This is a genomic window from Clostridioides sp. ZZV14-6009 (genome assembly GCF_020658095.1).
Taxonomy (GTDB): domain Bacteria; phylum Bacillota; class Clostridia; order Peptostreptococcales; family Peptostreptococcaceae; genus Clostridioides.
This window is the reverse complement of the sequence record NZ_JAGWDG010000022.1, coordinates 1-43,870: the sequence shown is the minus strand read 5'-3', so window position 1 is coordinate 43,870 and position 43,870 is coordinate 1. Positions and strand designations below refer to the sequence as shown.

General features: G+C 29.8%; 30 protein-coding genes, 10 tRNA genes and 1 other annotated feature. Of the genes, 39 read left to right on the top strand and 1 reads right to left on the bottom strand.

Translation table 11 applies throughout. The features are described 5' to 3' along the window. The 23 genes from KGF36_RS18185 to KGF36_RS18075 all read left to right on the top strand — a co-directional run bounded on the left by KGF36_RS18185 (position 1) and on the right by KGF36_RS18075 (position 23,182). A tRNA-Lys gene (locus KGF36_RS18185) sits at positions 1-76 on the top strand. A 2-nt stretch (positions 77-78) separates the two neighbouring features. Next, a tRNA-Ser gene (locus KGF36_RS18180) sits at positions 79-167 on the top strand. Between the two features lie 3 nt (positions 168-170). After that, positions 171-246 (top strand) — tRNA-Phe (locus tag KGF36_RS18175). Positions 247-252: 6 nt separating this feature from the next. Beyond that, positions 253-326, top strand: a tRNA-Met gene (locus KGF36_RS18170). 14 nt (positions 327-340) lie between these two features. After that, positions 341-417: transfer RNA gene (locus KGF36_RS18165), tRNA-Ile, on the top strand. A gap of 20 nt (positions 418-437) precedes the next feature. Next, positions 438-514 (top strand) — tRNA-His (locus KGF36_RS18160). Positions 515-522: 8 nt separating this feature from the next. Continuing rightward, positions 523-598: transfer RNA gene (locus KGF36_RS18155), tRNA-Lys, on the top strand. 7 nt (positions 599-605) lie between these two features. Beyond that, positions 606-679, top strand: a tRNA-Cys gene (locus KGF36_RS18150). A 7-nt stretch (positions 680-686) separates the two neighbouring features. Beyond that, a tRNA-Arg gene (locus tag KGF36_RS18145) sits at positions 687-763 on the top strand. 12 nt (positions 764-775) lie between these two features. After that, positions 776-851, top strand: a tRNA-Val gene (locus tag KGF36_RS18140). 74 nt (positions 852-925) lie between these two features. Then, a complete protein-coding gene (locus KGF36_RS18135) occupies positions 926-1,339 on the top strand; it encodes a hypothetical protein (RefSeq protein WP_227830198.1) in 414 nt (137 codons plus the stop codon). 303 nt (positions 1,340-1,642) lie between these two features. Continuing rightward, positions 1,643-5,074 carry a pyruvate carboxylase gene (locus KGF36_RS18130; protein WP_227854921.1) on the top strand — a complete coding sequence of 1,144 codons (3,432 nt, stop codon included), beginning with the start codon at positions 1,643-1,645 and terminating at the stop codon, positions 5,072-5,074. Positions 5,075-5,313: 239 nt separating this feature from the next. Further along, positions 5,314-7,242: an elongation factor G gene (locus KGF36_RS18125; protein WP_227830196.1), complete on the top strand. Its 1,929-nt coding sequence runs from the start codon at positions 5,314-5,316 to the stop codon at positions 7,240-7,242. A 504-nt stretch (positions 7,243-7,746) separates the two neighbouring features. Beyond that, positions 7,747-8,211: a CtsR family transcriptional regulator gene (locus KGF36_RS18120; protein ID WP_227830195.1), complete on the top strand. Its 465-nt coding sequence runs from the start codon at positions 7,747-7,749 to the stop codon at positions 8,209-8,211. A gap of 6 nt (positions 8,212-8,217) precedes the next feature. Further along, complete coding sequence (locus KGF36_RS18115) at positions 8,218-8,712, top strand: UvrB/UvrC motif-containing protein (protein WP_227437113.1); 495 nt, start codon at positions 8,218-8,220, stop codon at positions 8,710-8,712. Positions 8,713-8,727: 15 nt separating this feature from the next. Then, on the top strand, positions 8,728-9,753 hold the full coding sequence (locus KGF36_RS18110; protein WP_227830193.1) for a protein arginine kinase: 1,026 nt from the start codon (positions 8,728-8,730) through the stop codon (positions 9,751-9,753). Beyond that, entirely contained in the window at positions 9,740-12,187 is a 2,448-nt protein-coding gene (locus tag KGF36_RS18105) for an ATP-dependent Clp protease ATP-binding subunit (RefSeq protein ID WP_227842881.1), read from the top strand. The genes KGF36_RS18110 and KGF36_RS18105 overlap by 14 nt, the downstream gene beginning before the upstream one ends. A gap of 179 nt (positions 12,188-12,366) precedes the next feature. Beyond that, complete coding sequence (radA, locus tag KGF36_RS18100) at positions 12,367-13,740, top strand: DNA repair protein RadA (RefSeq protein ID WP_227830191.1); 1,374 nt, start codon at positions 12,367-12,369, stop codon at positions 13,738-13,740. 2 nt (positions 13,741-13,742) lie between these two features. Continuing rightward, positions 13,743-14,813 carry a DNA integrity scanning diadenylate cyclase DisA gene (disA, locus tag KGF36_RS18095; protein WP_227437106.1) on the top strand — a complete coding sequence of 357 codons (1,071 nt, stop codon included), beginning with the start codon at positions 13,743-13,745 and terminating at the stop codon, positions 14,811-14,813. An 88-nt stretch (positions 14,814-14,901) separates the two neighbouring features. Beyond that, positions 14,902-15,996 carry a PIN/TRAM domain-containing protein gene (locus KGF36_RS18090; RefSeq protein ID WP_227830190.1) on the top strand — a complete coding sequence of 365 codons (1,095 nt, stop codon included), beginning with the start codon at positions 14,902-14,904 and terminating at the stop codon, positions 15,994-15,996. Between the two features lie 128 nt (positions 15,997-16,124). Continuing rightward, positions 16,125-18,302 carry a hypothetical protein gene (locus tag KGF36_RS18085; protein WP_227830189.1) on the top strand — a complete coding sequence of 726 codons (2,178 nt, stop codon included), beginning with the start codon at positions 16,125-16,127 and terminating at the stop codon, positions 18,300-18,302. Positions 18,303-18,529: 227 nt separating this feature from the next. Continuing rightward, positions 18,530-21,958, top strand: a complete 3,429-nt coding sequence (gene uvrA / locus KGF36_RS18080) for an excinuclease ABC subunit UvrA (RefSeq protein ID WP_227854920.1) — start codon at positions 18,530-18,532, stop codon at positions 21,956-21,958. 12 nt (positions 21,959-21,970) lie between these two features. Next, positions 21,971-23,182 carry an MFS transporter gene (locus KGF36_RS18075; protein WP_227830187.1) on the top strand — a complete coding sequence of 404 codons (1,212 nt, stop codon included), beginning with the start codon at positions 21,971-21,973 and terminating at the stop codon, positions 23,180-23,182. On the opposite strand, the gene KGF36_RS18070 is transcribed toward KGF36_RS18075, so the two are convergent. Continuing rightward, positions 23,165-23,995, bottom strand: coding sequence for a MerR family transcriptional regulator (locus KGF36_RS18070; RefSeq protein ID WP_227854919.1), 831 nt, complete (start codon positions 23,993-23,995; stop codon positions 23,165-23,167). The genes KGF36_RS18075 and KGF36_RS18070 overlap by 18 nt on opposite strands. A 414-nt stretch (positions 23,996-24,409) precedes the next feature. On the opposite strand from KGF36_RS18070, the gene KGF36_RS18065 reads away from it, so the two are divergent. The 16 genes from KGF36_RS18065 (at position 24,410) to proS (ending at position 43,495) form a co-directional block, all read left to right on the top strand. Further along, a complete protein-coding gene (locus KGF36_RS18065; protein WP_227830185.1) occupies positions 24,410-25,363 on the top strand; it encodes a sugar-binding transcriptional regulator in 954 nt (317 codons plus the stop codon). Positions 25,364-25,400: 37 nt separating this feature from the next. Then, on the top strand, positions 25,401-26,363 hold the full coding sequence (locus tag KGF36_RS18060) for a thiamine pyrophosphate-dependent dehydrogenase E1 component subunit alpha (protein WP_227830184.1): 963 nt from the start codon (positions 25,401-25,403) through the stop codon (positions 26,361-26,363). A gap of 24 nt (positions 26,364-26,387) precedes the next feature. Continuing rightward, the gene (locus KGF36_RS18055; RefSeq protein ID WP_227830183.1) at positions 26,388-27,374 is read left to right on the top strand and encodes an alpha-ketoacid dehydrogenase subunit beta; all 987 of its coding nucleotides are present in this window, start codon (positions 26,388-26,390) and stop codon (positions 27,372-27,374) included. A gap of 12 nt (positions 27,375-27,386) precedes the next feature. Beyond that, a complete protein-coding gene (locus KGF36_RS18050) occupies positions 27,387-28,433 on the top strand; it encodes a 2-oxo acid dehydrogenase subunit E2 (protein WP_227830182.1) in 1,047 nt (348 codons plus the stop codon). A 169-nt stretch (positions 28,434-28,602) separates the two neighbouring features. Further along, a complete protein-coding gene (gene lpdA / locus KGF36_RS18045) occupies positions 28,603-30,333 on the top strand; it encodes a dihydrolipoyl dehydrogenase (RefSeq protein ID WP_227830181.1) in 1,731 nt (576 codons plus the stop codon). A 390-nt stretch (positions 30,334-30,723) separates the two neighbouring features. Further along, positions 30,724-33,672 carry a sigma 54-interacting transcriptional regulator gene (locus KGF36_RS18040; protein ID WP_227830180.1) on the top strand — a complete coding sequence of 983 codons (2,949 nt, stop codon included), beginning with the start codon at positions 30,724-30,726 and terminating at the stop codon, positions 33,670-33,672. Beyond that, entirely contained in the window at positions 33,650-34,114 is a 465-nt protein-coding gene (locus KGF36_RS18035) for a PTS sugar transporter subunit IIA (protein ID WP_227830179.1), read from the top strand. The genes KGF36_RS18040 and KGF36_RS18035 overlap by 23 nt, the downstream gene beginning before the upstream one ends. Positions 34,115-34,195: 81 nt before the next feature. Next, on the top strand, positions 34,196-34,498 hold the full coding sequence (locus tag KGF36_RS18030; RefSeq protein ID WP_227437087.1) for a PTS sugar transporter subunit IIB: 303 nt from the start codon (positions 34,196-34,198) through the stop codon (positions 34,496-34,498). A 77-nt stretch (positions 34,499-34,575) separates the two neighbouring features. After that, the gene (locus KGF36_RS18025) at positions 34,576-35,931 is read left to right on the top strand and encodes a PTS transporter subunit IIC (RefSeq protein ID WP_227830178.1); all 1,356 of its coding nucleotides are present in this window, start codon (positions 34,576-34,578) and stop codon (positions 35,929-35,931) included. 29 nt (positions 35,932-35,960) lie between these two features. Next, positions 35,961-36,434, top strand: coding sequence for a hypothetical protein (locus KGF36_RS18020; RefSeq protein WP_227830177.1), 474 nt, complete (start codon positions 35,961-35,963; stop codon positions 36,432-36,434). A gap of 175 nt (positions 36,435-36,609) precedes the next feature. Further along, the gene (locus KGF36_RS18015) at positions 36,610-37,260 is read left to right on the top strand and encodes a class II aldolase/adducin family protein (protein WP_227830176.1); all 651 of its coding nucleotides are present in this window, start codon (positions 36,610-36,612) and stop codon (positions 37,258-37,260) included. A 178-nt stretch (positions 37,261-37,438) separates the two neighbouring features. Continuing rightward, positions 37,439-38,371 (top strand): biotin/lipoate A/B protein ligase family protein, encoded by a 933-nt coding sequence (locus KGF36_RS18010; protein ID WP_227830175.1) that lies wholly within the window; start codon positions 37,439-37,441, stop codon positions 38,369-38,371. Between the two features lie 277 nt (positions 38,372-38,648). After that, the gene (gene ispD, locus KGF36_RS18005) at positions 38,649-39,362 is read left to right on the top strand and encodes a 2-C-methyl-D-erythritol 4-phosphate cytidylyltransferase (RefSeq protein WP_227830174.1); all 714 of its coding nucleotides are present in this window, start codon (positions 38,649-38,651) and stop codon (positions 39,360-39,362) included. Next, positions 39,359-39,844: a 2-C-methyl-D-erythritol 2,4-cyclodiphosphate synthase gene (ispF, locus tag KGF36_RS18000; RefSeq protein WP_227830173.1), complete on the top strand. Its 486-nt coding sequence runs from the start codon at positions 39,359-39,361 to the stop codon at positions 39,842-39,844. The genes ispD and ispF overlap by 4 nt, the downstream gene beginning before the upstream one ends. Before the next feature lie 94 nt (positions 39,845-39,938). Then, positions 39,939-40,147 (top strand) — a binding site (T-box leader). Positions 40,148-40,210: 63 nt separating this feature from the next. After that, entirely contained in the window at positions 40,211-41,926 is a 1,716-nt protein-coding gene (locus KGF36_RS17995) for a proline--tRNA ligase (protein WP_227830172.1), read from the top strand. A 123-nt stretch (positions 41,927-42,049) separates the two neighbouring features. Then, positions 42,050-43,495 carry a proline--tRNA ligase gene (proS, locus tag KGF36_RS17990; RefSeq protein WP_227830171.1) on the top strand — a complete coding sequence of 482 codons (1,446 nt, stop codon included), beginning with the start codon at positions 42,050-42,052 and terminating at the stop codon, positions 43,493-43,495. Positions 43,496-43,870: the final 375 nt, after the last annotated feature.

The following is a 43,870-nucleotide window of genomic DNA, read 5'->3' as shown; positions in this document are numbered from 1 at the left end:
GGTCTATTAGCTCAGTCGGTAGAGCACCTGACTTTTAATCAGGGTGTCCCGCGTTCGAGTCGCGGATAGATCACCAATGGAGAGGTGTCCGAGTGGTTTAAGGAGCTGGTCTTGAAAACCAGTGACTTCGAAAGGGGCCGTGGGTTCGAATCCCACCCTCTCCGCCAAATGCCCAGATAGCTCAGTCGGTAGAGCAGGGGACTGAAAATCCCCGTGTCGGTGGTTCGATTCCGCCTCTGGGCACCAGAATATGGCGGTATAGCTTAGTTGGCTAGAGCGTTCGGTTCATACCCGAAAGGTCATAGGTTCGACTCCTATTACCGCTACTAAAATTTAATGTGGGCCATTAGCTCAGTTGGTTAGAGCGCCCGGCTCATAACCGGTAGGTCTGGGGTTCGAGTCCCTGATGGCCCACCACATTAAATTAAAGATCTATGGTGGGTATAGCTCAGTTGGTTAGAGCGCCAGATTGTGGCTCTGGAGGTCGTGAGTTCGACTCTCATTATCCACCCCAACTAATATGGTCTATTAGCTCAGTCGGTAGAGCACCTGACTTTTAATCAGGGTGTCCCGCGTTCGAGTCGCGGATAGATCACCAAAAAGGTGGCGACATAGCCAAGTGGTAAGGCAGTGGACTGCAACTCCTTGATCCCCAGTTCGAATCTGGGTGTCGCCTCCAATAAAATGCGCTCATAGCTCAACTGGATAGAGTGTCTGACTACGAATCAGAAGGTTAGGGGTTCGAGTCCCTTTGGGCGCACCATATAAACATCGAGGGATTATAGCTCAGCTGGGAGAGCACCTGCCTTACAAGCAGGGGGTCACAGGTTCGAGCCCTGTTAATCCCACCAGTGTAAACCTCTAGTAATTTTACTAGAGGTTTTATTTTTGATTAAAAAAGATTTATATTTAGGAGGTAAAAAATTTGTATATAATTATAGGAAATGAAATAGTTGATAGTGAAGAACTTAAAATAATCATAGATAAAAATAGTAAATTCAAAGTTGAGAAGGATTTAAGTAAAAGTACAAAAAGAGAGGATGTAATAGCTTATCAATTAAGTATAAATTTGGATTACTTAGATACTATTATAAGTGAACAAGATGAGTATATGACTTTATCTGATGAGGAAAAGTTTGATGAGTATATGACTTTATCTGATGAACTTGCACTAGATTTAGAAGAACTTATGCCAAAGTACACAATAATAAATGCTAGAGCATATAAATTAGATGAGGTAGAAGGAGTAGTAAAAATAATACTAGTTATAGCATATGCAGATTTAGGTCATCTAAAACTTTCTGATGTAATAAAACGTTTGTTAAGACAGATAGATTAAGATATGAACTATATTGAGAAAAGTATGTGAAATATTACGTAAAGATGAAAATAATTATGTAAACAGAGAAAAAAATAGTATAAAATAAAATCAATTGTAGAAATTTTCACACAAGTTTGTCTGAAATTCCATAAAAAATCCCTTAATTTTAGTGAGGTAAATTGAGTTTAGACAGTCTAAAAGTTATATATATTTATAAATTTATCTTATTAATTAAGGAACTTGCTTAAACATCTTCAAAAATAAAGTATTTTAGTCTATAATCTTTAATATTACACAAACAATAAAGGAGAAGAATAGAGTATGCTTAAAAAGTTTAATAAAATACTAGTAGCTAATAGAGGCGAAATAGCTATAAGAATATTTAGAGCCTGTTCAGAATTGGGGATAAAAAGTGTTGGTATATATAGTAAAGAAGATAAATATGGATTATTTAGAACAAAAGCAGATGAATCGTATTTAATAGGGGAAGGCAAAGGTCCAATAGATGCATACCTAGATATGGATGGAATAATAGACTTAGCAAAGAGAAAAAAAGTTGACGCTATACATCCAGGATATGGTTTTCTAGCAGAAAATGCAGAATTTGCTCGTAAATGTGAAGAAAATGGAATTACTTTTATAGGCCCATCATCTAAAGTAATGAATATGATGGGGGATAAGATAAACTCTAAAAAAATTGCAAAAGAAGTTAATGTTCAAACTATACCAGGAGTGGAAAAAGCAATAAGAAGTACTGAAGAAGCAAAAGAAGTTGCAAATAAAATAGGTTATCCTGTTATGATAAAAGCATCTAATGGTGGTGGCGGTAGAGGTATGAGAATCGTACATCATGAAAAAGATTTAGAACTTGAATATGAAACTGCTTGTAGTGAATCAAGAAAAGCTTTTGGTGAAGATATTATATTCATAGAAAAATATATAGCTGATCCAAAGCATATAGAAGTTCAAATATTAGGGGATAACTATGGAAATATAGTTCATTTATACGAAAGAGATTGTTCTGTTCAAAGAAGACATCAAAAGATAATAGAATATGCACCAGCATTTTCATTAGATGAAAAAGTAAGAAAAGAAATATGTGATGATGCAGTCAAGTTATCAAGATATGTAGGATATTCTAATGCAGGGACACTAGAATTCTTAGTAGATGCAAATGGTGGTCATTATTTTATAGAAATGAATACAAGAGTACAAGTTGAGCATACTGTAACAGAAATGGTTACAGGAATAGATATAGTTCAAAGTCAAATATTAATAGCTCAAGGATACAGTTTAGATAGTGAAGAAATAAATATAAAATCACAAGATGATGTTGAAATAAGAGGATATTCTATCCAATGTAGAATAACTACAGAAGACCCTAAAAATAGATTTATGCCAGACACAGGTAAAATTCAAGTTTATAGAACTGGTTCAGGATTTGGTATAAGACTAGATGGTGGAAATGGATTTACAGGAGCAAACATAAGTCCTCACTATGATAGTTTATTGGTTAAGACAATATCTTGGGATAGAACATTCCAAGGAGCAATAAATAAAACTATAAGATCTATAAAAGAACTTAGAGTTAGAGGTGTTAAGACTAACGTAGGATTTTTAGTTAATGTCTTAAATAATCCTATATTCTCAAATGGTAAATGTAATACTAAATTTATAGATGAAAATCCAGATTTATTTGAAATAACAGAAAGTAAAGATAGAGGAACAAAATTACTTCAATTTATAGGTGATGTAATTGTAAATGATAACGCTTGTCAAGAAAAACCATTATTTGATGCGTTACATGAACCAAGAATGAATAAAGATGGTTCAAAGGCAGAAGGAAGTAAGATACTTTTTGATAAGTTAGGTAAATCTGCATATATAGAAAAAATAAAAAATGATAAAAAACTATTATTAACAGATACAACAATGAGAGATGCACATCAATCATTATTGGCAACAAGATTAAGAACATATGACTTACTAAAAGCTGCTAAACCAACAGAAAAATATCAAAAAGATTTATTCTCACTTGAAATGTGGGGTGGAGCTACTTATGATGTTGCATATAGATTCTTAAAAGAGTCACCTTGGCGTAGATTACAAAAACTAAGAGAAGAAATACCAAGTATAATGTTCCAAATGTTGCTTAGAGCATCAAATGGAGTTGGATATAAAAACTATCCAGATAATGTAATAGAAGAATTCACAAAAGAGTCTGCTAAACAAGGAATAGATGTATTTAGAATATTCGACTCATTAAACTGGGTTGAAAATATGAAACCATCTATTAATACAGCTCTAGAAACTGGAAAAATAGTTGAAGCAACTATGTGTTATACAGGTGATATATTAGATAAGACTAAAACTAAATATGACTTAGAATATTATATTAAGATGGCAAAAGAGTTAGAAAGTTTAGGAGCAGATATAATAGCAATAAAAGATATGTCAGGACTTCTTAAACCATACTCTGCTTATACATTAGTCAAAGAACTAAAGAAAAATGTAAAAGCACCAATACATTTACACACTCATGATACAAGTGGAAATGGTGTGGCAACTTGTTTGATGGCATCAGAAGCTGGTGTAGATATAATTGATGCTGCATTAGAATCTATGGCAGGGCTTACAAGTCAACCATCGCTTAATGCAATAGTAGAAGCTCTTAAAAATACAGAAAGAGATACAGGTATAGATTTATTTGGATATGATGAGTTAGGAAAATACTATAAGGATTTAAGAAAAGTTTATAACAAATTTGAAAGTGACTTAACTAACTCTTGTGCAGAAATATATAATTTTGAAATACCAGGAGGTCAATATACAAACTTAAAACCTCAAGCTGATAGTTTAGGATTAGTTAATAGATTTGATGAAGTTAAAGAAAAATATAAAGAAGCTAATGAAGTTGTAGGAGATATAATAAAAGTAACACCATCTTCAAAAGTTGTAGGAGATTTAGCTATCTTTATGACTAAAAATAAATTAGATAAAGATAATATAATAGAAGAAGGTAAGAACTTATCATTCCCAGATTCTGTTGTAGACTACTGTAAAGGTATGATTGGTCAACCAGAAGGTGGAGTACCAAAAGATTTACAAGAAGTAGTTTTAAAAGGTGAAGAAGCTATTACAGTAAGACCAGGTTCACTATTACCAGCAGAAGATTTTGATGAGATAGCAAAATATCTAAATGAAAAATATGATATAAATGCAAATATAAGAAATGTTATAAGTTATGCTTTATATCCAAAAGTTTATGAAGACTATATTAAACATTTACAACATTATAATGATATATCTAAACTTGAAAGTGATGTATTCTTCTATGGATTAAATAAAAATGAAGAATGTGAAGTAGAAATAGAAGAAGGTAAAGTATTAACAATAAGATTAGTTGAAGTTGGCGAAGTTAAAGAAGATGGATTTAGAACTATAGGTTTTGAATTAAATGGAATGGTTAGAGAAGTGGAAATAAAAGATAGAAACTTCTCTGGAAAAGTTACTAATGTTGAGAAAGCTGATATGAATGATCCACTTCAAATCGGAGCAAGTATACCAGGAAAAGTTATAAAGATAATGGTTAAAGAAGAAGATGAAGTAAAAGCAAATCAACCATTAATAGTTATAGAAGCAATGAAAATGGAAACTATAATAGTTGCTAAGACTGATGGAGTAATTAAATCAATTAAAGTAAAAGAAGATGATATGGTTGAAGATAAACAATTATTAATGATAATGAAATAATTGAATTAAAACAACTTATAAAACACTCTAAAATATTTTTATTAAATATTTAGAGTGTTTTTATTTATTTAAATTAAATATTTGTTAAAAAAAAGAGGAAAATTATATCCCTATGTAGAAATAAAGCTAGTAAGGAAAATGTTATCTAAAAATTCTAAAAATAATAAACATTTTCTAGACTATTTCTTAGGAAATAACAGCTAAGAGAAAATACATAAATTTAAAAGGTGGGTGCTTATATGAAAGTTTATGATAGTAATATGTTGAGAAATGTAGCGGTATTAGGACATAGCGGATGTGGTAAAACAAATCTAATCGAAACTATAGCTTACACAGCAAACACTAATAAGATACCTAAATTAACTGACAAGGTAAATATGACTTATAGTATGGGATTAATACCTATAGAATATAATGACTATAAGTTTAACTTATTGGATACACCAGGATATTTTGACTTTAGCGGAGACGTTGTATCATCTCTTAGAGCAAGTGATGCAGCAATAATAGTAATAGATGCAACAGCACCTATTCAAGTTGGTACAGAGAAATCATTAGAACTAACTGAGAGTATTCCTAAGATAATGTTTATAAATAAAATAGATAATGAAAAAGCAAGATATAAAGATGCAATAGCAATGTTAAGAGAAAAATACAATAATAAGATAGTTCCAATGATAAGTCCTATATACAAAGATAAAAACTTTGTCAAGTTACATAATGTATTTGAAAATATAGATGATTTAGAAGGTGAATTTAAAGAACAAGCTATGAGTGTAAAAGAAGCTTTAATGGAACTTATAGCAGAAACAGATGACCAAATATTAGATAAGTATTTTAATGGAGAAGAGTTAACTACAGAAGAAATCCAAAAAGGTATTGTTATAGGTATACAAAGAGGAGATATTATACCTGTAATATGTGGTTCAACTATAAATAACATAGGGACAAAAGAAATATTAGATACAATATCAAATTATATAGAACCTATATTTACAGAAGAGAGTAAGCCATTTAAAGGATTAGTATTTAAAACTATGGTCGACCCATTTGTAGGAAAAATGTCATATATAAAAATTACTCAAGGTACAATTTCTAAAGATAAAGAAATTTTTAATATAAACAAAAACATAAAAGAAAAAATAGCTAACATATATACATTGAGAAATAGTGAGTTAGTTGAAATAGAAAAAGCTAAGGCTGGTGATGTGGTAGTTGTAACTAAAGTTAATTCTCTAAAAACAGGAGATACTATATCTGTAGATAAAGATGCAGAAGCTTTAGATAAGATAGATTTCCCAAAACCACAAATATATTATGCTGTCAATCCTAAAAATAAGGGTGATGAAGAAAAGGTAGCTGCTGTATTAAACAAACTTGTAGAGGAAGACCCTACATTACATTGGTATAGAAATACAGAGACAAAGCAAGCTCTTTTAGGAGGACAAGGGGAACTTCACATAAAAACAATTAAAAATAAAATGAAAGATAAGTTTGGGGTAGATGTTGAATTAAATGACCTTAAAGTTCCTTATAGAGAAACTATAAAGGAAACAGCTGATGTACAAGGGAAACATAAGAAACAATCAGGTGGCCATGGTCAATATGGAGATGTAAAGATAAGATTTGAAAGATGTGAATCTGATTTTGAATTTGCAGAAGAAATATTTGGTGGTTCTGTACCAAAACAATATATACCAGCAGTAGAAAAAGGTTTAAAAGATTCTATGCAAAAAGGGGTATTGGCTGGTTTCCCTGTTACAAATATAAAGGCTACACTTTATGATGGTTCATATCATGATGTAGATTCTTCTGAAATGGCTTTTAAGATGGCAGCAAGTGCAGCCTTTAAAAAAGGTATGGAGGAAGCTCATCCAATATTATTAGAGCCTATTATGAAACTTAAGATAACTGTTCCAGAAGAATATATGGGAGATGTTATGGGAGATATAAACAAGAGAAGAGGTAAAATATTTGGTATGGAGCCAGATAATAAAGGAAAACAAATAATATTTGCAGAGGCTCCACAAGCAGAGACATTTAAATATGCAATAGATTTAAGAGCAATGACACAAGGTAGAGGATACTTTGAAATGGAATTAGAAAGATATGGAGAAGTTCCATCACAATTTGCAGAAAAAATAATTGGATTAGTTACTGCAAAGTAATAAAGAAGATATAATATTATATAATTAATATCCATCTATTATATAATATTATATAAAAATAATTTTGTAATTAAAGCTAGGTATATGCTTATTTTAAATAAGTATATATCTAGTTTTTATGTGTTTTTATAAAAAACAAGAAAAAATCAAATTAAAGTAATAAAAAATGTGAAGAATAAAAGATACTTTCTTAAACTGTTTTAATAAAAGAAAGTATCTTTTTATATTATTATTTTTAGAAATGTTTAATAATAATGATATGAAGGTATATTTACAAATACAAGGTATAGATACATTAAAAATAAATTAATAACCAAGAATTTTAAAACTTAATTATTGTAAATGTAAGAAGTAGAAGCTTATATTTAAAAAAAGATGGACACTTACATTTAAATTATTATGAAAAAAATAAATTTACACAATTTAGGGCTTTAAAAATTTAAATAATAGGTGTAAAATAGTAGTCAAAGAAAGTCAAAAATAAAAAGGTGTGTGGTGATATAAATGGCAACTATGACAGATATAATTGAAAAATTTATTAAAGATTTGATGGAAGAAGATAGTAGTATACAAATTCAAAGAAATGAACTAGCAAACTTGTTTAGTTGTGCACCATCACAAATAAATTATGTTTTAACGACAAGGTTTACCATAGATAAAGGTTATTATATAGAAAGCAAAAAAGGTGGCGGAGGATATGTTCAGATAGAAAAAATACGAAGAAGTAAAGATGGACATATTAGAGAAATATTGAATGAAAGAATAGGAAGCCAAATATCCTATAAGAAGGCAAAAGAGTTGGTAGAAAGTTTGAGAGAATCAGACTTGATTAGCGAAAGAGAATTAAAACTAATATTATATGCAATAGATGATAAGTCATTATGTATGCCAGTATATGAATTAAAAGAGAAGGTAAGGTCTAATGTTTTAAAGAATATAATAATAGGAGTATTTAGTATAGAGGAGTGATAATTTATGCTATGTCAAAAATGTAATAAGAATAAAGCATCTGTATATTACAATAAAATAGTCAATGGAGAAAAGACTGAAATGTATCTGTGTAGTGAATGTGCTAAAGAGAATACAGAGATGAATTTTAATTTAGATATGCCTTTTTCAATGATGGATATATTTTCTAACTTAGGATTTCAACCTAAAAAAGAGCTTGAAGAAAAGTTAGTTTGCCAAAAATGTAATATGACATATAGTGAATTTAAGAATAATGGAAGATTTGGATGCAGTGAATGTTACAATGCATTTAGCAGTCAAGTAAATCCAATGCTTCAAAATATACATGGCCATATAGAACATATAGGTAAGGCTCCTAAAAAATCATTTTATAAAATAAGTGTAGAAAATGAGATTAGAGAATTAAAAGAAGATTTAGATAGAGCTATAAAAAATGAAGAGTATGAATTAGCTGCTCAATTTAGAGATAAGATTAAGTATTTAAAAGGCTCTATTGACTAAGATTGGAGTGATATTATGAAAGAGAATATAGTCATGAAATCAAGAGTTAGGCTAGCTAGGAACTTGAACAATTATCCTTTTCCAAATAGATTAGATAAAGAGTGTGCTATGGAAATAATAGAAAAGGTAAAAAATGCATTTATGAATTCTAGTTTAGAACATAAAGAAGAGTTTGATTTCTATAAGATTGAAGATTTAGACCAATCTAAAAAGATGCTTATGGTTGAAGAGCATATGATAAGTCCAGACTTAGCAGAAAATGATAAAAGCGCTGTTATAGTAAAAAAAGATAAAACTGTAAGTATAATGATAAATGAAGAAGACCATATAAGAATACAAACTATATGTGATGATTTAAATTTAGAAAATGCTTATAACATAGCAAATGAGATAGATGATTTATTAGAATCAAATTTAGAATATGCATTTAGTACAAAGTTGGGTTATCTAACATCTTGCCCAACTAACACAGGAACTGGAATGAGAGCTTCTGTGATGATGCACTTGCCTGCATTAAGTCAATTAGGTTATATGGATGAACTTTATAAGATTTCATCACAAATAGGTATAGCAATAAGAGGTATATATGGAGAGCGAACAGAAGCATTGGGAAATATATACCAAATATCTAATCAGCTTACACTTGGAAGAACAGAGTCTAATATTATAGAGAATGTAAGTGGCCTTACAAAGGATGCAATTTCAAAAGAAGTGAAAGCCAGAGAAATATTACAAAAAAAATTGGGTATAAAATTAGAAGATAAAATATTTAGGTCAATAGGAACACTTGAAAATTCAAGGGTAATGAGTAGTTCAGAGGCAATGAGCCATCTATCAAATATAAAAATGGGAATAGAAATGAACTATATAAAAAAATTAGATTTAAAAGCTATAGAACAACTTATGATAGGTATACAACCAGCACATCAGTCAATAATGTATAAGAGTGATGATGTTGAGAATAGAGATATAAATAGAGCAACATACATTAGAGAAACTTTGGAAAAATTAAGAGGAGGGATAAATTATGAACTTCAATAGATTTACACAAAGAGCTAAAAAAGCAATTGATTTAGCGTTTGAGTCTGCTAAAAACTTAGGACATAATATTGTTGGAAGCGAGCATATACTTTTAGGTCTTTTAAAAGAAGAAGAAGGAATAGCTGCCAAAGTTCTAAGTAAGGTTGGATTTACAGAGGCTTATTTAGAAGGCAAAATAATTGATATGGAAGGTAAGGGTGAAGGAATCCCAGAGGATATAGTATTAAGCCCAAGAAGTAAACAAATATTGGAACTATCAGGAATGTTTGCAAATAAATTAAAAACAAATTATATAGGAACTGAGCATATATTATTAGCTATTATTCAAGAAGGTGAAGGAATAGCCAATAAAGTTTTGAACTATGCAGGTGTAAATGACAGAACTCTAGCCCAATTAACAATTGATATGATGGGTATAAGTGATAATAATCAATATAAATCAGAAAATAGTTACACGGGCAACCAAAATCAAACAGAGTCTAAGATTCTCGATAAATATGGAAGAAATCTTACACTATATGCAAAACAAAATAAAATAGACCCTGTTATAGGAAGAGAAAAAGAAATACAAAGAGTTATACAAATATTAAGTAGAAGAACTAAAAACAATCCTGTGCTAATAGGAGACCCAGGAGTAGGTAAAACAGCTATAGCTGAAGGTCTAGCAACAAACATAGCATTAGGTAATGTTCCAGAAACACTAAAAAGTAAAACGCTGTATTCTTTAGAGATGGGTTCTTTATTAGCTGGTGCTAAGTACAGAGGAGAATTTGAAGAAAGAATTAAAGAAGTTGTAGATGAAGTTGTTAAAAACGGAAATATAATTTTATTTATAGACGAGATGCATACCATAATAGGAGCTGGGTCTACAGGAGAAGGCTCTATAGATGCGTCAAATATATTAAAACCTGCGTTAGCTAGAGGCGAAATACAAGTTATAGGTGCAACAACAATAGATGAGTATAGAAAGCATGTTGAAAAAGACTCTGCACTAGAAAGAAGATTCCAACCAGTTATGGTGGATGAACCAAGTAAAGAAGATTCAATAAAAATATTAGAAGGATTGAGAGATAAATATGAAGCTCATCACAAAGTCAAAATAACTGATGATGCTATAAAAACAGCTGTAGAATTATCAACTAGATATATATCAGATAGATATCTACCAGATAAAGCGATAGATTTGATTGATGAAGCAGCATCAAAAGTTAGGCTAAAGGAAAATACTCCTCCAGCCGAAATAAAAAAATTAGAATTAGAAATAGAAAATATAGATAAAGAAAAAGAAGAGGCAGTAAGATGCCAAGATTTCGAGAAAGCAGCAAAAATAAGAGATGAGCAAGGTATACTTAAAAAACAATTAGAAGATGTTAGAGAAAGATGGAATAAATCATCTAAACATTCTGATTTAGTTGATGGAGAAGTCATTGCTGAAGTAGTAGGTTTATGGACAGGAATACCTGTTAATAAAATTCTTGAGGAAGAAGCTGATAGACTTTTAAAACTTGAAGAAATCTTACACAATAGAGTTATAGGTCAAGAACAAGCAGTAAAATCTATTTCCAAGGCAATAAGAAGGTCAAGAGCGGGTCTTAAGGATCCTAATAGACCAATTGGTTCATTTTTATTTTTAGGGCCTACAGGAGTAGGAAAAACAGAATTATCTAAGGCATTAGCAGAAGTGCAATTTGGAGATGAAAATCAAATAATAAGAATTGATATGTCTGAATATATGGAAAAACATGCTGTATCAAGAATGATAGGTTCACCTCCTGGTTATATAGGTCATGATGAAGGAGGTCAATTAACTGAAAAAGTAAGAAGAAACCCATATTCAGTTATTTTATTTGATGAGATAGAAAAAGCTCATCCAGATGTGTTTAATATTCTATTACAAATTCTAGATGATGGTAGATTAACAGATTCAAAAGGAAGAACTGTTGACTTTAAGAATACTATTGTTATAATGACATCAAATGTTGGTGCATCTACAATTGGTAGACAAAAAACTTTAGGGTTTAGTATAGCTAAAGGAGACGAAGAAGAAAAGTCTCAATATGAAAAAATGAAAGAAAACATAATGGGTGAATTAAAGCAAAGATTTAGACCAGAGTTTTTAAATAGAATAGATGATATAATAGTTTTCCATTCATTAAATGCAGAACACATATCTAAAATAGTAATTTTAATGGTAGACAAATTACAAGAAAGACTAAAAGATATGGATATAAAACTAGAAATGAGTGATGAAGCTATAAATTTAATTTCTAAATCTGGGTTTGATTTGGAATATGGAGCAAGACCTCTTAAAAGAGCCTTACAAAAAGAACTAGAAGATGAGTTATCTGAAGCGATTTTAAAAGGTGATGTAAAAAAAGGAAGTAATATAATAGCAAAAGTTAAAGATGAAAAAATAGTTTTTGAAACTAAATAATTCAATAGAGTTGCATTTTAAAATCTTATAGATATAAGTTTTATAGTTTAAAGAAAATTTTAAGGGCAATGAATCTATAATAATTCATTGTCCTTAATTATTTTATTTAATCTTTACCTATTCTCTTTCACATATGCTAAAATTATAGTATAGAATAATAAATTAAGGATGATTAAAATATGGCAAAAATAAAAACTAAATATGTATGTCAATCCTGTGGATATGAAACAGCTAAGTGGCTTGGAAAATGTCCAGAGTGTACAAAATGGAATACATTTGTAGAAGAAGTAGATCAAAAAAGCACAAAAAAAGAGGTCTTTATAATAGATAAATCTTCATCTAAACCAGTTAGTATAACTTCAATAGAGAGCAAAGAAGAAGAAAGGTTTACAACAGATATAAAAGAATTAGATAGAGTACTTGGGGGAGGTATAGTTAAAGGTTCTCTAGTACTTGTTGGTGGAGACCCTGGTATAGGTAAATCCACACTTTTAATTCAAGTTTCTAGTAATGTAGCTAAGTTAGGAAAGACTGTTTTATATATAACTGGAGAAGAATCAGAATCACAGATAAAAATGAGAGCAAAAAGATTAGGTATTAATTCAGAAAATTTATATATATTTGCCGAAAATAATTTAAGTATAATTGAATCTTATTTAGAAAGTGTAAATCCAGAATTAATAATTCTAGACTCAATTCAAACTGTCTTTAGTCCAGAAATATCTTCAGCACCAGGAACTGTCAGTCAAATTAAAGAAGGTACTTCAAAATTCATGAAGATTTCTAAAAAAATGGGAATTTCAACATTCATAGTTGGTCATGTAACCAAAGAAGGTTCACTAGCAGGGCCAAAATTATTAGAGCATATGGTTGATACTGTTTTATATTTTGAAGGTGAAAGATATAATACATATAGATTAGTAAGGGCTGTTAAAAATAGATTTGGTTCAACAAATGAACTTGGGGTATTTGAAATGAGGGACTTGGGATTAGTAGAGCTTGATAACCCGTCTAAGATTTTGATATCTGAAAAACCAAAAGATGTAGCAGGCTCAGTTATAATATCTACTGTAGAAGGTACAAGACCAATGTTACTTGAATTACAAGCATTAGTTTCGCCGACAAGTTTTGGTATAGCAAGAAGAACATCTACAGGAGTAGATTATAATAGAGTTGGTATGTTATTAGCAGTCTTAGAAAAACGTGTTGGTCTGCAAATACAAAATCAAGATGTATATATAAATATAGTTGGAGGTATAAAGATAAATGAACCTTCGATTGACTTAGGAATAGCTATTTCTGTAGCATCTAGTTTTAGAAATATACCTATAGATGAAGATATAGCTGTTACAGGAGAGGTAGGGCTTACAGGAGAAGTTAGATCAGTAAGTTTTATAGAAAAAAGAATTGCTGAGTGCAAAAAACTTGGATTTAAAAAGATAGTAGTTCCTAGAAGTAATTATGAGGTTGTAAAAGATACTAAGGGTATAGAAATATGGCCAGTAGATAACTTAAGACAAGCTATAAATATAGTACTTGGGAGGAATCAATAAATATGGAGAATTTTTTGGATAATAAAAATATGCTGTATGCATTAAAAATGATATCTCCTGGAACCCCTCTTAGATTAGGTCTAAACAATGTACTAAGAGCTAAGACTGGTGGTTTAATTGTAATTGCGACAAATGAAGATGTAATGAAAATAGTAGATGGAGGATTTGCTATAAATGCAGAGTATTCACCATCATATCTATATGAATTAGCAAAAATGGATGGAGCGATAGTTTTAAGTGGTGATGTAAAGAAAATATTATTTGCTAATGCACAACTTATACCAGATTACTTTATAGAAACGTCAGAGACTGGAACTAGACATAGGACGGCAGAAAGAGTAGCAAAACAAACTGGTGCTATAGTCATAGGAATTTCACAAAGAAGAAATGTTATAACAGTTTATAGAGGAAATGAGAAGTATGTGGTCGAAGATATATCTAAGATATTTACTAAGGCAAATCAAGCAATACAAACTTTAGAAAAATATAAAACAGTATTAGACCAAGCTATAACTAATTTAAATGCTCTAGAGTTTAATGATTTGGTAACTATTTATGATGTAGCGCTAGTCATGCAGAAAATGGAAATGGTAATGAGAGTTACAAGTATAATTGAAAAATATGTGATAGAATTGGGGGATGAAGGAACTTTAGTAAGCATGCAATTAGAGGAATTAATGGGTACAACTAGAATAGATCAGAAATTAATATTCAAAGATTATAACAAAGAAAATACTGAAATAAAAGAACTTATGAAAAAAGTTAAAAATTTAAATTCAGAAGAACTAATAGAATTATTTAATATGGCAAAACTATTAGGGTATAGTGGATTTTCAGAAAGTATGGATATGCCTATAAAAACAAGAGGATATAGAATTCTTAGCAAAATACATAGACTACCAACAGCAATAATAGAAAACTTAGTAAATTATTTTGAAAACTTCCAAGAAATATTAGATGCATCTATTGAAGAGTTAGATGAAGTTGAAGGAATAGGCGAAATAAGAGCAACATATATAAAAAATGGACTTATAAAAATGAAACAATTAGTATTATTAGATAGACACATATAATGAATTTTAAGTGAATTTTACTACTTTTTTCTTGAATATAATATACACTTTGGTCTATAATAGATAAGTATAACTAGGGGGTGAAGCATTGATAAGGAAAGTAACAAGGATATTGTTTATTTTACTTGGATTTACGATAGGTATAACGACCTATTTAACATTGATGAGAGATTTTGAAATATTAACATTTGGAAAAGAAACGTATGGTTATATAGCAGCTGTAGTAGCAGGTATAGTAATAGCTATTTTAGGATATCTTATAGAGCCGTGGGTTGTAAATAGAACAAAAGAAATTGCTAAAGTTGTGGATAAAGAGTTATCAAAATATCCTCAAACGGATATATTATTAGGGTCTATGGGTCTTATAGTAGGATTCGTAATTGCATATTTATTGAGTGGATTAGTAAACAGAATACCAATAGTAGGTGGAATACTATCTTTACTATTATATTTATTCCTAGGATATCTTGGAATGAAAGTTGCGCTTAAAAGTAAAAATGATTTATTTAATATTGGAAAATTAGGAAGATTAGCAAATCCTATTAAAGATAAGGATAAAGACAAAGATAATAAAAAAGAAGTAAAGGCGATACCTCCAAAAGTATTAGATACAAGTGTAATAATTGATGGAAGGATAGCTGATATTTGCAAAACAGGATTTGTAGAAGGAAAACTTATTATCCCTGCTTTTGTTTTGGAAGAACTAAGACATATTGCAGATTCTTCAGATGATTTAAAAAGAGTAAGAGGTAGAAGAGGTCTGGATATATTAAATATAATTCAGAAAGAATTAAATATAGAGGTTGAAATAAGTGAAAGGGACTTTGATGATATAGCAGAAGTTGATAGTAAATTATTAAAGCTTGCCCAAGTATTAAATGGAAAAGTTGTTACTAATGATTATAACTTAAATAAAGTTGCTCAATTTCAAGGTGTTGAAGTATTAAATATAAATGAGTTGGCTAATGCTATAAAACCAGTTGCAATACCAGGTGAAGATATGGTTGTTCAAGTGGTTAAAGAAGGAAAAGAAGCTCAACAGGGTGTTGCATATCTAGATGATGGAACTATGATAGTTGTTGATGGAGGAAGAAAACATATGAATGAGACTATAAAAGTTTTAGTAACTTCTGTTCTTCAAACTCCTGCTGGTAGAATGATATTTGCAAAACCTAAAAATTGATATATTCAAATAAACCTAAAATTTGGGCTGTTTATTGTAAATAGATGGTCCAAATTTATTTATTTATAACGATAATGTTTAATGTATTCTTAAGTGTGAGGATTTAAATCAGAAAGCAGGGAGAATTTATGAGAAAAAAGATTATATCTTTCTTAGCAACATTTATCATAATATTAATATCGATGAGTCAGTATAGCTTTGCAGATGATATACCAACGCATGGAAAAGTAATATTTATAGATATGAATAGAACTAGTATGAACAATATGTTAAGAATAAAATCATTGAGAGAAGAGCTAGAAAATAGAGGGTATATTGGCTTGATGAACATAAGAGGCGATAAAGGTAGTGATGATAGAAGGTCATATGCCAGTATGGGTGCTGGTGGAAGAGCCAATGTAGCTAATGAAGAAGATATTAATTTTGAAAGCTCAAGCAAAGATAGAAATATAGTTTTTGAATCAGTTACAGGTAAGAAAGCAAAAGGTATAAATGATTTGACTATAAATATGTCAATAAATGAGAATCTAAACTTTGGAGAATATGGCTCTACATTGGGTTCATTAGGTCAAAGTTTATCTGAAAATGAACTGAAAACGTCCATATTAGGAAATGCAGATATAGTTGAAGGTGGTCAACTTGTAAAAAATAGAAATTTATGCCTAACAGCTATGGATGAGTATGGTAGAATTCCTTATGGAAATGTAGATAATATCAATAAAAAAGATTTATCTATGCCTTATGGAATATCAACTGATTATACTAAGCTTGTTGCTGAAACTAAAGAAGCTTATAAAAACAGTGATGTAGTTTTTGTAGAACTTGGAGATACATATAGATTAGATTTATATAAACCAAACTTGAATGAAAATACATATAAAAACATGAAAGACAAGATAGAAAAAAATATAGATGAATATTTAAAAAATATATTTTCTATGGTTGGAGAAAATGATACTGTTTACATAGCCAGTGCATTTCCAAGTGATTTAGATTATAAAAATAAAAGAAGACTTTCTCCAATAATAAAGTTAAGTGGGAATGGAAAAGGATTGTTGTCATCTTCAACTACTAGAAGAGAAGGTATTGTAACTAATTTAGATGTAGGAGTAGACATACTAGATAGTTTTGATTTAAAAAATCCAAATATGGTTGGAAGAAAGTATGAACTTATCAATAGAGATGATAATAAAGAATATTTAATGGATGAATATCAAAAGATAGTATCTATTTCAAGTATAAGGTCTGTGATATTAAATGGTTTTGTAAATGTAGTTTTTTTGTCGTGGATAGTTGCGATGATTGCAATTTTATTTAGAAAACATATATCAAAAAAACACAAAGAAACAACATACTTTATACTAAAAGAACTTTTAAAAATAGGAATAGTAATGCCTCTGTCATTTATGATAACCCCAATAATGAACTTTAAAACACCAGTAGCAATTTCCTTAGGCATAATTATAATAACACTTACTATATATTTAATAAGTAAAGTTTTAATAAAAAATGACCTAAAAAATATTCTATTCTTTACAGGATTAACTATATTGATTATGGTTATAGATTCTGCACTTGGTGCATATCTAATGAAAAGTAATGTAATGAGCTATGATTGTATAATTGGAGCTAGATATTATGGTGTAGGAAATGAATATCAAGGTGTGGCAATAGGGAGTGCAATTTTTACATTTGCAATTTTATTGACATATAAAAAGATACCAAAATGGTCTGTAATAGTCTTTTCTTTAGCCATTTTAATTACTAGTGCATCTCCAATTATGGGAGCAAATGTAGGAAGTGCTATTTCTGAATGTGTAGCATTTTTACTATTTATATTATTGATATATGATGTAAAGATAGATTTTAAAAAAGTTATATTGTTAGGCATAGCAGTACTACTTGTTTTAGGAGTTTTTGTAACAATAGATATAGTTTCAGGAAGCAACTCACATTTAGGTATGTTTGTAAAAGACATTTACTTTAATGGTCCAGGAGAAATAATACAAACATTTAGTAGAAAGATAGAAATGAATTTAAAATTAGCTCAAACCAGTGCATGGGTAAATATATTATTAGCTGGAATAGGAGTAATTTTAGTACTTATGCTTACTCAAATTAGATATTTCAAACAATTAATTAATGAATATCCAATTGTATTTAAAGGGTTTATAGCATCCGTAGTAGGATGTTTTGTCACTCTTTTAGTAAATGATTCTGGTATAGTTTCATCAGCTACAGCTTTTATATATGTAATTGTACCTATGATTATATTAAGTATAAATATGACAGCATTAAAAGAATAAATTATAGATATCGCTATATAAAGGTTAAAATATTAATTTAAATTGATTTTTATATAATACAATTAAAGAGAGTGTCTCAAAATAATTTTTTAAGATTATAGATGAGACACTCTTTTTTATGTAAATACAATATATTATATATTTGTTAATAAAAAATAAAGAAAAAAATACCCCTTGCTATTGACACAGTGTCATGTTGTAACCTCTATTTAGAGAGGTGAATGATGATGAAAATATTAAACTATACAAATCAAAGTATAATTACTAATCCTACAAAATTTGAAAAAGAGTATAAGAACCTTCCTACTACTCCTACTGAACTATTAGAGATTGTTCAGAATTTAATTATTCATGGAGAACATGGAAATCTATATGGTGTATCGTTTAGTAAGCAACAATCAGAAGAAGAATTACTACGTACAGTTTCACAAATGCTAGGGAAGATTATGAAGATAAATTCTCAATCGATAACTATACCTAGAGAACCAAAGCAACGATTAGTAGGTATGTGTAGAGATTATTCTTTACTCTTTGTTTCTTTTCTTAGGTATCAGGGTTACGAAGCCAGAATGAGAGCTGGGTTTGCCAGCTACTTTCAAAGTGAGATTCCTTACGAGGATCATTGGGTTGTTGAATATTATAATAAAATCCAAAACAGATGGATAAAAATTGATGCTCAGATTGATGAGATTCAAAAGAAACATTTTCAACTTGATTTTGATACTCATGATATTGGTAAAGAAAATGGATTTTTAACAGGAGCAGAAGCTTGGATAAATTGCCGACAAGGTACTGCTCATCAGTATGATTTTGGATACAACAAAAACTGGAAAGGATGGCACTCAGTAAAAGGAAATCTTTTACATGATTTTAATAATCTCATTGGATTAGAGTTACTTCCTTGGGATTTATGGACAGAATTGAGTACAAAAAAATATAGTCAACTAACTATAGAAGAAAAAAATTTATTAGATGAAATCGCCGAAATAATATCTGATAAAGATATGAAGATAAATAACATAAATAAGCTGATTTCTAAATTACCAGAAGAATACATTACATCTATTTTTTCTCAACTTAAACTATTAGGTATTTTAGAATCAAAACAATTTAGCAATCCTAAAGAATTGGAGAAAAAATTTGAACTTATTAAGACTTCGAAAATACCTAGTAAATACATACCTTCTTCTAACAAAGATACAATTTATTTAAAAGGAGGGAGACAAAATAATTTAAAGGATATAGAAGTGAGTATTCCCAAAAATAAGTTTACAGTAATTACGGGAGTAAGTGGCAGTGGAAAATCATCCTTAGCTTTTGATACAATTTATGAAGAAGGAAAAAGACGTTATTTTGAGAATCTAAGCAATGCTGCAAAGTTACAAGAACAAATTCAAAAGCCTGAGTTTGATTTGCTTCAAGGGTTAACACCTACAATTTCTATTGAACAGAAAAAAGGAAGTAAAAATCCACGTTCTACAGTAGGAACTCTTACTGGTATTTGGGATTATTTACGAATGCTATTTGTTTCAATTGGGAGAAGCTATTGCCCATACTGTAAAGTACCCTTAAAGAAAAAGAATAAAACAAAAAATTATTGTCCACATTGTGAAACTCTTTTTTCGAAAATAAATACTTCAACATTCAATGCTAATTCCCATACAGGAGCATGCCATACGTGTAACGGTTTAGGTATTATTTATGAAGTTAACCCTCAATTAATCGTAAAAAATCCTAATATTTCCATATTAGATGGAGCTACTTATTATTGGGGAAAATTAAGAGGTAAAAAGCTAACAGGAAACTGGATGGTAGGCGAATTATTTGCAATTGCAGAACATCAAAATATTGACTTATCTACACCTTGGAACTTACTTCCTAAGGAATTTATTGATGCTATTTTATATGGTACTGGAAATAAAATATATGAATTTAGCTATGAATCAAAAGGTAGATTAGCAAAAATCAAAAGACCTGCTTCTGGAGCAATTAATCATATTCAGCGACTTTTTAGAGAATCTAGTGCAAATAATAATGCTTCACAACAATACATGGAGGAAGTACCATGTCATACGTGTAATGGTGAACTACTTAGCACAGAAGCAAGGTTTACTACCATTCAAGGTTATAGGTTTCCTGAATTAACTAAACTGACAATAGAACAATTATGGGATTGGTTATCTGAATTACCAAACTACCTTCAACAAAATGAAATAAAGGTTGTACAAGATATACTAATGGAACTAGAAATTCGAGTTAATTATTTACTAAAAGTTGGGCTACACTATTTGACTACTGACAGAACGGCACCAACATTATCAGGCGGAGAATTACAACGTGTCCGTTTATCTAGCCAATTAGGTAGTGAATTAATTGGATTAACTTATATTTTAGATGAACCTTCTATTGGATTACATCCTAGAGATCACCATTTAATGATTAAGATGATGAAAGAACTCAGAGATAAGGGTAACACTGTTATTGTCGTAGAACATGACAAGGATACCATGCTACAGGCAGATTATATTATTGATGTAGGGCCTGGTGCAGGTATAAATGGGGGAAAAATAATTGCGAAAGGAACCGTTCAACAAATTATAGAAAATCCAAACTCTATTACTGGGAAGTATCTTCAAATAACAGAGAAAAAAGGAACACTAACTAAACAAGTACCTAAAAAATGGTTAAGCTTAAAAGGATGTAATGCCCATAATTTAAAAAATATTGATGTAGAAATTCCATTGAACTGTATGTGTTGTATTACAGGTGTGAGTGGTTCTGGAAAAAGCTCGCTTATTTTTCATAGCTTAATACCAGCTTTAGAAGAACAAATAAATCAGAAAATTAATCGTAACAAAAAATATGATGAACTAACTGGAACAGAGCATATTGATGGTTTCATAACGATGGACCAAACACCTATAGGAAAATCAAATCGATCTACTCCAGCTACTTATATCAATATTTTTGATGATATTCGCTATATATTTGCTCAAACACCAGAGGCCAAGATGAGATTATTTGATGATAGTTGTTTTAGCTTTAATAGCAAAAACGGTCAATGTCCTAATTGTCAAGGATTAGGAAAAACAAAAATTACTCTACAATATATGGCTGATAGTTGGGCAACTTGTTCTGAATGTGGCGGGAAACGATATAAAAAGGAAATTTTATCAATTTTATACAAAGAAAAATCTATTGTAGATATTCTTTCCATGGAAGTACGAGAAGCAAAAGAGTTTTTTAATGACAATTCTGAATTATTTAGAAAATTATCTATATTAGAAGAGGTTGGGCTAGGTTATTTAAAACTAGGACAAAGTACTTTAGGTTTGAGTGGTGGAGAATCTCAAAGAATGAAGTTAGCGAAAGAATTGGGAGCAAAAACGAAAAAGCGAATGCTATATATCCTAGATGAACCTACTATAGGTCTTCATTTTCAAGATATTGAAAATTTACTAATTACATTTAAAAAATTAGTAGAAGAACAACACTCTTTGTTAGTTATTGAACATAATACTGAAATTATGAATGCATCTGATTGGATAATTGATGTAGGTCCTAATAGTGGTGCTCAAGGGGGAGAAATCATTGCTTTTGGAACACCTAATGATATAAAAAATAACCATGATAGCATAACTGGAAGATTCTTATAGGAGGAGAAATACATGAGAAAAGAAAAAAGTTGGCAAATGAAATTGACTGCTTACATGCTTAGTCAAACAATCTCAATGTTAGGCTCGTCTATTGTATCTTTAGCAATGATATGGCATGTCACTCTTCAAACAAACTCAGGAATTAGTATTGCAGGAATTACAATAACTACATTTCTCCCACAAGCACTCATTATGTTAGCGGGAGGAGTAATTGCAGACCGCTTTTCCATGAAAAAGATTATCATTTTGTCTGATATTTTTATTGCAGGAGCTACACTCTGCTTAGCAATTTTATACTTTTTAGGTTATCAGTCTATTTTATGGATTTACATTTTTAATACTTTCAGATCTTTGGGGACTGGAATTCAATTACCTGCCTCAAAAAGTATCCTTCCTCTATTTATTCCAGAAGATGAATTATTGCGAGCAAATAGCTATTCAACAACTATTTGGAGTGTAATACAACTTATCTCCCCTGGTTTAGGAGGATTGGCACTAACCATGTTGCCATTGGGAGAAGTTTTTCTTATTGATGTTGTGACTGCACTTATTGGTGTTAGCTTATTGTCAACCATTTCAATACAGGAAACAGAGCAAAAGGTAGCAGAAAATAGTATCAGAGAAATGAAAAAAGGATTTCAATATCTGTCTCGCTCAAAAACATTGAAAAGTATATTAATACTATACACAGTTTTTCAATTTCTAGTAGTTCCTGCTTCTCAACTAACTCCTCTTCTAGCTTCAAATAATTTGGGAGAAAAAGTGTGGATATTAAGTGTAATCGAAATTGCTTTTTCAGTAGGGGCACTGGTATCAAGTCTAGTAATGGGTTATAAAAAGATTAAAATTTCCCATTTTAAGCTAATTGGTTGTTCTGCCTTTCTATTTGGCTTGATGATGATTTTAGTAGTAATTAGTAAACAAGTGCACCTATTTCTGGTGAGTATGTTTGTTATGGGTATAGGAAGCCCTCTCTATTATACGCCACTCATTACAATTATCCAGAAAGAAACACAATTAGAATATATGGGACGTGTTTTCTCCTATGTAGACTTATTGGGAACTTTGGCTACACCATGTGGGATGTTTATATTTGGACCATTAAGTTCTATAAATTTGAGCAGTGCCTTTATCATACCTGGATTATTTCTGGCATTTTTAGGTGGAAGCATACTAATAAAAAAGGAAACAATTCTATCCAACAAATCAGATAGAATCGATTAAAACTAGAGGAATTTGAATTTCGGTTAAGTATTCTTGTGGATTATCTGTATGTCTATAATCAACAATGGTAATTTGGCGTGAGTAATCACCGATTGAATATTCATTATGTTCAATTAACCATTGCACAAATGATGAATAAGCAACCTCAAGATTAGAATAAGGTCCATAAACCATCATTGAAGCCATAACGTCAACAGATTCCAACATTCTAAAACAAATACTACCAGAAGAAGTTCCAAGTTTCTTTACAATGAAAGCAACTTCAATGTCAACTCTATCATCTGCGTGTTCAATATCATGATAAATAGCTATATTGTTGTATCTAGTTTGGTCAATAGTAATATTATTCTGTATGACAAATTCAGTTAGCTCTTTCCAAAGGAGTTCTTCTTCGAAAGGGCTGTTCATCTTTCTTCTTAATGAAATGATAGGAATTGCTTCTACTCTTTTTAAAGATATATTGTAATGTTTTTCAATTTCATTTTTTTGAATATGCTCAATTGCTTCTTTTAGTTTGTTGGCACGAAGTTTTTCTTCTTCTATGTATTCATAGGTTGCATTTAATTTCTTTGACATTTTATCTAAAAGATACTGCTGATTCCAATGGTCAACTATATCTTTTATTTCTACGATACTAAAATTTAAGTCTCTTAACATTATAATTTTTTGAAGCAAAGGGACTTGATTAGTTGAATATAATCGGTGACCTGTAGAGGAGTCAATGTATTCGGGTTTTAAAATTCCTTTCTTATCATAATACCTCAACATTCGTACTGAAACTTTTGTTAATTTTGAAAAATCACCTATTTTCATTTGTTTCACCTCCATAAATTTAGTATATAAGATTAATTTTGATACTTCAAGATTTAATATAAACAAGAAATAAAAAATAATTTTATTAATGTTTATAAAAAATGAGTTATGATATAGATTTATATTAAAAACTAATTCTTCAAATAAAGTCACTATAACTTACAAAATAGGACATATCCATGTACATTCTTACTACTAATAAAATATTCTTACACAAAGGTGAATCTTGTATATCAGGATTTACCTTTTTATATAGGAGAATCTCTATTTTATTTTAAAACAGTATATTTTTTGTTATACAAAAAAAACAGTTGACTTTTTATATATACCACTTTTATAATGTTATTGAAATTAAGTAAAATCATTGAACAAATGTAAAAATAATTAAAAAATCTTGATTTTGGAGGAAGGGAAATGAAAAAAATTGGAGATTTAAGATTAATGATGAAATGTTGTTCACTTTATTATGAAGATAATTTGAATCAACAAGAAATAGCAAATCAATTGGGAATATCAAGACCAACAATATCAAGAATACTAAAAGAAGCTTTTGAGCAAGGAATAGTAAAAATACAAATAGTTGATGTTTTAAAAAATGACTATCAAAAAATAGAGAGAAGTTTAGAAAGAAAATATAAATTGAAAGAAGTAATAGTAGTAGATGATAAACAAGATTCATTAACACAAAAACAAGAACTGGCAAGAGCTGTGTCTGAATATCTTACTAGAGTAGTAAAAGAAAATGATATAATTGGGGTTTCCATAGGAACAACTCTAAAAGAAATTCCTAGATATGTAGAAAAAAATAACTGCAAAAATGTTACATTTATACCTTTACTAGGTGGAATCGGAGATAATGAAATAGACATACATGCAAATCAAATAGCTGTAAGCTTAGCAAGAGCTTTTGGAGGAGATTTTAAGTTATTACATGCTCCTGCTGTGATGTCTGATTTATCTACAAAAGAAAAACTTTGTAAAGATGAAAAAATTAAAGAGGTACTAGATTTAATAGATAAAACAACTATTGCAATTGTAGGTATAGGAAATCCTATGAGTTTAAACTCAACGATAATGGCTTCAGGATATATGCATGAAGAAGATATAGACGATTTAAAAAAGTATAACTCAATAGGTGCAATTTGTTTGCAAGCTTTTGATAAGGAAGGAAAAACTTCAATACTTGAATTTAATCAAAGAGTATTAGGAGTAAAACTAAATGATTTGAAAAAGATAAAAAGAACAATAGGTGTTGCTTCAGGAGATGAAAAAATAGAAGCAATAAAAGCATCATTAAAAGCCAAATTTATAAATAGCTTAGCAATTAATCACAGTTTAGCACTTGAATTATTAGAAGATTGTGACTAATAAAAAGATAGATAAAAATTAATAGGAGGGAATTTATATGACAGTATCAAAAGAAACATTGCTTGAAATGTATAAGAGAATGAATCAAGCTAGAAAGTTTGAAGAGAAAGTTAGTTGGTTTTTTGCAAGAGGTATGGTACATGGAACAACTCATTTATCAGTAGGTCAAGAAGCTTCAAGTGTAGCCGCAGTAATGGCATTAGAAAAAGGAGATTTGGTTTCATTAACTCATAGAGGTCATAGCCAATTTATAGGAATGGGAATAGATTTAAATAAAATGATGGCTGAACTTATGGGGAAAGAGACTGGGTTTTGTAAAGGAAAAGGAGGCTCAATGCACATAGCAGATATTGAGTCAGGCAACTTAGGAGCAAATGGAGTCGTAGGTGGAGGTCTTACTATAGCTCCTGGAGCTGCACTTACACAACAATATAAAAAGACAGGAAAAATAGTTTTATGTAGTTTTGGTGATGGTGCATCAAATGAAGGTACATTTCATGAAGGAATAAACTTGTCATCAATATGGAAATTACCAATAATATTTTATTGTGAAAACAACCTATATGGTATGTCAACAAGTATAAAACGTCATATGAATATAGATAGTGTTGCTACAAGAGCAGCATCTTATGGTATAGAAGGTATATCTATAGATGGATATAATCCAATAGAAGTATATGAAACAGTACAAAAAGCTGCTGAAAAATGTAGAAGAGGAGAAGGGCCTGTACTAATTGAAAGTAGAACTTATAGATGGTTAGGTCATTCGAAATCAGATGCAAATGTATATAGAACAAAAGAAGAGATAGAATCATGGAAGTCAAAAGACCCTATAAAATTTTTAAGAAATTATCTTATAGAAAATAATATGGCAAATGAAAATGAATTAGATACAATTGAAGATTTTGCAAAACAATCAATAGAAGATGCAGTAGAATTTGCTCAAAATAGCCCAAATCCAAAAATAGAATCTTTATTAGAGGATGTATATGCAGACTAAAAATAGTAAAGGAGGAAAATAAAAATGAGTACAAGAGAATTAACATATGCACAAGCAATAAAAGAAGCAATGTCAGAAGAAATGAGAAGAGATGAAAATGTAGTATTTATGGGAGAAGATATAGGAATATACGGAGGAGCATTTGGCGTATCAGTGGGAATGATAGATGAATTTGGTCCAGAAAGAGTAAGAGATACACCTATATCAGAGGCAGCTATAGCAGGTGCAGCAGCAGGTGCAGCGGCAACTGGGTTAAGACCTATTATGGAAGTAATGTTTATGGATTTTGTTACAATATCTATGGATGCGATTGTAAATCAAGCAGCAAAAATGAGATATATGTTTGGTGGGAAAGCCCAAGTTCCAATGGTTGTTAGATGTCCTGGAGGTTCTGGAACTGGTTCAGCAGAACAACATTCACAAAGTTTGGAAGCATGGTTTTGTCATGTACCAGGAGTAAAAGTGGTTGCACCTTCAACACCAGCAGATGCTAAGGGATTATTAAAAGCAGCTATAAGAGACAATAATCCAGTAATATTTGTTGAAAACAAATTGTTATATAGAAAAAAAGGAATTGTCCCAGAGGGAGATTATGTAATTGATATTGGAAAGGCAGATGTTAAAAAAGAAGGTTCTGATGTTACAGTAATCACTTACGGAAGGATGTTGCAAAGTGTTGAAGAAGCTGCAGAAACTCTATCAAAAGAAAATATAGATGTAGAAATTATAGATTTAAGAACTTTATATCCACTAGATAAAGAGACAATCGTAAAAAGTGTATGCAAAACTGGTAGAGTTTTAATTTGTCATGAAGCAGCTAAGACTGGTGGTCTAGGTGGAGAAATATCAGCATTAATAACAGAAAGTGAATCATTTGATTATTTAGATGCACCAGTAAAAAGAATATGTGGAAAAGATGTGCCAATACCATATAATCCAGAACTAGAAAAAGCAGTAGTCCCAAGAATTGATGAAATAGAAGATGCAATAAGATCTTTAATTGTTAGATAAGGGGGGATAGAAATGGTGGCAAATAAAGTAAAAGCCACACCAGCAGCCAGAAATCAAGCAAGAAAAGACAACATAGAGTTAGATAGGCTGATTGGAAGTGGAGAAAATGGAAGAATACATCTAGTAGATGTGTTAAATTATATAGAAAATAATAAAGTAAAAGCAACTCCTTTAGCAAAAAGAATAGCGGAGGATTTAAATATAGATTTAGAAAATGTTGTAGGTACTGGATACAATAGAAAAATAAAAAAGTCAGATATAGAAAAGATACATACAAAAGAGACTCTCGTATCAACTGATGTATCTAAATCTAATGATACAAAAAAAACAAAATCAAAGCATGAAAATTTAAGTACATTTAATACTGTAGAAGGAGAGTTTGAAAAGCCAAATCCAATGAGAGCAACTGTAGCAAAACGAATGTCAGAAAGCTACTTCAGTGCTCCTGTATTTACATTCAATATAGAGGTAGATGCTACAGAACTTAAAGCACTTAGAGCAAAATTAATAGATACAGTAAAAGAGTCTACTGGAGTAAAATTAACAATGACAGATTTAATAGTAATGGCTGTATCTAGAGTACTTCCAAAGCATCAAGCATTAAATTCAGCATGGACGGATAATGGAATATTTAGATATAAAGATATAAATATAGCTATTGCTGTTGGGCTGGATGAAGGTTTATATGTCCCAGTAGTAAAAAATGTAAATGAAAAATCGTTAAAAGAAATAACCAAAGAAAGCAAAGAACTTGCTGAAAAAGTAAAAACAGGAAAGCTTTTACCAGCAGACCAAGAAGGTAACACATTTACTATAAGCAATGTTGGAATGTATGGCATAACGACATTTACCCCTATAATAAATATGCCTTCAAGTGCGATACTTGGTGTGGGAGCAACTCAAGATAAGTTTGTTCCAGTAAATGGGGAGGCTAAAATAAAACCTATAATGAATTTATCATTAACATCAGACCACAGAATAATAGATGGTACAGTAGCAGCTAAATTCTTAAAGGATTTAAAAGAATTATTAGAAAATCCATTATCAATGCTTGTATAGGTTTTGATATCTTACTCTTTATGTAAATAAATTGAATAAAATACATAAAAGGATGTGTGTAATTTTAATAGATTTAAAATTATTATGTGCAATATTATTTGTAAAAAATATCTGTATGAATATAAGAGGATTAACTAAAATATATAAAAAATAAATAGGAGGATAGCCTATGTCAGTAGAAGTCATAATGCCAAAAGCTGGAGTAGCTATGGAAGAAGGTACTATAGTATCTTGGCTAAAACAAGAAGGCGAAGAAGTAAAAATTGGAGAACCTATACTAGAGATAACAACAGATAAAGTCAACATGGAAATAGAATCAGAAGGAGAAGGTATACTTGCTGCAATTATACACAAAGAAGAAGGAGAAGTATTACCAGTATTTACAGTAATAGGTATAATAGCAGAAAAGGGAGAAAAGCAAGAAGAAATAAAGGCTAAATATTTATCTGGAAATATATCAAAAGAGGATTTAATTGTTGAAACAGAAAAAATAGAAATAGAAGAAGAAAAGACAATCAAAAAAGAGGGTAATCATGATTATGATGTGGTAGTAGTAGGTGGAGGTCCTGGAGGGTATTTATCAGCACTAAAAGCAGCTATATTAGGAGGAAAAGTTGCATTAGTAGAAGAGGACACATTAGGAGGAACTTGCCTAAATAGAGGTTGTATTCCTACAAAAACTTATGTAAAAACAGTAGAAATATTAGAAGAAATTGAACAATTATCAAAGAGAGGTGTGAAAGTATCTGTTGATAAGGAACAAGATATAAAAAAGGCTATAAAATATAAAAATAGAGTGGTTAAAAAGCTTACAGCTGGTGTTGGTGGATTGTTAAAAAGCAGAGGAGTAGATGTTTTTAATCTTAAAGCTACTGTCAAAGAAGCACATAAAGTAATATTATCAGATGGAAAAGTTTTAGATACAGAAAATACAATAATTGCCACTGGTTCTAAGGTGAGAATCTTACCAATAAAAGGGATAGAATCAAAATTAATAATAACTAGTACGGAAGCTTTAGATTTAGACATAGTACCAGAAGAGTTAGTAATAATTGGTGGTGGAGTAATAGGTTGTGAATTTGCAGAGATATTCAACTCAAGAGGCTCTAAAGTAACTATAATAGAAATGGAAGACAGAATAATTCCAAGAATGGACAAAGAATTGAGTCAGTCTTTAAGAGATTCACTTAAGAAAAAGGGAATAACTATATTAACTGAAAAGAAAGTTTCTGAATTTAAGGAAGAAGGAAATAAAATAGTAGTATGTATTGAAGGAGAAGAACCAATAAAGGCAGATTTAGGTCTATATGCTATAGGAAGACAAGCTAATCTATCTGGTATAGAAGACTTAGATGTTAAAATAGATAGAGGTTCAATAGCTGTAAATAGCAAAATGGAAACAAGTATACCAAGTATATATGCAGTAGGTGATGTTACTGGAGGTATAATGCTAGCTCATGCAGCTTTTAAAATGGGAGAGGTAGCAGCTTCAAATGCTTTAGGTATGGATGAAGAAGTAGATTTAAGTGCATTACCTAGTTGTGTTTATACAGTTCCAGAGGTTGCATCAGTTGGACTTACAGAAGAAGATGCTAAACAAAAATATAATATAAAAATCGGTAAATTTAACTTTGCTGGAAATGGAAGAGCTTTAGCTTCTGGGCAAGAGCAAGGATATGTAAAAGTAATATCAGATGCTAAATATGGAGAAATTTTAGGTGTGCATATGTTTGGATGTGGTGTAGCAGAACTTATAAATCATGCAGCATCATTTAAGGCATTAGAAATACCTGCCGATGAAGCTAGTGATTTGATTTTTGGTCATCCATGCACTTCAGAAGCTCTAATGGAAGCTTTAGCAGATGTAAATGGTGAGTGTTTACATTTACCAAAAAAATAAGCTATTAACCTAAGTTTATATAATATATAAAATCTTGAAACACTCAATTAGCCATACCCTTTTTGTATAAATGTATGTATTTATACAAAAAGGGGTATTTTTTTGGAAAAATATAACATAGAGTTATTTGTAGTTTTTGTTGTACAAAAAAGATAGTAATATAGAATAATAGTGTCATTTTATATTTATTACAGAAAGATTTAGGAGAAAAGACTTTTTTGTTTTTTAAGATAGTATTATTTGTAAAAAATAAAAAAAATTTTCTTAATATTTAAATAAAAGAATAGCTTGATTTAAACGTTATAAGTTTATGAAGTAAAAAATGGCACAAAAAAAACACTATGTGGCATGTAAGTTGCTTATATAAATAGTAAGGAGGGACAATTACAAATGAGGCAAAGAATAAAAAACTTAATTGAAAATGAAGATAAAAAAAATCCTTTAACAGATGAAGCAATTTCAAGTATGTTAAATATTCGAAGAGAAGATGTTACCTTTTTAAGAAATGAATTAAAAATAGAAGATTCTAGACAAAGAAGAAAAGTTGTTTTGATTAAAGCTATAAAAGATATTGTAAAAGAAGAAAAAAATATAAATAAAAATGATATAACAAGAAGATTAAATAGTATTGGATTTACTGTATCGAGATTTACAGTTATACAGTATTTAAAAGAAATCCAAGATTCTGGTGATTTAAAACATGATAAAGAGCATGATGATAAAAAAGAGGAACTAAATGATAAAGAAGAAAAAATAGATGTAGCCTTTGATAAATTAATAGGAAGTAGTGGAAGTTTAAGTACAATCATCAAATTAGCTAAGGCAGCTATACTTTATCCACCTCATGGATTGCATACTATTATTATGGGTCCAACTGGTGTTGGAAAAAGTGAGTTAGCAGAGTGCATGTATAACTTTGCAGTAGAATCATCTAGATTTCCTAAAAATGCACCATTTATAGTCTTTAATGCAGCTGACTACTCAGAAAATCCACAACTTTTGTTATCTCAATTATTTGGTCATGTTAAGGGTGCTTTTACAGGAGCTGATGAAACTAAAGAAGGTCTGGTAACAAAAGCAGATGGGGGAATCTTGTTTATAGATGAAATACATAGATTGCCCTATGAGGGTCAAGAAATACTCTTTCAATTGATTGATAAGGGAATGGTTAGAAAATTAGGAGAAACAAAGCTTACAAATAAAATAAATGTAATGATTATTTCTGCAACTTCTGAACCAATAGATTCTCATTTACTTAATACCTTTAAAAGACGTATACCTGTGACAATTGAAATACCAGAATTAGTTGCAAGACCATTAAACGAAAGATTTGACATTATAAACAATTTTTTCTTGATAGAAGCCCAAAGAATGGGAGCAAACATACACATAAAATCAGATGTCTTAAAAGCCCTTATGCTTTATGATTGTATAGGAAATGTAGGTCAGCTTAGAAGTGATATTCAAGTAGCTTGTGCTAGAGGACTATTAAATCAACTTACAAATAAACAAAAAGAAGTAACTATAAATATATCAGATGTACCTGGGTATGTGAAACAAGGTCTTATAAGGATAAGAAATTGTAGAGGAAAGATAGAAAATTATGTAGATGGAGATTTAATTATAGATTCAGACTTTCAAATTGAGATAGAAAAGAAAAATGAAGATATATATACTTTCCCAGATGAAATCTACAAACTTACTGAAAGAAGACACATTGATTTATTAGAACAAGGTTTAGATTTTGATGTTATCAATAGGATTGTCGGAGGAGAATTAGAAAGCTGTATTCAGAAGTACATAAAACAAGTTAAAAAAGTTTCTATCACTGAGAATTTACCTGATATAAGTCCAATTGTTGGAAAATACATTGTAGAGTTAACTTATGAAGTAATCAAAATAGCATCACAGTATCTTAATTCATTAGAACCAAATCTACATTTATGTTTAGCTGTTCATTTAAAAGCAGCTTTTGAAAGATTAAAAGAAGGAAAGGTAATATCAAATGCGCATTTGAAAGAGATAATAGGAAATTATCCATTAGAGTATTCTGTAGCAGAAAAGGTAGCACAACATTTAAAGGAAAGATACAATATAAATTTGCCAAAAGAAGAAATAGGTATAATAGCAATATATTTTAAAATGAGTAGTAGAGGAGAAATTTCTGAACAAAAAAAGATAGGTGTACTTCTCATGGCTCATGGAAGAGTTGCATCATCTGTGTGTGAGGTTACCAATAAGTTATTAGGTATTAATCACGCAAGGTATTTGGATATGCCATTTGAGAAAAAGCCGGAAGAAATGATTGAAGAAGCTACTACTGTAATAAAAGATATTGATGAAGGAAGAGGAGTAATTATATTAGTTGATATGGGTTCACTTTCATACTTTGGAGATATTATCTCTGGAAAAACAGGGATTGATATAAGAACAATATCTAGATTTGATACATTACTCTGTATAGAAGTCATACGAAGAGCAGTTCTACCAGATTTAACAATAGATGAGATAGTTGATGAAGTTAAAAATATAGAGCCATTAGTAAAAGATAAAGTTAGTAAAGAGAACAATTCAAAAGTAGACAATAGAAAGCCTATAATTGTAACATTATGTATTACTGGATTGGGAGGAGCTTGTAAGATAAAGCAAAGTTTAGAGGAAAGTATTAAAGGGATAAATGAAAAGGTTGATATAGAGACTATTGGTATGATTGAATATCCAAGTCTTGATTTAGAGATAAAACAAATAAGTAATGAGAAAAATGTAATCGCAATAGTTGGAACAATTGACCCTCAGATACCAAACATCCCATTTTTTAGCCTAGTAGACATTAATGATAAAACAAAATTAAATCAAATAAATAACTTAATTGATACAAATCAAATTGCCAAAATAAATAAAAAATATGAATTATCTGATTTAATTCAAGAAGAAGATATATTTGTAGATTTAGAAATAAAATCAAAAGAAGAAGTTCTCAAATATATGAGCAAAAAACTTAGAGAAAAAGGCTATGTAACAAAAAATTTCTATAAAAAAGTAGTGGAAAGAGATAACTTATTTCCAACTGAGTTGTCAGATGGAATAGCAATACCTCATACAGATGGAATTGATGTAATCAGACCAGCAATAAGCATAGCAATCTTAAAAAATCCTATTGTATGGAGTAAAAACAAAGTAAAAATAATACTTCTACTAGCTGTAGACCAGAAATGTTTTAATCCATTGAATACTCTACTTACATTTATAGAAACAGATGAATTTAAAAAAATAAAAAACATTAAAGATAGAGATTTTATTAGGGAGATGATATTAGATGGAGTCAATGCAAATAATTAGTAGCAATTTAATTTTTAAAGATATTGAAGTATCAAGTAATGAAGATGCTTTGAAGTTTTTGGGACAACGTTTATTTGAGGAACAATATGTAAAAAAAAGTTATATAGAAGCAGTCATAGCAAGAGAGAAAAAATATGCAACAGGACTGCCAACAGGAATTTATGGAGTAGCAATACCACATACAGATATAGTCCATGTAAATGAACCAGGGATAGCTATTGGTATATTAAATGAACCTGTAAAATTCATAATGATGGGTACAGATGATACTGAAATTGATGTAAAGGTTATATTTATGTTGGCAGTTAAAGAGCCACAAGAGCAATTACAACTATTAGAAAGACTTATGACAATATTTCAAGATGAAAATATTTTAAATAATATTATTGATTTAAGTGAAGAAAGTGTAAGTGATTTATTAAATTCTAAACTGAATAATTAAACATACACAAATAGTATTAAAAATATAAAAAGTTATCAAAGATTTCTAATTACAGATATCTTTAAAAATAAAATAATTTTAATGGGGGTGAATAATGTGGCTAAAAAAATATTAGTTGCATGTGGAACAGGAGTATGTACTTCAACAATTGCTATAAACAAATTAAAGAAGGCATTAGAAGAAGCTGGTAAATTAGATAGGGTTAGTATTACGCAATGTAAAGTAGTAGAAGTGGCTTCAAAAGCACCAGATTATGATTTAATAATCTGTACTACACAAATATCTAGTAGTATAAAAACACCTGTAATAAATGGGCTACCTTTTTTAACTGGAGTAGGAATGGATAAATTAATCAAAGAAGTGCTTGAAAAATTAGAGTTATAATTTGAATTTTTAAATGAAATAGTCTCTAAAATTTTTCGGTTTTAGAGACTGAAAATTAAATAGAGGAGGAAGTTTAGATGGCGATATTAAATTTCATTGTTGGTTTGGGTGCACAAGTAATGATGCCAATAATAATATGTATTTTTGGCTTGATATTAGGTACAAAGCTTGGGAAATCTTTAAGAGCTGGTTTAACAGTAGGGGTTGGATTTATAGGTCTTAATACTATTATAGCTTTGTTAACAGATAACTTAGGTCCAGCTACACAACAAATGGTCAAAAATTTAGGGCTAAGCTTATCAATAATAGATGTTGGATGGCCAGCAGCATCAGCTATAGCTTTTGCATCAACAGTGGGTGCTTTAATTATTCCAATAGGTCTTGTAGTAAATATAGTTATGTTAATTACTAATACAACTCAAACTGTTGATGTAGATATATGGGATTACTGGCATTTTGCATTTACAGGAGCTTTGGTGGCAGGGGCTACACAAAGTGTTATGTGGGGTGTATTTGCAGCAGTAGCCAATATGGTAATTGTTTTAGTAATGGCAGATTTAACAGCTCCAGGTATAGAAGAATACTTAGGAATGCCAGGTATATCTCTTCCTCATGGATTTACACAAGCATTTGTTCCAATTGCTATAGTTGTAAATAAAGTACTAGATTTGATTCCAGGGATAAATAAAATTGAAATAAATGCTGACACATTACAGAAAAAATTTGGTCTATTTGGAGAACCTTTAATAATGGGGTCTTTAATAGGGATAATAATTGGTATTGCAGCGAAGTATGGCATAAAAGGTATATTGCAGTTAGGAATAACTATGGGAGCTGTTTTAATACTAATTCCAAAGATGGCAGCTTTGTTAATGGAAGGTTTGTTGCCAGTTTCAGAGGCAGCACAAGAATTTATTGAAAAGAGATTTAAAAATAGAGGTAAAATATACATCGGTTTAGATTCAGCAGTAGGAATAGGACATCCTGTTACATTATCAGTTGCATTAGTACTAGTACCTCTAACTATAGTTATAGCAGCTATCTTACCAGGTAATAAAGTTTTACCTTTTGCAGATTTAGCTGTAATACCATTTGCACTTGTTTTAATCGTCCCAATTACAAAAGGGAATGTATTTAGAACTCTAATAATAGGAATAGTTATTATTACTTCTGGACTACTAATTGCAACTAATTTAGCACCTCTATTTACCCAAATGGCTTTAAATGCAAGCTTTAAAATGCCTGAAGGAGCAACTATGATTTCAAGTATTTGTGATGGTGCAAATCCATTAAGCTGGGTATTTGTAAAAATTATGAATTACAAAGTAATTGGAGGAATAATTTTGGCTGTTATAGCTTTAGGGATGGCTATCTATAATAGAAGTAGAATAATAAAGGAAAATAAAGCATTATCTACACAAGATGAAGCTTAAATGTAATTTTATTAAGGAGTGTGTAAATTATGAAAAAATATATATATGATTCTAAAAGATATACAGTTAGTGTAACAATACCAGGAATTTTTATGATTTTAATATTGATTTATGCACTATTTAATAATTATATAAATCCTAGTATTAATATATATAGCCTGATGATAGTTATTTGTACTTATGGAGTATTTAATACGTTTGTATCTTCAAGTAATCCTAAAATGATTACTATGGACAATAAATACATATGTTTTAGTTCATTTAATATTACACATAAGTATGAAATTAAAGATATAAAAAAAATAAGAATAAGAGAATTTCATGGCAAAAAAATGTATCTAAAAATTAATGATGGTAGTTTTCTTAAGGGGAGATATTGGATAAAAACAAACATGTTTAATGGCAATATAGAATTATATAATTATTTTATTGAATTAGAAGAATGTTTGCACCCAGAATCATTAAAATTTAGAAATAAAAGCTTAAAGAGTAATGAACTATAAAAAATGAAAATTTCAAATTAAAATCGACTTGTGTTTAGTATAAGTATATAAGTTTAAATTTTATAAAGAGTTTTTAGAATTTTCAATTAAAATGTCAAGCGTAATATCTTATTGTGTAAGATATATAACAGGAACATATAAAACTATGTTTCTAATAAATGGGAGGATTTAGCTAATGTTATTAGAAAATTTGAGAAAAGAGGTATTACAAGCGTCTTTAGACCTTCTAAACTATAATTTAGTTACATTGACAGGAGGAAATGTCAGTGGAAGAGATGAAGAAACTGGATATATAGCAATCACACCAAGTGGAATGGATTATAGAAATCTTACACCAAGTGATATTGTTGTAATAGATATAGATGGAAATACTGTAGATGGTAAATGGAAAGCATCAGTGGATTCACCAGACCACTTATATATATATAAACATAGAAATGATATAAATAGTATAATACATACACACTCTACATATTCAAGTTGCTTTGCAATTTTAAATGAGTCTATAGAGTGTGCAAGTACAACTCTTGCAAATGAAGTAGGAGGTTCAGTTCCAGTTGCAAAATTTTCACCACCAACATCTAATCAGATGGGAAAATGTGTTATTGATGCAATAGGTGATAAGAGAGCTTGTCTTTTAGCAAATCATGGAGTAATTGCAGTTGGACCATCTGTAAACCATGCATTTACAGCAGCAGTAATGTTAGAAGACGCAGCAAAAGTATATTATTTGGCAAAGTCAATTGGTACACCAGTATTATTGCCAGATGAAGAAATTCAAAGAGCTAGAAATGTATTTCTTAATGTGTATGGTCAGGACAAGTAAACCTAATAAAACTCTCAGAGTAATATAAAAACACAGATGTTCAGTAATAGTAAGGTGTTGTATTATGTTATAATAAGTTTAATGATTTAGAAAGAATAATTTAAAGTTAAATACTATGTAAACTTATTTAAATTTAAAATAAATAGGAAGATAAAATATAAAAGGAGTCTATATTTTTATGTATTACTTATTAAACAAAAACACCAATCCTTACTTTAATTTAGCTCTAGAAGAGTATCTATTTTTAAATGAGAAATATAATGATGATATCATAATCATATGGAGAAATGAAGAATCTATTTTTATAGGAAAAAATCAAAATCCATATCAGGAGATACATCATGATGTTATTGAAAATGGCGAAATTCCCATTTTAAGAAGAATATCTGGTGGAGGTACTGTGTATCATGACTTAGGAAACATCAATATATCATTTATACAAAAAAATAGGAATCTTCATGAAATAGATTTTTTAGAACATACTAAATTTATGCAAAGTATGCTTTTATCATTTGGATTAGATGTATCTATAACAGAAAGAAAAGATTTATTCTTGAATGGTAAAAAAATTTCTGGTTCTGCACAATCTATAAAAAGGCAAAATTCTCTTTATCATGGAACTCTTCTTTATGATTCAGATTTAAATAAATTAACTAAGTATTTAAATTCAGATAAATCAACAGAATCAAAGGCAACTAAGTCTGTTTCAAGCAAAGTTACAAATATTAATTTTCTACTTAAAAAAGATATAAATTATTTTTTAGATTATTGTGTTAATTATATGAAAAATAATATAAAAAATATAAAAGAAATTGAATTAGACGATGATGATATCAAAAGTGTATACAATCTGGTAGAAGATAAATATAAAAAAACAGAATGGATATATAATAAAACGCCTAAGTTTCAAATAGTTTTACCAATTGATAATAAAAGGAAAATCAATGTACATGTTAATAAATGGAAAATATCAAAATGTTTTATTTCTTGTAAAGATGGTATAGTCAATATGGATAAATTGATAGAAGTAGGTTTTAACAAACAAGAAATAAAAAACAATATTTTAGAAAATTATCCAGATTACATGGATTTAATTGATTTAATATTTTAATACAAAACCTCTAGATTGATAAACTTGTTTTATATCAATCTAGAGGTTTAAATATTTTTTATAGATATACAAACTGTTACAAAGTTGTAAAATAAAAAGATGAAGCTATTGAAAAATCAATATAATTTGCAACAGACACACATATTTTAGGCTAGAAAATGGATATTACCTATTTATACAACTGAAAATTTAATATATAATTAATCAGATGGTTAAAATATAAAAACATTAAAAGTTTTAATAAATGATAGGTAAAAATAAAATACGAGGTGATACCATGTATAGTGTTATAATTGTTGCGGCAGGAAGCGGAAGGAGAATGAACTTAGACGTAAATAAGCAGTTCATAAAATTAAGAGAAAAAGAAATCATAGCGCATACAATTCAAGTTTTTTACGAAAATATAAATATAGATGAAATTGTGGTATGTATAAAAAAAGAAGAGGAAGATTTTTTTAAGGAAAATATAATAAATAAATATAACTTTAAAAATATAAAAATAGCATATGGTGGAAAAGAAAGACAAGACTCAATATATAATGGATTAAAAAAATTAGATAAAAATTGTGATATAGTACTTATTCATGATGGAGCGAGACCTTTTGTAGACCATAGAATAATAAATGAATCTATAAAAATGGCTAAAGAAAAAAAGGCCGTGGTTGTAGGTGTACCAGTAAGTGATACTATAAAAATAGTATCTGATGGTACAGTACAAGAAACTCCAGAAAGAAGTCTATTGTGGGCAGCACAGACCCCTCAAACTTTTGAATATAATCTTATAATAAATGCTTATGAACAAGCGTATAAAACTAACTATTATGGAACAGATGACTCAATGTTAGTAGAAAATATAGGGCAAAGTGTTACGATGGTAATGGGTTCTTATGAAAATATAAAAATAACTAGTCCAGAAGATTTAAATATAGCAGAACAAATATTAAATATGGAAAAAAGAGATGAAGTGAATAGTAGAAGGAGAATTGTATGAGAATAGGATTGGGATATGATGTACACAAATTGACAGAAGAAAGAAAACTTATAATTGGTGGAGTAGAGATACCACATGATAAAGGTTTACTAGGTCATTCTGATGCTGATGTATTGATACATGCAATAATGGATTCTATTTTAGGGGCATTAGCTTTAGGCGATATAGGGAAGCATTTCCCAGATACAGATGAAAAATATAAGGGAATAGATAGTATGAAATTATTAGAACATGTATATAATCTAATAACAAGTAAAGGATATAAAATTGGTAATATAGATAGTACTATAATTGCTCAAAGTCCTAAAATGGCTCCTCACATTGAGAGTATGAGAAAAAACATAGCAAAAGCTTTAAGTACAGATATTGAAAACATAAATATAAAAGCAACTACAGAAGAAGGTCTTGGTTTTACAGGAGCAAAACAAGGAATAGCTTCACAAAGTATTTGTTTATTATTATTGACAAGTCAGAATAATTAATATATTATTAGTAATAAGTTTAATGGATATCAAATAATAGGCCTATATAGAATATCTATAATATGTGAATTTAAGTAAAATTAATATAAATATAAAATTAGCTATGATAAAGAAATAGTAAAATGATGAAATCTTCACAGAGAGAAAACAGAGGTGAGAGTTTTCAAGAGGAAGTCTTTGAACCTGTCTTTTAGCTTAAAGGTATAAAAATCTTTACGGTAGGAACCGTTACATTCCCTAAAGAGAGCTATTTATATAGCTAACTAGAGTGGTACCGCGGAAATCAAACCTTTCGTCTCTATACTTGTATAGAGACGAGGGGTTTTTTATATTTTCAGGAAAACAATATTCAGGAGGAATTTATTAATGAAAATGTCTAAAATGTTTATGCCAACATTGAAGGAGATTCCAGCAGATGCTGAAATCACAAGCCATCAATTAATGGTGAGGTCAGGAATGATAAAAAAAATGACTTCAGGAGTTTATAATCAATTGCCAATGGGGTTAAGGGTATTCAAAAAAATTGAGCAAATAATTAGAGAAGAATTAAATAAAAAAGATTGTCAAGAAATATTATGTGCGGCTTTACTTCCATCAGAATTGTGGAAAGAATCTGGAAGATGGACTGCTATGGGTGCAGAAATGTTTAGGTTAAAAGATAGAACAGAAAGAGAGTACTGCCTTGGGCCAACGCATGAAGAAGCTTTTACTGACATAATAAGACAGGAGATTACTTCATATAAACAATTACCACTGAACTTGTATCAAATACAAGTAAAGTATAGAGATGAGAGAAGACCAAGATTTGGTGTTATGAGAACTAAGACTTTTACAATGAAGGATGCATACAGTTTTGATGTAGATGAAGCAGGGTTAGATAAATCATATCAAGATATGTTTGATGCATATGTAAGTATATTTGATAGATGTGGATTAGACAATAGCCCAGTACAGGCAGACTCAGGAGCTATAGGAGGTTCTACATCAGCTGAGTTTATGGTTAAATCAGAAGTTGGAGAAGATGAAGTTGTATTCTGTAGTGGATGTGACTATGCAGCCAATGTAGAAAGAGCAGAGTCTTGTAATGCAGTATCAGAAAAAGAAGAAATGAAGGAATTAGAAGAAGTTCATACACCAGGAGCATCTACAATAAAAGAATTAGAAGAGTTTTTAAATGCTTCTCCAGATAAATTTGCTAAGACTTTAGTATATGAAGCAGATGGGAAAACAGTTGTAGTTGTTGTAAGAGGAGATAGAGAAGTTAATGAAGTCAAAGTATCTAATGCAATAGGTTCTGTTATAGAATTTGCACTTGCTACAGACGATGTTGTAAGAAAAGTAACTAATGCAGAGGTTGGATTTGCTGGACCAATAGGAGTAAATGCTGATTATGTCTTTATAGATAAAGAAATTGTTGAGCAAAGAAATATAGTTGTTGGAGCTAATAAAACTGAGTATCACATAAGAAATGCTAACTATGGAAGAGATTTTAAAGGTATAGTTGGAGACTTTAGAAATGTTCAAGAAGGTGACAAGTGTATAGTATGTGGCAAACCTCTTGAAATAGCTAGAGGTGTTGAAGTAGGACACATATTTAAGTTAGGAACTAAATACTCAGAATCTATGAATGCAAACTTTATTGATAGAGATGGTAAATCAAAACCTATAATAATGGGATGCTATGGTATAGGTGTAGAAAGAACAGCAGCAGCTATAATTGAGCAACATAATGATGAAAAAGGTATAATTTGGCCTTTATCAGTAGCTCCATATCATGTTGTGATAGTTCCAGCAAATATGAAAAATGAGGAACAAATGTCATTAGCTGAAAAGATATATAATGATTTACAAGATATGGGTGTTGAAGTCTTATTAGACGATAGAGATGAAAGAATTGGTGTTAAATTCAACGATTCAGAATTAATAGGAATACCTATGAGAATTACAGTAGGTAAAAATATTGATGAAGGTAAAGTAGAATTTAAACTTAGATACGAAGAAGATAAAGAGTTAATTAAAATAGAAGAAATAAGTGAAAAAGTAAAAGCAGAATTTATCAAAAACAATGTTAAGTTAGGATAATAATTTAAAGAAAGCTACTGTATAGATAATCAGAGTTGTACTTTATAAATGCCCTTTTATCTATATAAAAAAGATAAAAGGGTGTTTTTGTATAAAAACATAATAAATGAGGAGGTAATTAAGATGGCAAAAAATGAAAAACAATTTGTTGAAGAAATAACAAAGATGGAAGATGATTTTCCACAGTGGTATACAGATGTTATAACTAAGACTGATTTAGTTGATTATGCACCAGTAAAAGGATTTATGGTCATAAAACCATACGGATATGCTTTATGGGAAAAAATGCAAGAATTTATGGATAAAAAATTCAAAGAAACTGGACATAAAAACTGTTATTTTCCATTATTGATACCAGAAAGTTTATTAAACAAAGAAGCAGAGCATGTTGAGGGGTTTGCTCCAGAAGTTGCATGGGTAACACATGGAGGAAATAAAAAACTAGAAGAAAGATTATGTGTAAGACCTACTTCAGAAACTATAATATGTACAATGTATGCTAAATGGCTAAAATCATATAGAGAGTTACCATATCTTTATAATCAATGGTGTTCAGTTGTTAGATGGGAAAAATCAACTAGACCTTTCTTAAGAACATCTGAATTCTTATGGCAAGAAGGTCATACATTACATGAAACAGCAGAAGAAGCACAACAAGAAACAATACAACAATTAGAAATATATAAAGCTTTATGTGAAGAATTGCTTGCAATGCCAGTTGTATCTGGTCAAAAAAGTGAAAGTGAAAAATTTGCAGGTGGTGAAAGAACATATACTATAGAAGCTATGATGCATGATGGGAAAGCATTACAATCAGGTACAAGTCACTTCTTAGGACAACACTTTACAAAAGCGTTTGATATTACTTTTGCAGATAGAGAAGGTAACTTAGCTAATCCATATCATACATCTTGGGGAGCATCTACAAGACTTATAGGTGGGCTTATAATGACTCATAGTGATAATAGAGGTTTAGTATTACCACCAAGAGTAGCCCCAATACAAGTTGTTATAGTTCCTATAGCTGCTAAAAAAGGCAATGTAATGGAAACTGTTGATAAAATATATGCAGATTTAAAAGCTAAAGGAGTAACTGTAGAAGTTGATGATAGAGATAACTATACAACTGGATGGAAATTTAATGAGTGGGAAATGAAAGGTGTACCAGTAAGAATTGAAATTGGACCAAAAGATATAGAAAATAATCAAGCTATGATATTTAGAAGAGATACTCTAGAAAAGAGTTCTATGCCTCTAGAAGGATTAGCTGATGCTGTATATAATTTATTTGATGTTATACACAATGATATGTTTGAAAAAGCAAGAAAACATAGAGAAGATAATACATCTGTAGTTGAAAATATGGATGAATTTAGAAAGGCCTTGGAAGAAAAACCAGGATTCATAAAAACTATGTGGTGTGGAGATGCTGAATGTGAGGCTAAGATTAAGGAAGAGACAGGGGCGACTATAAGATGCCTACCTTTTGAACAAGAAAACTTAGGTCACAAGTGTATATATTGTGGAAAAGAAGCAGACCATATGGTAGTAATGGCAAAAGCTTACTAGAATCAAATATTTAAATGTAAAAATAATTTAGCTGGGATGTAAAGTATTAAATACTTTATCCCAGTTTTTTATTGTTTAATATTCTACTAAGATTAATAATACTTTCAATGGGTGATAATAATATAACTGAGTAGATTAAAGATTTGAAAAAGTAAAATTTTAAATTTAAATAATGTTAAAGAAGATTCTAATAGCAAGGAACATGTAGAAGAAGGATTTAGAAATTACAATAAAATTGCCGAAAAGCCCCCTTCTTTAGATGTGGGGATGAAAGGCAAGGTCTTAATATAAATAAAAGTCAGAATAATACTTGCAACCTAACACTACGAATGATAGATTATGTGTAGGAGGTGTTAGTTTTTATGTATAAATCTA

Excerpts from the sequence above, each read along its gene's own strand:
- KGF36_RS18130 (WP_227854921.1), top strand. The coding sequence starts at position 1,643 with ATGCTTAAAAAGTTTAATAAAATACTAGTAGCTAATAGAGGCGAAATA.
- KGF36_RS18125 (WP_227830196.1), top strand. The coding sequence starts at position 5,314 with ATGAAAGTTTATGATAGTAATATGTTGAGAAATGTAGCGGTATTAGGA.
- KGF36_RS18120 (WP_227830195.1), top strand. The coding sequence starts at position 7,747 with ATGGCAACTATGACAGATATAATTGAAAAATTTATTAAAGATTTGATG.
- KGF36_RS18115 (WP_227437113.1), top strand. The coding sequence starts at position 8,218 with ATGCTATGTCAAAAATGTAATAAGAATAAAGCATCTGTATATTACAAT.
- KGF36_RS18110 (WP_227830193.1), top strand. The coding sequence starts at position 8,728 with ATGAAAGAGAATATAGTCATGAAATCAAGAGTTAGGCTAGCTAGGAAC.
- KGF36_RS18105 (WP_227842881.1), top strand. The coding sequence starts at position 9,740 with ATGAACTTCAATAGATTTACACAAAGAGCTAAAAAAGCAATTGATTTA.
- radA (WP_227830191.1), top strand. The coding sequence starts at position 12,367 with ATGGCAAAAATAAAAACTAAATATGTATGTCAATCCTGTGGATATGAA.
- disA (WP_227437106.1), top strand. The coding sequence starts at position 13,743 with ATGGAGAATTTTTTGGATAATAAAAATATGCTGTATGCATTAAAAATG.
- KGF36_RS18085 (WP_227830189.1), top strand. The coding sequence starts at position 16,125 with ATGAGAAAAAAGATTATATCTTTCTTAGCAACATTTATCATAATATTA.
- uvrA (WP_227854920.1), top strand. The coding sequence starts at position 18,530 with ATGAAAATATTAAACTATACAAATCAAAGTATAATTACTAATCCTACA.
- KGF36_RS18075 (WP_227830187.1), top strand. The coding sequence starts at position 21,971 with ATGAGAAAAGAAAAAAGTTGGCAAATGAAATTGACTGCTTACATGCTT.
- KGF36_RS18070 (WP_227854919.1), bottom strand. The coding sequence starts at position 23,995 with ATGAAAATAGGTGATTTTTCAAAATTAACAAAAGTTTCAGTACGAATG.
- KGF36_RS18065 (WP_227830185.1), top strand. The coding sequence starts at position 24,410 with ATGAAAAAAATTGGAGATTTAAGATTAATGATGAAATGTTGTTCACTT.
- KGF36_RS18060 (WP_227830184.1), top strand. The coding sequence starts at position 25,401 with ATGACAGTATCAAAAGAAACATTGCTTGAAATGTATAAGAGAATGAAT.
- KGF36_RS18055 (WP_227830183.1), top strand. The coding sequence starts at position 26,388 with ATGAGTACAAGAGAATTAACATATGCACAAGCAATAAAAGAAGCAATG.
- KGF36_RS18050 (WP_227830182.1), top strand. The coding sequence starts at position 27,387 with ATGGTGGCAAATAAAGTAAAAGCCACACCAGCAGCCAGAAATCAAGCA.
- lpdA (WP_227830181.1), top strand. The coding sequence starts at position 28,603 with ATGTCAGTAGAAGTCATAATGCCAAAAGCTGGAGTAGCTATGGAAGAA.
- KGF36_RS18040 (WP_227830180.1), top strand. The coding sequence starts at position 30,724 with ATGAGGCAAAGAATAAAAAACTTAATTGAAAATGAAGATAAAAAAAAT.
- KGF36_RS18035 (WP_227830179.1), top strand. The coding sequence starts at position 33,650 with ATGGAGTCAATGCAAATAATTAGTAGCAATTTAATTTTTAAAGATATT.
- KGF36_RS18030 (WP_227437087.1), top strand. The coding sequence starts at position 34,196 with ATGGGGGTGAATAATGTGGCTAAAAAAATATTAGTTGCATGTGGAACA.
- KGF36_RS18025 (WP_227830178.1), top strand. The coding sequence starts at position 34,576 with ATGGCGATATTAAATTTCATTGTTGGTTTGGGTGCACAAGTAATGATG.
- KGF36_RS18020 (WP_227830177.1), top strand. The coding sequence starts at position 35,961 with ATGAAAAAATATATATATGATTCTAAAAGATATACAGTTAGTGTAACA.
- KGF36_RS18015 (WP_227830176.1), top strand. The coding sequence starts at position 36,610 with ATGTTATTAGAAAATTTGAGAAAAGAGGTATTACAAGCGTCTTTAGAC.
- KGF36_RS18010 (WP_227830175.1), top strand. The coding sequence starts at position 37,439 with ATGTATTACTTATTAAACAAAAACACCAATCCTTACTTTAATTTAGCT.
- ispD (WP_227830174.1), top strand. The coding sequence starts at position 38,649 with ATGTATAGTGTTATAATTGTTGCGGCAGGAAGCGGAAGGAGAATGAAC.
- ispF (WP_227830173.1), top strand. The coding sequence starts at position 39,359 with ATGAGAATAGGATTGGGATATGATGTACACAAATTGACAGAAGAAAGA.
- KGF36_RS17995 (WP_227830172.1), top strand. The coding sequence starts at position 40,211 with ATGAAAATGTCTAAAATGTTTATGCCAACATTGAAGGAGATTCCAGCA.
- proS (WP_227830171.1), top strand. The coding sequence starts at position 42,050 with ATGGCAAAAAATGAAAAACAATTTGTTGAAGAAATAACAAAGATGGAA.